41 protein-coding genes, 4 pseudogenes and 2 riboswitches (2 of these 47 only partly in view) are annotated in these 57671 nt (G+C 45.0%); of the genes and pseudogenes, 39 read left to right on the top strand and 6 right to left on the bottom strand.

Annotated elements, in window-relative coordinates:
* The 11 genes and pseudogenes from AK95_RS18940 to AK95_RS18895 form a co-directional block, all read left to right on the top strand.
* On the top strand, positions 1 to 828 hold the 3' portion of the coding sequence (locus AK95_RS18940) for a diacylglycerol/lipid kinase family protein (RefSeq protein ID WP_071221451.1). Its footprint begins 105 nt before the window's first position; only the last 828 of its 933 coding nucleotides appear in the window; its start codon lies beyond the left edge, outside the window; it ends in the stop codon at positions 826 to 828.
* The gene (locus AK95_RS18935) at positions 825 to 1334 is read left to right on the top strand and encodes a phosphatase PAP2 family protein (protein ID WP_071221449.1); all 510 of its coding nucleotides are present in this window, start codon (positions 825 to 827) and stop codon (positions 1332 to 1334) included. The genes AK95_RS18940 and AK95_RS18935 overlap by 4 nt, the downstream gene beginning before the upstream one ends.
* A gap of 345 nt (positions 1335 to 1679) precedes the next feature.
* Positions 1680 to 1768, top strand: a riboswitch (cyclic di-GMP riboswitch).
* Between the two features lie 100 nt (positions 1769 to 1868).
* Positions 1869 to 2825: pseudogene (locus AK95_RS35365) on the top strand (ISL3 family transposase); the annotation flags it as partial.
* A gap of 130 nt (positions 2826 to 2955) precedes the next feature.
* Positions 2956 to 3858 (top strand): IS1595-like element ISPaen6 family transposase, encoded by a 903-nt coding sequence (locus AK95_RS18925; RefSeq protein ID WP_071221447.1) that lies wholly within the window; start codon positions 2956 to 2958, stop codon positions 3856 to 3858.
* A gap of 40 nt (positions 3859 to 3898) precedes the next feature.
* A riboswitch (cyclic di-GMP riboswitch) is annotated at positions 3899 to 3988 on the top strand.
* A gap of 78 nt (positions 3989 to 4066) precedes the next feature.
* Positions 4067 to 4237: a hypothetical protein gene (locus AK95_RS34215; RefSeq protein ID WP_162487604.1), complete on the top strand. Its 171-nt coding sequence runs from the start codon at positions 4067 to 4069 to the stop codon at positions 4235 to 4237.
* Positions 4238 to 4729: 492 nt separating this feature from the next.
* A complete protein-coding gene (locus tag AK95_RS18920) occupies positions 4730 to 5149 on the top strand; it encodes an RNA polymerase sigma factor (protein WP_071221445.1) in 420 nt (139 codons plus the stop codon).
* Positions 5150 to 5273: 124 nt separating this feature from the next.
* On the top strand, positions 5274 to 5681 hold the full coding sequence (locus AK95_RS18915; protein ID WP_071221443.1) for a DUF6075 family protein: 408 nt from the start codon (positions 5274 to 5276) through the stop codon (positions 5679 to 5681).
* Positions 5682 to 5714: 33 nt separating this feature from the next.
* Positions 5715 to 7652: a C40 family peptidase gene (locus AK95_RS34545; protein WP_071221442.1), complete on the top strand. Its 1938-nt coding sequence runs from the start codon at positions 5715 to 5717 to the stop codon at positions 7650 to 7652.
* Positions 7653 to 8388: 736 nt separating this feature from the next.
* Complete coding sequence (locus tag AK95_RS18905; protein WP_071221441.1) at positions 8389 to 8535, top strand: SHOCT domain-containing protein; 147 nt, start codon at positions 8389 to 8391, stop codon at positions 8533 to 8535.
* 71 nt (positions 8536 to 8606) lie between these two features.
* Positions 8607 to 10418 carry a recombinase family protein gene (locus AK95_RS18900; RefSeq protein WP_071221440.1) on the top strand — a complete coding sequence of 604 codons (1812 nt, stop codon included), beginning with the start codon at positions 8607 to 8609 and terminating at the stop codon, positions 10416 to 10418.
* Between the two features lie 175 nt (positions 10419 to 10593).
* The gene (locus AK95_RS18895) at positions 10594 to 16536 is read left to right on the top strand and encodes an ATP-binding protein (protein ID WP_071221439.1); all 5943 of its coding nucleotides are present in this window, start codon (positions 10594 to 10596) and stop codon (positions 16534 to 16536) included.
* 368 nt (positions 16537 to 16904) lie between these two features.
* Here the strand turns inward: AK95_RS18895 and AK95_RS18890 are convergent, their stop codons facing one another.
* The gene (locus AK95_RS18890; RefSeq protein ID WP_235613153.1) at positions 16905 to 17468 is read right to left on the bottom strand and encodes a toll/interleukin-1 receptor domain-containing protein; all 564 of its coding nucleotides are present in this window, start codon (positions 17466 to 17468) and stop codon (positions 16905 to 16907) included.
* Between the two features lie 1051 nt (positions 17469 to 18519).
* Between AK95_RS18890 and AK95_RS18885 the strand changes: the two genes are divergently transcribed.
* The 10 genes and pseudogenes from AK95_RS18885 to AK95_RS34195 all read left to right on the top strand — a co-directional run bounded on the left by AK95_RS18885 (position 18520) and on the right by AK95_RS34195 (position 29805).
* Positions 18520 to 19032, top strand: coding sequence for a toll/interleukin-1 receptor domain-containing protein (locus tag AK95_RS18885; RefSeq protein ID WP_071221437.1), 513 nt, complete (start codon positions 18520 to 18522; stop codon positions 19030 to 19032).
* 19 nt (positions 19033 to 19051) lie between these two features.
* Positions 19052 to 20500, top strand: coding sequence for an SIR2 family protein (locus AK95_RS18880; RefSeq protein ID WP_235613152.1), 1449 nt, complete (start codon positions 19052 to 19054; stop codon positions 20498 to 20500).
* A 16-nt stretch (positions 20501 to 20516) separates the two neighbouring features.
* The gene (locus AK95_RS18875; RefSeq protein WP_071221436.1) at positions 20517 to 21161 is read left to right on the top strand and encodes a TIR domain-containing protein; all 645 of its coding nucleotides are present in this window, start codon (positions 20517 to 20519) and stop codon (positions 21159 to 21161) included.
* A 150-nt stretch (positions 21162 to 21311) separates the two neighbouring features.
* Positions 21312 to 21492 (top strand): annotated as a pseudogene (locus AK95_RS33530) (GMP synthase (glutamine-hydrolyzing)); the annotation flags it as partial.
* Between the two features lie 668 nt (positions 21493 to 22160).
* Positions 22161 to 22541, top strand: a pseudogene (locus AK95_RS35360) (DNA cytosine methyltransferase).
* Between the two features lie 4 nt (positions 22542 to 22545).
* Positions 22546 to 25641, top strand: a complete 3096-nt coding sequence (locus tag AK95_RS18870) for a type I restriction endonuclease subunit R (protein ID WP_071221435.1) — start codon at positions 22546 to 22548, stop codon at positions 25639 to 25641.
* 12 nt (positions 25642 to 25653) lie between these two features.
* A complete protein-coding gene (locus AK95_RS18865; RefSeq protein ID WP_071221434.1) occupies positions 25654 to 26490 on the top strand; it encodes a hypothetical protein in 837 nt (278 codons plus the stop codon).
* A gap of 53 nt (positions 26491 to 26543) precedes the next feature.
* A complete protein-coding gene (locus AK95_RS18860; RefSeq protein WP_071221433.1) occupies positions 26544 to 28121 on the top strand; it encodes a type I restriction-modification system subunit M in 1578 nt (525 codons plus the stop codon).
* A 10-nt stretch (positions 28122 to 28131) separates the two neighbouring features.
* Positions 28132 to 29376: a restriction endonuclease subunit S gene (locus AK95_RS18855; protein ID WP_201259401.1), complete on the top strand. Its 1245-nt coding sequence runs from the start codon at positions 28132 to 28134 to the stop codon at positions 29374 to 29376.
* 261 nt (positions 29377 to 29637) lie between these two features.
* Complete coding sequence (locus tag AK95_RS34195) at positions 29638 to 29805, top strand: hypothetical protein (RefSeq protein WP_162487603.1); 168 nt, start codon at positions 29638 to 29640, stop codon at positions 29803 to 29805.
* A gap of 452 nt (positions 29806 to 30257) precedes the next feature.
* On the opposite strand, the gene AK95_RS33520 is transcribed toward AK95_RS34195, so the two are convergent.
* Positions 30258 to 30401, bottom strand: coding sequence for a putative immunity/bacteriocin fusion bifunctional protein (locus AK95_RS33520; protein ID WP_268801970.1), 144 nt, complete (start codon positions 30399 to 30401; stop codon positions 30258 to 30260).
* Between the two features lie 497 nt (positions 30402 to 30898).
* Between AK95_RS33520 and AK95_RS18850 the strand changes: the two genes are divergently transcribed.
* Positions 30899 to 31915 (top strand): carbohydrate-binding protein, encoded by a 1017-nt coding sequence (locus AK95_RS18850; RefSeq protein ID WP_071221431.1) that lies wholly within the window; start codon positions 30899 to 30901, stop codon positions 31913 to 31915.
* A gap of 587 nt (positions 31916 to 32502) precedes the next feature.
* The gene (locus AK95_RS18845; protein ID WP_071221430.1) at positions 32503 to 33690 is read left to right on the top strand and encodes an MFS transporter; all 1188 of its coding nucleotides are present in this window, start codon (positions 32503 to 32505) and stop codon (positions 33688 to 33690) included.
* Between the two features lie 389 nt (positions 33691 to 34079).
* Here AK95_RS18845 and AK95_RS18840 read toward each other — a convergent pair whose 3' ends face one another.
* Both AK95_RS18840 and AK95_RS18830 read right to left on the bottom strand, forming a co-directional pair.
* Positions 34080 to 34322, bottom strand: coding sequence for a hypothetical protein (locus AK95_RS18840; protein WP_071221429.1), 243 nt, complete (start codon positions 34320 to 34322; stop codon positions 34080 to 34082).
* A 702-nt stretch (positions 34323 to 35024) separates the two neighbouring features.
* The gene (locus tag AK95_RS18830; protein WP_235613151.1) at positions 35025 to 36137 is read right to left on the bottom strand and encodes an IS110 family RNA-guided transposase; all 1113 of its coding nucleotides are present in this window, start codon (positions 36135 to 36137) and stop codon (positions 35025 to 35027) included.
* A gap of 622 nt (positions 36138 to 36759) precedes the next feature.
* On the opposite strand from AK95_RS18830, the gene AK95_RS18825 reads away from it, so the two are divergent.
* Positions 36760 to 37539, top strand: a complete 780-nt coding sequence (locus AK95_RS18825) for a hypothetical protein (RefSeq protein ID WP_071221427.1) — start codon at positions 36760 to 36762, stop codon at positions 37537 to 37539.
* A 604-nt stretch (positions 37540 to 38143) separates the two neighbouring features.
* A pseudogene (locus AK95_RS35355) lies at positions 38144 to 38291 on the top strand (SF0329 family protein); the annotation flags it as partial.
* Between the two features lie 63 nt (positions 38292 to 38354).
* Here the strand turns inward: AK95_RS35355 and hcp are convergent.
* On the bottom strand, positions 38355 to 40040 hold the full coding sequence (gene hcp, locus AK95_RS18815; RefSeq protein ID WP_071221425.1) for a hydroxylamine reductase: 1686 nt from the start codon (positions 40038 to 40040) through the stop codon (positions 38355 to 38357).
* Positions 40041 to 40248: 208 nt separating this feature from the next.
* Between hcp and AK95_RS18810 the strand changes: the two genes are divergently transcribed.
* The 12 genes from AK95_RS18810 (at position 40249) to AK95_RS18755 (ending at position 55205) form a co-directional block, all read left to right on the top strand.
* Positions 40249 to 41271, top strand: a complete 1023-nt coding sequence (locus tag AK95_RS18810) for a 2-oxoacid:acceptor oxidoreductase family protein (RefSeq protein ID WP_071221424.1) — start codon at positions 40249 to 40251, stop codon at positions 41269 to 41271.
* Positions 41268 to 43565 (top strand): thiamine pyrophosphate-dependent enzyme, encoded by a 2298-nt coding sequence (locus tag AK95_RS18805; protein ID WP_071221423.1) that lies wholly within the window; start codon positions 41268 to 41270, stop codon positions 43563 to 43565. The genes AK95_RS18810 and AK95_RS18805 overlap by 4 nt, the downstream gene beginning before the upstream one ends.
* 288 nt (positions 43566 to 43853) lie before the next feature.
* On the top strand, positions 43854 to 44420 hold the full coding sequence (locus AK95_RS18800) for an SF0329 family protein (protein WP_071221422.1): 567 nt from the start codon (positions 43854 to 43856) through the stop codon (positions 44418 to 44420).
* A 59-nt stretch (positions 44421 to 44479) separates the two neighbouring features.
* Positions 44480 to 45184: a demethylmenaquinone methyltransferase gene (locus AK95_RS18795; RefSeq protein ID WP_071221421.1), complete on the top strand. Its 705-nt coding sequence runs from the start codon at positions 44480 to 44482 to the stop codon at positions 45182 to 45184.
* A 145-nt stretch (positions 45185 to 45329) separates the two neighbouring features.
* On the top strand, positions 45330 to 46319 hold the full coding sequence (locus AK95_RS18790; protein ID WP_071221420.1) for a tRNA dihydrouridine synthase: 990 nt from the start codon (positions 45330 to 45332) through the stop codon (positions 46317 to 46319).
* A 209-nt stretch (positions 46320 to 46528) separates the two neighbouring features.
* Positions 46529 to 47689, top strand: a complete 1161-nt coding sequence (locus AK95_RS18785; protein ID WP_071221419.1) for a cobalamin-independent methionine synthase II family protein — start codon at positions 46529 to 46531, stop codon at positions 47687 to 47689.
* Positions 47690 to 48038: 349 nt separating this feature from the next.
* Complete coding sequence (locus AK95_RS18780) at positions 48039 to 48848, top strand: AAA family ATPase (protein ID WP_071221418.1); 810 nt, start codon at positions 48039 to 48041, stop codon at positions 48846 to 48848.
* Positions 48849 to 49057: 209 nt separating this feature from the next.
* The gene (locus AK95_RS18775) at positions 49058 to 49645 is read left to right on the top strand and encodes a TetR/AcrR family transcriptional regulator (RefSeq protein ID WP_275528125.1); all 588 of its coding nucleotides are present in this window, start codon (positions 49058 to 49060) and stop codon (positions 49643 to 49645) included.
* A gap of 38 nt (positions 49646 to 49683) precedes the next feature.
* Entirely contained in the window at positions 49684 to 50973 is a 1290-nt protein-coding gene (locus AK95_RS18770) for a cytosine permease (protein WP_071221417.1), read from the top strand.
* A 4-nt stretch (positions 50974 to 50977) separates the two neighbouring features.
* Positions 50978 to 52093: a DUF917 domain-containing protein gene (locus tag AK95_RS18765; protein ID WP_071221416.1), complete on the top strand. Its 1116-nt coding sequence runs from the start codon at positions 50978 to 50980 to the stop codon at positions 52091 to 52093.
* A complete protein-coding gene (locus AK95_RS18760; RefSeq protein ID WP_071221415.1) occupies positions 52090 to 53667 on the top strand; it encodes a hydantoinase/oxoprolinase N-terminal domain-containing protein in 1578 nt (525 codons plus the stop codon). The genes AK95_RS18765 and AK95_RS18760 overlap by 4 nt, the downstream gene beginning before the upstream one ends.
* Positions 53668 to 54029: 362 nt before the next feature.
* Positions 54030 to 55205, top strand: a complete 1176-nt coding sequence (locus tag AK95_RS18755) for a DUF4317 domain-containing protein (protein WP_071221414.1) — start codon at positions 54030 to 54032, stop codon at positions 55203 to 55205.
* Positions 55206 to 55496: 291 nt separating this feature from the next.
* Here AK95_RS18755 and AK95_RS18750 read toward each other — a convergent pair whose 3' ends face one another.
* The gene (locus AK95_RS18750; RefSeq protein ID WP_071221413.1) at positions 55497 to 56258 is read right to left on the bottom strand and encodes an MBL fold metallo-hydrolase; all 762 of its coding nucleotides are present in this window, start codon (positions 56256 to 56258) and stop codon (positions 55497 to 55499) included.
* A 187-nt stretch (positions 56259 to 56445) separates the two neighbouring features.
* Here AK95_RS18750 and AK95_RS18745 point away from each other — a divergent pair, with 187 nt between their 5' ends.
* Both AK95_RS18745 and AK95_RS18740 read left to right on the top strand, forming a co-directional pair.
* Entirely contained in the window at positions 56446 to 56895 is a 450-nt protein-coding gene (locus AK95_RS18745) for an Lrp/AsnC family transcriptional regulator (RefSeq protein ID WP_071221412.1), read from the top strand.
* A 346-nt stretch (positions 56896 to 57241) separates the two neighbouring features.
* Positions 57242 to 57671, top strand: the 5' portion of a protein-coding gene (locus AK95_RS18740) for an ABC transporter ATP-binding protein (protein ID WP_162487602.1). 275 nt of this gene lie beyond the right edge of the window; the window shows 430 of its 705 coding nt (coding positions 1–430); it begins with the start codon at positions 57242 to 57244; its stop codon lies beyond the right edge, outside the window.

Here is a 57671-nt window from a genome sequence, read left to right as displayed (position 1 = left end):
GAATTTACCCTGAATCCGGTTCATGCTGCGAAGATTGTCCGGCAGGTGGTGAATGAAAGGAAAGCGAGGGTGTTGGTCGTTGTGGGAGGAGACGGTACGGTACATAGCGTTATCCATGAATTAATTGAAACGGGCATTCCGATCGGACTCATTCCGGCAGGATCGGGAAACGACTTTGCCAGGGGCATGGGCATTCCGATGAATCCCCGAAAAGCGCTGGAATACCTCCTGAACGGTACCGCGAAGAAAATCGACATTGCCAGAACCGGGGAAAAATGCTGCATCACGGCCGTGGGTATCGGCATTGACGGGAAAGTGGCTCAGACGGTAAATCGCTCCCCTTATAAAAAATGGTTTAATTTCCTGAGGTTAGGCCATCTGTCTTATATCATCAGCTCCCTGCAGGTACTTCCGCATTACCGGACGGCCAGGGCGACCGTCAAAATAGATGAGAAGGAGCATCAATTTGCAGACACATGGTTAATTGCCGCGGCCAATTTTCCGACTTATGGCGGGGGAATGAAGATTTGTCCGCGCGCTTCTTGCACTGACGGACTTTTTCATATTTGTATCGTCCACGGCATCTCCCGCCTGGGACTGTTGCGGCTGTTTCCGGATGTTATGCGGGGTAAGCATATTGACCATCCCGCTGTGACCGTTCTAGAAGGTCGGAATGTGAAAGTTACCGCCGATGTGCCCATGTTGGTCCATGGTGACGGCGAGATCATCGGAGTGACCCCGATTGAGGTAACCCTGCAGGCAGAAGCGATTCACGTGATTTACAATGAAATGAATAACGCTGACACTGAGCGAGGGAGATACCAGTGATACGGCTTCCGGTATGGTTAAAAAACGAAGATCATCGCCTGCTTTATCTTGTGAATCTTAAGTTCAAATGCCAGTTGCTCGATTGGTGGATGCCGAAAATTACACATTTGGGCGGCGCAGTTTGCAGTATCGGCGCAGCTCTGTTGTTGTTATGTTTAGGCGATGCGGGACAGGACGGCTTGATTGCGCTGGCGGCGAGCCATTTGCTGGTACAGGTGTTGAAAATCAATTTTAGCCGCCGCAGGCCTTATTTGGCCGATGACAACGTCCATCTCTCGCACCATCCTTTAAGGGACTATTCCTTTCCGTCGGGCCATGCGACCGCTGTTTTCACTTTGGCGACGATCTTGTCATTGACATTTCCCTGGTTTTCATTGCTGCTTATTCCGTTGTCCGGCGCAGTCGGTATTTCCCGCATTTACCTGGGGCTTCATTATCCGACCGACGTCGGCGTCGGTGCGGTCATCGGCATGGCGTTCGCAATCGGCACCCATCTGTTAACTTAATATTAGATAGTCCCTATTGATTCACATCGATGCTGGTACTTCATCAGCCGGGGATGAGGTTCAGCAGACTGCCGCGGCACCACAAACAGGAGAATCTTCCTGATCCAATCCTAAAAAACCGCATACGATGCAAACAAATTCGTAAACCGGTCCGGACAAATAGAAAAAATGGGGGCCGGGTACTTCTCCGTTAAAAAGCGCAGGGTGCAAAGATTGGAGTATACTTTTTCCGCTTGCCCCATACGTCGACCGCAGCCGCCAACTCGTCCCGTCATGCTTGGTGTCCATTATTTGTCATTTCGATGAGCGATGTGATACAATACTCCTACACAAACGGCAAACAAATAGGAAAAATGGCAAACCTGATCGAAAGACAGGGACGCAAAGCTACGGGTCTAAAGTATTATTAATGCGATGATCGCCGGGTTACCCTAATGTTTTCGCAGCGAGACACTGCCTCTTGGGGGATGTGTATTTTTGTTTTGCTAGATGTCGAAGAATAGGAGGTCAGTCCTGCATTTCAATTACAAAAATCTGCATCTACCAACCATTCGCATGTATTGCAAACGCTGCGACGCTGGATTCGTATGGGCTTATGATTTTGCTGGGACCAGCAGCAGTACAGCGCGTTCTTCCGTGCAGCTACGGTTGAACACGCGCTTGGTTCTACGGCAGCGCACAGTGCGCGTATCCAGTAAGCACCCGCGAGTACGGTGCAGTATATCCATAACGAAGCGGTTCCTAAAGTGTCGGAGAGGATCAAGAAAGGGCATACCTACAATACCGGCATTCACAACCTCAAGGGCGAGACGATGCTGGACCTGCTGCCCGGCCGCAAGCTGGATGACCTGCGGACATATGCCAGGGGGCATCCGGACTTCCTGATGCTTCAGCCCAAAGCGGTGGTCATGGATTTGGCTCAGGCTTACCATACTTGGATCAGCGAATGTTTTCCAAATGCGATTCGCATCGCAGATCCGATTTCATGTTCACGGTTATGTGATCGAAAGCGTACAGGAAGTACGGAAATCCGTGCAGCGGACATTATCCCCGCGGGCGAAAGCCCACTTGAAAGCTAACCATCGCTTGCTTAATCCGCCTATGGAATCGCTCGGTGCGGAAAGTAGAAAGCGGCTGGAAGTGTTGCTGAACTATGCTCCGTTACTTCGCAGCGTATGGGAATGGAAAGAAGCGTTTACGACCTGGTACGACTGTTCGCCGAGCTTTAACATTGCCAAACTGGGATTTGAACGTTGGTGCGCGCAGGGCGATCTAATTGATCATCCCGCTGTTCGAAACACCCTTACAACCATGCGTAACTGGAAAGAGGAAATCACGAATTATCATCAATGCCGGTGGACGAATGCGACTGTAGAAGATCGTCATAATCGCATTAAAGCTTTTCAGCGCCGCCACTATTTCACTCGAAACCGCAATCGCTATAAAGCTGGTATTCTTATTGAATGTAACCGTCATCGGATGCTGGGCTAACTTTCAAGCACTGATTTTTAGGTTGAGCCAGAATTCTAAAATTTGAATATCAAGTTGCCTCAGCAACACGTACACGCACGAACATTTGTTTGATATAATAAGTACAAACGAATGTTCGGGAGTGAATGGTATGGCACAACAAGAATTAATGACGTTGAAGAGGTTTCAAGAAAAGTTTCATTCGGAAGATGCATGCCGCGAGCATCTGTTCCAGATCCGATGGACAAACGGGTTCTTCTGCCCGAAGTGCCAGCACAATGCGTTCTACTTTCTTGAAACTCGAAAGCTGTATCAATGCACGAACTGCAAGCATCAGGCTTCTGTTACCGCCGGCACGATAATGCATAAATCTCATACTCCTCTGCTGACCTGGTTTTGGGCGATTTTCCTTGTGGCGCATGATAAACGCGGTGTATCCGCCGTATTTCTTGCACGCGAACTGGAAATCTCTTACCCGACTGCGTGGTTAATGCTCCACAAGATCCGTAAAGCCATGGGAGATCGCGATGCTCAGTACCAGTTGGCTGGTTTGGTTGAGCTGGATGACGCATTCTTCGGAGCTCCAACAGAAGGAGGCAAACGTGGTCGTGGCACGGACCAAACACCTGTGCTCGTTGGGGTATCGCTTAACAAACAAGGAGCACCGCAATACGTCAAAATGCAGGTAATTCCGGATGTCAAAGGCAAGACGCTCGTCGAATTTGCGAAGCAGCACATTGAACCGGGTTCGACGATCAGTAGCGACGCCTATCGTTCGTACAATGCACTCGCAGAAGAATATAACCACCAACCGATTAAGTTCAATGTAAAGGATAATCCGGATCATCTGAAATGGCTTCACACGATGATTTCAAATGCGAAAGCCTTTATTGGCGGTACGTTCCACGGATTAGATTCCAAGCATCTGCAATCCTATTTGAACGAATTTTGCTTTCGCACCAATCGACGGCAGTTTGAAGGTCAGTTGTTTAATCGCCTGCTTGCCGCCTGTTTATCCACGGATACCGTTACCTACGGCGATCTGACTGCTTAGGTCTAGCGGAGCTAACTTGATATTCAAATTCTAAAATAAATATGGAAAAAGGCAAACCTGCTCGAAAGACAGGGACGCAAAGCCACGGATCTAATGCATGATAACATGCGATGATCGCCGGGTTACCCTATCGACAGAAATTGGACACTGCCGTTATAGGGTGGTGTCCTTTTTGTCATTCAATTAGGATGGGAGATTCACGTTGACGTTGGAAATGACAGAAAGTATCGCCATTCAGGATTTTCAGAAGGTGCAGGACAATTTGATCATCATGAAAAACATGGGGCTTCTGAATTTCACTGGACGATTTCGGAACAAGCTATTCCTCTCTCAGTTTGCTACATACGCTTTGGCTTGTCCGTTGTGGCGGAAGGCGTAGAAACGAAGAAACAGCTTGAATAGCTTAACCATTGGAACTGCGATGTCGTGCAAGGCTATCTATTCTACGAGCCGCTGACACCAGAGCAATTTTCTCATTTGTTAGATGAACGTGATGACCTGCAAAAACCTGAAATTAAAGGAGCGTTTTATTTGAGCTAACAACGAACTGACGAGTGACAACACCAAAACAACCAGATGATGTTCCTCACGAAAGGTGTTGCCCGGTGAGGAGGGCATCGGTATGCAGCATCCTTTGTCGTATGATATATACGATTACGAACGATTGATCGGTCGTTTATTGGTGTGGCTACGAACAATTCAACAACGAAATTTATTTTGGGACTTTGCCGCGATTGAGCACTGGTATGCTCTGCGGCAAAGTCTTTTTTGGTTCTCTTGAAGCTGTACGCCAGCGTTTATTAGGAAGCGTCGGCTGCCGCTCTCCTCCCTCTGTTTTGGTTTGCCAACAAACCAGAACGGAGGGACGAGAATGAAACGGATGAATTTACGGGATATGTATCCCTTTTTGAACACGGACGTGTGGGTCGATCTCGATGAAGAAGTGGCGCAGGAAATCCGCCGGTTTGATCTGAATGAAAATGCATATAGACTACGCACGTATCGCCATCGGGCGTACTACTCGCTGGATTGGAACGACGGGATCGAGCATGACGCGCTTTTCTTCTCGAATTCTCCAGAGGAATATTACGAGCGCAAACTGACGAACCAGCAGCTTTATGCGGCCATGTGTGAGTTGCCGGAAAAGTCGTTTAGGCGCATCTATGCCCACTTCTTCTTGGGCATGAGTAAAGTAGCGATTGCCGAGGCAGAGCAGATTAATGAGCGAGCGGTTCGCAAGTCGATTGAACGCGGCTTGAAGCAAATGGAGCACATTCTCAAAAACATGTGATCGCGGTTCGTTCGAGGGTCCGATTTTGCTGCTAAAATGAACAGAAAGGTAGAGGGACTTGTTCCGACGGCGGCTGGTTTGGTTGTTGCCAGCCGCTCATTTTCCATGAGAGGGGCATATAAGGATGAATCCTGGTCGATTTTACGATGCAGAGCACGAATGCTTCTACTATCAGATGCTGAATGAAAGGAAATGCAGCGACAGCTACCACCGGGCGCTTTTCTATACGCTTGGAATTTCCCAAGAAACCCGCAAGCATATCCGCGATTTGTTCGATTTTTCTCATGGGGGCATTAAGCCCGAAGGGCTCGCGGCCTCTTGGCAAACGAGCAGTTCCATTCGCGTGAGCCGACTTGCCTTTAATCTGTGGAACGGCTGGACAGAGGAAGGTGCGGAACGCTATTCCGCTCCAAACGAGTTGTTTGCATGCAGTTACGCCCCTTATTTTTTTGAAGCGATCCACCTTCGTTATCCGGAATTTTGCCGCAGTCATGATCAGATTTTGAAACGGCGGACGGAGCAAATTCGCTAATTGACCTGCTTTTGACGGGAGTGAAGTCGGATAATGAAGAAAATCAAAATGAGAACTGTGGCAAGGGACATCAAACAGTTGGACAAGCTCCCCAAAGTGATGGAGCGCGTGAAGCGTTCAAGCGTTCGCGCTGAGCGGCAGGCAGATCATGACAAAGCGCATGCTCAAACTCCCGTAGCATATGCACAGCACAGCTCCGAATCGACCATGAAGAAAATGGTGCGTACTCAAATGGGAATGAGCATGCGTGTCAGCAGCAGATCGATTCGACACATTCTAAAAAAGCAGGCGTTACCAACCGGTGATAGTGTCCCGAGAAACAGCCTCGTTGACACGAATCCTAAACTTTTGGTTATGTCCACATCTCGGCAAGCTCGCAGAATGCGTCTCCGTAAGCCGATTGATGGCAAATATCTTTTGCGTTCAGATCAACAATCAGGAAAACAACGCTTTATACGGAGCCGGGCCAATGCCCGGCTTTCGCATCGTTCTCGCAAAGACAGGATTCCCGACCTGGTTTCGAAACAAGACGATAAACCAGCCGGGAAAAAGACACGCGCCGCCGCGCCGTCGCATACAGGAAATGTACGTGCGTCTCGTCGTAATGTGCTCGTGTCTGAAATAGCAGGCCAAACGATCAAGCGGAAAGAGCGAACATTCAAAACATTGTCTCCATTTATCAAAACGGGGCAGCGGCTGGGACATGCTCAAAAAGTGGATCGCGCGGAACCGAAAATGAACGCCGTAGAGACAGCAAAGCGGGCTGCGCAAATGGCGATGACAACCCGCCGCACCCTTCAAAGGGCGCAAGCTGCAGCGAGACTGAATCTTCGAATCATTAAAATGGTTGTAAGAGCCGCCGCGATGCTTGTCAAAGGATTGACGGCGCTTTTGGGGATCAGCAGTACAGTGATTGTATTGCTGTGCATAGTGATGGCGATAGCCGCCGTCATTTCCTCTCCATTCGGTATTTTCGTATCCGGCGAAAATACGGATGCTGATGTAAAGCCGCTTTCTCGAATCGTTCAGGAGATGGACGCTGAATTTGAGGCAAAGCTGGAAGAAATGCAGTACTCCGCTGGAAACGTAGACCGGGTGGAGATCCATTATACTGATAGTGCAGACAACACGCGAATCGATAATTGGGCGGACATTATAGCCGTTTTTGCGGTAAAGACGGTCATGGATACAGAAAACGGAATGGATGTAGTTACGCTTGATGCTACCAGAATCGGTATCATCCATGAGGTATTCTGGGAGATGAATCAACCGGAATCCCATGTTGAAACGATTGAACATACAGAAATGGTTACGGTTCAACATGAGGACGGAAGCTTCAGTGAAGAGACGACGACAACCTATGAGCGCATATTGCATATTACCGTCAATAGCAGAACTGCGGAGCAACAAGCGGAGGCTTACCATTTTACAAACGAGCAGATGGATTTGATAAAAGAAATGCTTTCCGCAGAGTTCCGACCGATGTTATTCGCAATACTCGGCAAAGAAGCGGATAGTGGCTTAACGCCGGAGCAGCTTGAATTTGTTCAACAGCATTTGCCCGAAGGCGAACTGGGTAGCGAAGCCGTCAAATTGGCGCTGACTCGTCTAGGCGATCCGTACAGCCAACCGAAGGCCGGTCAGGACAACTTTACGGATTGCAGCTATCTCGTTCAATGGGTTTATCGGCAGCTTGGCATCGAGCAGCCACGAACCGCAGCGGAACAGGCCAGATTCTGCGTTGAGAATGACCTGGCCGTAAGCGCGGCGGATTTGATTCCGGGTGACCTTGTATTTTGGAGCTATGAGCGCAACGGTAGATTTATGGATATAACGCACGTCGGGATTTACGCAGGCGACGGGAAAGTGGTGGACGCTTCCTCCAGTCGGGGGCAAGTGGTATACCGCACTTTGTTCGATGCGGACAAGCAAGTGCTGTTTGGCAGACCGCAACTAGCGAGTGAGAAGTGAACGCTGCCCATTTGCATACTACACAGGTTCTATGCACGCCTTCGTAACATTCCCCCAATACCCTACCGCTGTGAAACGGATACACTCGCATCTGTTCCGCAGGGTAGGGTTTCACCGTCAATTTAATTAATTCAAAATTGCATTGGGAGTTGACAAAAAGCGGTGATCAGGGAATTTTCCTGCACCGTCTTTTTGTTTTATCGCCCCCCTACCAACCCCCTCGCTTTCCGTTCCGAAAAATATTTTTCTCGAAATCTTGCAAACCAGAGTCCGATTTTACCCCGAAAATGTAGCGGATAGTAGAGGGACAAATTGATCGCCCTCATCGCTCTTTGATAACCAAATACAATCTTATCCGGTACGTTCCCCGCATGGCCATGAAGGATAGCCGCGTTGCAGGAGCGCCATGACCATTTTGCCGGTTCTTGTTTTTGCATGCCTTGTTAGCAGAACCGGCGGAATGCGAGCGATTTTGCCCATGCAATAAATAAATGGCGGTGCCATTTAAGGCGAAGACCCATGCGGAGGGATAATGATACTTTCGTCCAGCCACAGTTCATCGCAATGGGGGCGGCTTGCAGCGATCCTGGAAGAGGCTTGAAGCCTATGAGGGCGGCCAACCACCGTCCGCCGGATAAGATTTTCAGATACGCAACCAAAACAGAGGCGGAAACGGAGATGCGCTGCGGTGCGCATCTCTGCTTTTCGGCATGTCAGAATGATTGGGAGGCTAGTTATGAACCAAAAGCTGATCCGGTACAGCATGCAAATTGCGATGATAAAACAGTTGTTGGGGCTCTCATTGATTACCGAAAGAGAATTCAATCAGATCAAGAGCAAAACCATGCGAGAATACGGCATCATTTCGGACCTGACTTCTTAATTTGCACATTTGTCGGTCCGCCCAGCTCTTATTATACTGATGGCGAGTTAATAAGAATGGAGGACGAATCTATGGCGCTTGAAGTGGAAGTGATTAAAGCAAGCCGGAAAATAGCTGATCGGAAGGGCGGAAAATCATCGGACATTCTTCGCGTTGCTCCGTATGCCCGCGTAAGTACCGACTCAGAGGAGCAGTTGAACAGCTACAAGTCGCAGGTTGCCTATTATACAGAACTCGTAAACAAGCGTAGTGACTGGGTGCTGGTTGACATGTATGCGGACGAAGCGATTACCGGCACACAGGTGACGAAGCGCGAGGATTTTCAGCGTATGATTAATGATTGCATGGACGGAAAGATCGACATGGTCATTACGAAGTCCATCTCCCGATTTGCCAGAAACACGCTCGACACCTTGAAGTACGTCCGCATGTTGAAGGAAAAGAGCGTCGCTGTATTTTTTGAAGACGAGAATATCAATACGCTGACGATGGATGGTGAGCTGTTGCTTGTCATCTTGAGTTCCGTAGCGCAACAAGAAGTCGAGAATATCTCCGCCAATGTCAAGAAAGGCTTGAAGATGAAAATGAAGCGCGGCGAGTTGGTCGGCTTCCAAAGCTGTTTGGGGTACGATTACGATCCGAGCACGAAGAAGATTTCCATCAACCAAGAAGAAGCGGAGCTTGTCCGCTATATTTTTCAGCGTTACGTTGATGGAATGGGTGCTTACGTTATTGCTAAGGAGTTAACCGAGGCAGGCCGTAAAACCAAAAACGGAAGAATCGAATGGCAAGATACGAGCATTCTTGGTATCATCAAAAATGAGAAATACAAAGGCGACTTGTTGCAGGGAAAGACCTTTACCGTCGATCCGATTTCCAAGAGAAGACTTGAGAATTATGGCGAGGAAGATCAGTTTTATGTCAAAAATCATCACGAGCCGATTGTCAGCGAAGAAGTCTTTGAGAGGGCGCAGGCTATCCTGCATAGAAGGGGCGAGAATCGCCGTCGCGGTATGAAAGGCAAACGTGACAAATACAGCAGGAAATTTGCATTCAGCAGCATGCTGGAATGTGCGTTTTGTAAAAGTAATTTCTCGCGGCGGAGTTGGCATAGCGGAACTCCACACGAAAAGACGGTTTGGCAGTGCGTTACCTCTACAAAAAAGGGAAAGAAGCTCTGTCCTCACAGCAAGGGATTGGATGAGAAAATGATCGAGGACGCTTTTGTGGAATCGTACAAATTGGTATGCCGCAATCATACGGACATTATTGATGAGCTGATTAAAAGGATGGAGTCCGTGTTCAGCGATCAGAACAGTCAAAGACGGCTGAACAAATTGATCGGCGACATTCAGGCATTGGAACAAAAACGGTGCAAGCTGATCGATTTGTGTCTGGATGAAAAAATCGACCAGGCAACTTACGAGCAGAAGTATGCGGAACTGGATACGTCGCTTACTGCATTGCTCGAAGAAAAAGCGCAGTTGGAGCAATCCGCACAAGAAGAAATTGACTTGGGCAAGCGACTGGAGCATTTTCGCAAAGTGCTTCGCACGAACGAGCTCCTGCCATCCTTTGATCGCAACGTATTTGAAAGCATTGTTGATAAAATTATCATCGGTACGGACACCGATCCAGAGAAGCCTAATCCGTACAAGCTGACCTTCGTATACAAAACCGGTTTTCATAACAGCGTTCAAGGAAAAACGCGCAATCAATCTCAAAAGAAGTTGCAGAAAAATGAAGGGAGTGGATTGTGTTCCTATTCCGAGAACGATACATGTGGAGTGCTGTGTGTCGCTTATAAGAAATACTTGAATGTAGCCACATTTACCTATATCAAAAGCCCAATCCTTTGTGAGAGGGCTTTTTGTTCGTATTAAGATGTATTAGCAAACGTAACAATTCAATCGAGTATCTGGTTTTAGTTTGGATTTCCTATTTCCATGGAGGATATTGGAATTATATGACGAAATATGAAGTTATGAGATGTGGAAATGATGATTCAAGGGATTTAGCTGAAAGATATATTTTAACATTGACGAGGTGTTTCCTATATTGAATAACTACAACTCGGGTGAACATGATCCTTACTGGTATGAGGCTTTTGTAGGTCTCAAATATGTTTTGAAAATGCTCGACACAGATTCGGGTATTGAGGCGGTCGCTTTTCAAGCCAGAACGATAAATAAATTAGATGATGTTGTTGTGAAATATAAGGATGGTCGCTCACTTTGTATTCAAGTTAAGCATACGAGATCGGAAAATAATTTAACCTTAAGTGATCTTATCAGACCCTCAGGTGGAAGTTCATCCTCCTTGCTTCAGGACATGGCATTCGCGTGGAAGGAAGGCTTAAAGACAATTCCAAATTGCATCCCAGAACTTTACACAAATAGGCGCGGGGGAAAGAACTGGTCACGAACAGCAAATGATTCAGCCTATCCTCCGCTCCCTGAATTTTGGAAAGCACTTAGAAAAGAACTGAGACAAGCAGGGAACCTTTCTGGTATACGCTTGGAGTCAACATATAGCGCGGCGTGGACTGATCTTCTTGCACAACTGGGTGTGCTCGAAACAGACATAAAAAAATATGAATTCCTAAGAAAGTTGCGATTACGTTTCAGCAGGCCCGATTTAGAAAAACTTGAGTCACAGATGCACGAACAAATCGGTCGAATATTTGGGGTATCTTCACCATCATTCCAGAGAGAAATCTTTGAAAAGCTCGCAGCTAGTTTACGATTTTGGACAACTTCGATACAAGGGAAGGTGGATTTCGTCTTCCCAGAGGAAGTATATAGTCGATTATCTTTTCAAGCAGAGGTTGATGACAGAGATCATCTAATTCGCCCCCCAGTCCCTTTTTTTAAATCGCGGTTAGTTTTTATGGAACGATTAATAGAACAACTTGGTTCTCGTAAACATAGTATTATTTTCTTGAAAGGTAGCCCCGGTAGCGGCAAGAGTAGCCTAATTAGCCAATTGGCCTATGAAACACCAACCATCATTAATCTTCGATATCACGCTTTTAAGCCAATTACGCCTGAAATAAAAGAAATCCCTCCCGATGCAGGCAGAACTGTGGATCCTCGTGTTTTCTGGACGGCGTTGATAGATCAGATTCGAGTAAAATTTACAGGTAAACTCTACCAATATAAAGTTCCAATTCGATGTGATTATTTGACGGTAGATGAAATCCGTAGTCATACGTTACGGCTGGCTCAGGAACTGTCGAACATTAACCACAGACCGACTGTTATAGCGGTAGATGGAATTGACCATGCAGCTAGAGCAGGATACATCTCTCATAAGCACGAGGATACGTTCCTTCTGTGGCTGGTTCATCCCGAAGAAGTTCCTAGTGGTGTACTTTTTCTGCTGGCGGGTCAGCCTCCGGAAGGATATCCGGCCTACCCACAGTGGCTAAAGGAGGATAGTTCTGAGGTCCTTCATCTTGAAGTGCCGGTTGTTACAGAGAGTGATATTCGCCAGATGCTCTCACATGATTTTCCAGGGGAGTTCATAGAGCCAGCAGTAAACGTGATTCATGAAAATGCAGTAGATAATACGCTTGCCGCTGTATTTGCGGTTAGAGAAGCAAAAGGCTGTACGACAGTCGAAGAATTGATTGAAAGACTAAGGGCGAGAAAGTTGCATGATGGTATTCATGCTTACTATGATCATATTTGGATTCATGCGTTACAAAAAATCCAGACAAAGGTCAATCATGAGATTGCATACTTAAACGAGAAACTGTCGAGCTATTTTTCACTGTCAAGCGAACGTCTAGATGGCGCGACACTAAAGGGGATCTTTAAGGAACTGTTACTCACGGAATCCGATTGGAATTACCTGTTAAAGGATTTGGAGCCGCTTGTTGTAGAGCAGGACAGAGGGAAATTCGTATTATTTCATAATGATGTTCGAGTCTACTTCATGAGGTATATTCGAAACCACCATAGTATTCTGGAGGACATTGCAGGTTCTCTTGCAGATTTTTACGTGGCTGAACCCTCTTATAAGATCGCACGTCATGCTGATTTGTTCTCCCTATTAAGACAAAGTGGACGTATAGAAGAGATCATCTCTATTTTCAATCCATCGTTCATTATGGAAGCGTGGACGATAAGAAGACCTATCGATGAAATCAAGGAACAGTGCAGGGACATGTTGGCCGTAGTTAAGAAGCGGAAAAACTGGAATGATGCAGGTGGAGTGCTTGAGGCACTTCGTACTGTTCAACAACTTTTAACATCATATGAAAAAGCAAATGAACGGAATTATTTCGTCTCGGAAGATCAACGCGTACCTGCTTTCGTACCATCTGAAGGAATTATGAAGCCGCCCCAGACATGGAAGATGCATCTGTTAAATCAAGTATTCAATGATGTTCGACGACTAGTAAAGCTCGGAGAGTATGACCGTGCTCGTCAAATCATGGAACGGTGGTTCAAACGAAATAACGTAACCCCCTTTCAATTGATCGGTCTTCTCGAGGAATACTATGTTTTTGAGTCAAGTTTCAGTCGTGATAACTTGGGCAAGGGGTTTCTTGAATTGATTCGTGAATGGGGAGAACTGGCAGGGATTACTCTAATTTACGAATGGAGAATTGAAAAAGAGGAGGTAATGAACAGTTTAGAAGAACAAGTGGCAAGTGCTTATTCTGACGGATTTCTTCACGGATCACTCAACCGAAGCGGATTCTCATTTTTTAGATGCTTGAAGAGGTATTTACAGCATCTTGTGCCAGAGAAAAGAGAAGTTTTAGTCGAACGGATGGTTGATGAGCAGAAATGGACAGAGCTGCGTTATATCCTTAAGAGAACAGATCATCTTGTTCCTTCTTTCCAGCATCGAATTAAACTGGCTATGTATAGTGCCATAGCGAATTTCGAGACTGAGCGCTTCGTTCGTCCTGTTGTAGAACAGGGATATGACATTTTAGAGCATAAGAAGATGAACTATGAAACCGATGCAAAGCTCTACTCTTGTATTTGTTTTCTTATAGGATGGGCATACCCAGAATCCGATTTAAAACAGCAAGCTGAAGAAGCGATTCAAGTTTATTTCTCCAACGACCGAGATCCGAGAACTACGGAAATGATTCGTCTTTTACTTCATAGTACCTATCGAATGGGAGCTTACTATTGTCTTTCAATGCAGGAAGGATACAGACTTTCCAAGCAAGACATAACGATGATTCTTTATTTGTTGGAACGCCTCTATTTCATGGATCAGTCTGTCTATTACCATTTAGTCGGTTACATAGAAGTTCGTTCTTTCTTTATGCGCATGGCAATGTTTTTATCTCGAAATGATAAAACATTGGATAAATTGTTATACCCAGTTGTAAGGGACAGTATGATTGATGGCGATATTTTTTATTTGGATATGGAACTTATTTGGGGGTTTTTAGATAGCCATGGGGATCAAACATCGATGGAACTCATTTTCCAACGGTGGACGAATGAGAAAGGGATAATTTGGGATGACAATCTCCAAAAAGCAACATATTGGGTCGAGAAGCTAGCTGCACTTGGTGAAAAATATCAGTTACAGGAGAAAGCACGGCATCTTAAGGAGCAGTTTGCAAGGAAATGGTTCGGCATAACTGCAAGACAATCATCCCTAAATCATGTTGTGCAATGGGTAGAGATTCTGCTGAATGAGAAGCCTTCATTATGGAAAGGACAAGGGAAGCTACTACTTGATCTATGTAGACAACTCGATAGTGAGTCTAACCTAGTAGCCGATTATGCGGTAAGTGTTGTAATGGCTGCGGCGCAAAAGGATGGAGTCGAGATACTTTGGGCTGTTCTTAATGAAAATGGCATGCTCGATGTCGATGATTTTTCAAAATATAAAGCGACTTTCGATGTGTTAATCCGTGTGCTAAGGAATACTTTCTTTACAGAAGAAGATCTAGTAGCCCTATGGATACTAACAGTTGGTGGGATGAGCTGGAGAGAAAGAAGCAGTAGGGCATATATAGAAGATATGAGAAAATGCATTTTGAAAGCGGCTCATAGACTAGGGTACTCGGGTCTAGGCGCTTACATGAAACACTCGACTCCATATCATTTCGACATTCATAATAACCGAGATCGTGACAACAGACCGAAACGATGGTTTATAACGAGTAGAGAACGTCGCCCGTACTGGGAAAGCACCTGGAAACGCGTCGAACGTAAGATCAGAAAATTATCTACGGAAGAAGCTTTCGATGATTTTAAGCGAGTAATCAATAATTTAGATCCTCATGGTGGAAGTATGGATCATGTGGCAGCTTTTAATTATGCTGAGATCTTAGTCCGTAAATTAAGTACAGAGCCTTCTTATCGGAATAAGGAATATACCAATATTTTGTTCGAGTTTGCAGAGACTCATGCAGTAGCAAGTTACCATAGAAATGATCAGTATATTCAAGACTTCTATTCTGCAATTATAGATTTCACTACGGACGATAAGACAAGATGGAGGGTGTTGGATTCACTTTTACCGGAAAGTATTGACAATAGGGAGCTTTCGTATTTTATTGTCAAGCTGGAAGAAATGCTTCAGGCAAGGGCAGTGAAATTGGGTGCTAAGGAAATTGAAGAGGCGACTATTCGAATTTTGAACACATATAAGCAATGGCTCGACTGGAACGTAGATATGACATCAGCTATCTATTCCTCGTCACATCCACTGAATCGGATGTCATGGAGACAGTTCACTCTGAACATTCTGCTTAGGAATTTATCAAGTAATAATGAACATCAAATTGAAGCGGTATTGCAGGGTTTGTGGCAATTTATACAGTGGGATCATACAGTTATTTATGATCTGATTTCAAGGTGGGAGGATGTAGAGAATTCCGGACAGGGATGGCTACTAATAATATTCGAGCGTATTGCTGTAACGTATCCATCATATTATGAAGCAATGAAACCCTTGTTGGCTGAGCTAAAATCCAGTGGAGGATTACAGATTAGTACACAGGCAGAAGTGATCAATGAGACATTTGTACGTGGGCAGTGTATTGTAAGTGGGAAATCTAAACCGTGGGTGATTCAAAAACTTGGAGCATTTATTTCACGGTTTACTCACGGTAATGAGAGGAAAGGGGTACGTATTATTGATTACCCACCCTTCCAAGACCGGCACTTTAACCAACGTTTTTATCAAATCGCCAGTATATTTCCTGACCTTGTAAATGAGTTGCTTGATGAGATGGAAGCTTCAGAAGATTCGAATTTCAATCCGGAAAAAAAGTTGTTAGATATCATAGAGAAACGGATAGAGAAAGGAACTTGGGAGCGAACTTCTCTTTACAACGAGGTACAGGCCTACCTTCCTTGTGACGATCCCTTCCTGCTCTTAGATACCCCACGTGCATTTAGGAGTTCAACTGGATGGTTGAAACTCGGGTTAATGGCGATGTCGAAATTTGATCCAGAGGATGCTTGTTTACAGTTCATGAAGCAGGCCCGCAAAGGGATGCGGGACGGTCAGGAATTGCTCGGGGCAGCCCTGTTCCATTTCAACATCGTCGAAGGTTACTACTATACTTGCGGGTTATCAGAAAGCTTGGATATTAGCAGGCCAACGGCAAGCGGAAGATCGTTTTTGTTCTACAACAATGTAGTAAACTCTAGAAAGTCGAATCCAGATCTGTTCTATACGTTTAATCATATTAACGGGCAGAAAATTCCTTATAGTAGTACGGTTCTCTTGGTTCCAAGCCTAGTATTTCGGTCGTTGGGCTGGCATCCGTCAACTATGAACCCATTGGTGTGGGAAAAGAAGGGTAAAAAGATGATGTGGATGGAGCAAATTTTTGGTCCTTTTGAAGAAGGAGTACATCCGTTTCTCCAGCGTTGGGTTTGTACGAAAGAAGGGTTTGTAGAAATAACAAGAGTAAAGCGTAATCTTCGCTATATGGTGACTTTTGAGCCAATGAGAAACAATGTTTCTATGATGGATTTGCCGAATAATGTGAGGTTTTTTATGTAAGATTGCATCTTACTCTACATGTGAGATCGACTGAAACGAAGCCACAGAATTCATTGTCAACTAGCATGGCTGCGCTTACCGTCTGCATATGCTGACAGCTCATAGTGATTCTATTCAACCTAAAGCGGCTATAACAAATGCTGCGGCAACATGGTCGCATCCCGCATACGGTACATGTGGAATGCCTAATATTGATGGTACGAAATGAGATGTGACAGTACTGCTCAAGTCTAAAGTAAGGGAGACCTTGCTATATGCAAGGTCTCCTTTACTAAGCCTTGTACAACGGCGTCTGCCAAGTAAACGAGAAGCGATAAAGCATCCTAACAGCCCCAACTGAACAGCAAACTTTGGTAGATCAATAGAGCTTAAAGGGCGACTAACTCTGCGAGCTTGGCCGCGACGTCTGCCATTGGCTCTTCTGCAGTGTTTAAGCCGCTTCGTGATCCGAGCAAGGGACTGACTTCGCGGAGAGCTTCATACGTTGTATCATGCACAATCGGAACGAGCCGATCACCTGCCAGGAGTGCCGAAAGTTCTTTGTCGGCGATGCCCTCTGCTGGGAGGCGGCGTAGCAGTGCAGGGGTCACAAGCACAATTCCAACTCGCGAGTTGGCCAAGCCTTTGTCGATAGCGCGAAGCAACGGCACACCGAGGCTAACGTCTTTCTCGCTAAACCAGACGGAGACACCGTGTGACTCAAGCAGATCGTGCAACTCCTTCGCGGCTCCCTTCCGGTCATCCCATGCATGGCAAAGGAAGACGTCTCGAAGGTCAGGTTGTTTTGCTAGAGTTTCGACGCTGTTGCGGATTGGTGTTAATGACCGAATTTCTTCAGAAGTGTACAATATGGACGAACCTACTCCTGACCAGCGTGGTTTTGAACTGCGGACGGAACCGCCGCCGCTGCTTCGACCCCCTCCACTTGTCAAGGACGAGGAGTAAGTTGAGGGCGAGTACGAATTGTAGCCGCCACCACTACCATAGCGGCCATAACGCCCTCTGCACGCTGGGCAGTTGGCTGCGGCACTTGCTGAGCGATGTCCGTTTACTGGAGCTGTACATCTAGCCATATCCTACCTCCTAATTTGATTTTCCTGGTATTATAGTAATTTAAAACAGGAAAAAAATCCATATATTTGATGTGTTGTGTCGAATCTTGATTCGTAGAGCTGTCCCACCACGTTACTTTCCTGTTTTAACTGTAATATATTCAGACGGGTGCTCATTCGCCTCAGCAAGGAAACGTAGAACTGTATCATCGATAGTGTGGTAAAGCAGAGGGGCGAGTTGAAGGTGGGAGCGGCAATGCTCAATCTGCAAATAGTAGCGTAAATGCTCCTCACATGTGGAATGCCTAATATTGATGGTACGAAATGAGATGTGACAGTGACTGCTCAAGAAGGTTGTTTATGCGTCGTTTGCTGAAATCGAATATATTGCACGACATAATCAGCAGCAGAGTCGATGTTTTTCGGGACGAGATCAAGGTTCACTTCAAGTTGAAGATCAGCTAGTTCATTGGTACTATGTGCTTTGAGGGAGGCAATCAGGTGGATCGGATAAAGTGATTGAATAAGGTCTATAGAGCTAATAAAGTTGAGGCTCCCGCTACTTGCATGGGTCTTTTTTTGGGTCGGAATTGGGAATAATTTTTGGAATTCCCCTCCCGAATGAGCTTATCATTATAGTAACAATTTAATTTAAAAGCGATTGAGAATTACGTATTAGATTACAAGGAGATGTGAATTTTGGAACTGTCGGCGTATACACGAACCATCAAAGACATACTTAGTTTAAAAAGAAAATACAGTATCCCTCGGTTTTAATGAGAATATTCTTGGGGAGAAGATGAATTAGTTGTCGTAATACTTTTGCCCTTTTCAAAGATAAGGTGATTAGCGATAATAGAATTGTAATGACTTTCCAATGAACAATATCATTTGAATAAATATAAACACAATCGAAATGAGGAGAATTTCTATGTCGTACCTAACATTCAATAAGTTGAACAATATGTCTCAGTCGATTCAAAAGTCTCTTAATGAAAATTACCAATTCAGCACGTCAAACACGGTATTTCTGTCCCATCGTCATGATGACGAGCAGGAAGTAAAACAAGCAGTAGGTTTTTTGGCGCAATTCGGGCAAAGAACTTATGTTGATTGGCTTGACCATAATATGCCTAGCCAAACATCGTCTGAGACGGCTCAGAAGCTGAAACAAAGAATCAACCGCTCTAATAAATTTGTACTACTGGCGACACCAGGGAGTATTCGATCGATTTGGATACCATGGGAGCTTGGGTTAGCCGATGGTGTAAAGGGTCTAAATAAAATTGCAATTCTTCCGCTCGTGAAAAATGAAGGAACATGGGAAGAGAGAGAATACTATGGGATCTACAACTATATTGAACAATCATACGATGGCAACTGGTATGTTATAAAACAAGGGGAATCACGAGGGATTCATTTAGCCAATTGGTTTGAATCTTGAATTTGAGGAGGGTGAACTGGTGAGCAAAGAAATAGCGGAGTTTCAGAAAATGTTTAAAACTGCTATTGAGGAGTCTAATGCGGCTGTATTTGCTGGCGCAGGATTGTCTAAACCTGCGGGATTTGTGAACTGGAAGGAACTGCTTCGAGATATCGCTGAAGAAATCAATTTAAATATCGATAAAGAAAGTGATCTTATAGCAGTAGCGCAGTACCATGTTAATGAGAATGGTGGAAACAGAGGGAAAATAAATCAAGCATTAATTGACGAATTTACAAAGGATGCCGAAATCACCGAAAATCATAAGATATTATCAAGGCTGCCTATAGATACATATTGGACAACCAATTATGATGCTCTGATCGAGGATGCCTTAAAAGCCGAAGGGAAAAGGATCGACTCAAAAATAACTACGGAAAACTTAGCGGTAACAAAACCGAATAGTGATGCCAAGATTTATAAAATGCATGGGGATATTTCATTACCTCATGAAGCCGTTTTAACTAAAGATGATTACGAAAATTACAACAACAAGCGGCAGCTATTTACTACGGCTCTTCAAGGCGACCTCGTTTCAAAAACGATGTTGTTTATTGGATTTAGTTTTGATGATCCCAATTTGGAATATATTTTGAGTCGCATAAGAATCCTTTTGGGTCAGAATCAACGCACCCATTATTGCTTTATGAAGCAAGTGCAGCGAGATGATTTTAAGGAAGAATCGGATTTTTTATATGCTGAGATAAAGCAGAAGTTAAAAGTGAATGATCTGAAAAGATACAGCATTAAAGTGCTTCTAGTAAGTCAATATGAGGATATTACGGCTATACTCAAGGAAGTGGAACAGCAATATAAGAGAAGAAATTTATTCGTATCCGGTAGTGCTTCTAACTATGGAAATTGGGGAGAGCAGCGCTGCTTAGAGTTCGCAAGTAACCTCAGTAAAAAAATAATCCAAAACGGGAACAATATTGTAACTGGTTTTGGTCTCGGAGTTGGCAGTTGTGTAATCTCGGGTGCGTTGGAAGAAATCTATAAAACGAGAAGTCAGCGGGTTGAAGACCGTCTGATTTCGAGACCATTTCCTCAAAATACGACTGGTCAAATCCCTATAAAGGAATTATGGACTAAACACAGAAATAACATGATTCAAAACGTTGGGATTTCCATTTTTATGTTTGGTAATAAAATTGATGCTTCATCAGGTGCTGTAATAGAGGCAAATGGCATAATTGAAGAGTTCGAAATAAGCGTGAATCACGGCGCAATACCCATTCCCATTGGTGCGACCGACTTTACTGCTAGAAAAATATGGGAGACTGTTATAAGTGATTTTGGCCGCTATGTTCCCCAGGCTGGGCTAGAAGATAAATATCAATTACTGGGTGATGTGAATCAGACAGACGAAGCATTGATTAACACTGTAATTGAAATTGTGAATATGCTTGAAAAAAGAAAAAGGCAATAAAGAGGGAGGTTCAGGTATGGCACGTAAAACATTCATTTCTTATAAGTACAGCGAAGCTCAACATACAAGAGATCGAATAATTAAGGCTCTTGGCACAGATGCTCGTTATTATCAAGGTGAAACCAGTACTTCACCTAATTTGACGGACAGAAAGACAGAAACCATTAAAAATCATCTTAAGAGCATGATTTTTGATACTTCGGTAACTATTGTTGTTATCTCTCCAAATATGAAGCAGAGTAACTGGATTGACTGGGAGATTGAATACTCTTTGAAGGAGATTACTAGGGAAGACAGAACATCAAGAAGTAATGGCATTATAGGTGTAATCCAAAAAGATTATTATTTTGGTGGGTATGGGTGGATTCTTAGTTCAGTTACAAATTCTGATGGTTGCAATTCAAGAAGCATTGATGAAAGTAAGTTATATGAGATTATCATCAAGAATCGTACAAACCAAAAAAATCCCGTATATGCTTGCCTGAATTGCCAAAGTGTAGATTCTCTAAATGGCTCGTATATCTCCTTGGTAACTGAAGATGATTTTGTCGCAAGTCCAGATACGTATATCGAAAATGCGTATGAGAAGAGTAAACGGATTAATGATTTCGAAATTACAAAAACGATTAAAACTCAACAAAATTGGTTGTCACCGTGGTGAATCAATACATTATACTTAAACAAAAAGCTGCGTTATGAAAATCCTCATAACCAGCTTTTTGCGATATCTGCTATTGGAATTGGTCATTTCACCCGCTACAATTGATATACCGAACAACGTGGTGAATGAATAGTAATTAACTCTATAATACGCACTTACTCCTACACCGTAGGCATCCGCGTCGTAACATCGATCGATGGCATGACAGCCGACTGGGTGCGCATCCCGTGGGACGAAGATCAGCGTGCGCATCGTCAACGAAGTCGACAACGTCAACCGCGTGGTGTACGACATTACGTCGAAGCCGCCTGCAACGATTGAGTGGGAATAGGCAGGAGACACTCTATACACTGAAAACCGTTGATTTTATGCCGTTTAGGTAAAACTCATATGACTTTCTGAGATCAAAATTCTTTTGAATTGTCTCCAAGATTGTCGTCAAAAACTCTCGCCGAATGATTGTCGGTGGGAGTTTTTATTTTGGCTTTAACAGGTTGAGTGCGTGAAACGCGCGAAACATAAAACCACCTGCTATTGAAGTGATCCCTTAAAGATAGACATTATCTAACTATTGAAGGTGCAGTTCATTGGACGGGTGGTTCTGATTATGGCTGAAAATGTAGACAGATTGGAGACATGTGATTGCAGGAGAAGGATCTACTGAAGTATTGTATACAGATGACAAAAAATACTAGATGAATCCAGTCACGACACATGTGGAGTCGGTCATATTGATGGTTCGTAAACGAGATGTGGCAAGTTCGCTTAACTTATCGATGTGTGTTCGATAATGAGTAAATCTGAAGAGGGAGTGCAAGGTGCACTACCTCTTTTTTTTCGACATCAAATCCCATATATTTGCATTTTTCATAACAAAATATCCAAATCTAGCTCTCATTGTAGTACAATAGTCGTATTATAGAGAGGTTATGTCTTAATTTAATTACTCCCAATATATTTGGTCAGAAACGAGTTTCTTAGATACGGGGAAATTACAATATGAGATTAATAGATTTGTTTGCTGGGCTTGGTGGCTTTCGTCTAGCCTTAAGTAGCCTAGGACATACATGCGTTTTTGCACTCTCGAAACATTGATATCGAGCCACATGGGAATATAAGAAAAATAAAAGTGGGGGGTTCCTTGAACCGTTTTCAAAGGATGGTGAACAAAGCGGTTTTCAAGATGAAAAGTCAGGAAACTTGGTTTACCGCATATTAAAAGTGTTGAGATATCATAAGCCAAACTCCCTAATTGTGGATAATATTCTCAACTTTACAAAACATGAGGGGATAGCGATAGAGTATAACACTATTATTCCTTATTTGATAATTTTGTTGCCGGTGAAGAATTCAGGAAAAATCTTAATTACGGAGGATTAAGCAAATGAACCACGAAGCCCAAACAGAAAAGAGTTTCATTGAAATCTTAACTCAACGGGAAAATCAATGGACATATCGTGATGATATAAAGACCGAAGCTGCTCTGTGGGATAATTTGCGTAGACATATCAATCGTATTAACTTGGCGCGACTGGACGGTGTGCCGCTTACAGACAAAGAGTTTGAACAGTTAAAAGTTGAATTTATGAGACTGACAGCTACTCCTTTTAACGCTTCTCAATGGCTACGAGGCGAAAATGGTGTTGCCGCCATTCATGTTGAGCGGGAAGATGTGAAACGTGGCAGGGTGTCTGTTGTTCTATTCAGTAATAAGGATATTGCTGGCGGCATTTCAAGCTATGAAGTTGTAAACCAAATTAAGCCAGATACAAATACTGATATGCGTGGCGATGTAACCCTATTGATAAATGGCTTGCCGATTATTCATGTTGAATTAAAAGCTGAATCTGCCAAAGATGGTTTTATGCAAGCGTTCGAGCAGATACAACGGTATGCAGAAGCAGGATTTTTTGATGGCATTTTTGCGACCACCCAAATTTTCGTAGTTAGTAACAAAGTATCTACAAAATACTTTGCACGTCCTGGAGCCAACACTTCTAAAGCCTTTGAAGCGGCAAAGAAATTCCTGTTCAACTGGAGAACGTCGGATAATGAGCCTGTAGAAAATCTTTACGATTTCACAAGGCAGGTTTTGAGTATCCCTTCTGCCCACGAATTGATTAGCAAATTCACTATTTTGGTGGACGATCAGAAAAACCAAAAGTTTTTAATGGTACTAAGACCGTACCAAGTCCACGCTATTCAAAAGATTATCGGTCAAGCGGCGAAGCATGAGGGAGGTTTTGTTTGGCATGCCACCGGCTCAGGGAAAACAATAACAAGTTTTGTGGCAACCAAACTTTTAGCACAGATATCCATCGGCGTAGACCGCACCGTTATGGTTGTTGATAGAACAGATTTAGACAGCCAAACCAAAGATGAGTTTAGTAAATTTGCATCTGAGTTCCACACAGGGTTGGCATCGGGCAATGTTAAAGATAATGCGCTTATTGTCGGCGTTGATAATCAACGTCAACTTAGCAATAGCCTATTAAGCAATAAAAATAACAACACCATTATCGTCACAACCATTCAAAAATTGAGTGCGGCTGTCAGAGGTGCTAAAGAAACGGAAAACAATAAATTCGAGAAGCTGAAAAGCGAACATATTGTTTTTGTGGTGGATGAGTGCCATCGTGCAGTCAGCGATGAGCAGATGAAAGAAATTAAAAAGCTCCTGCCTAACTCAACATGGTTCGGCTTAACTGGTACGCCAATTTTTGAGGAAAACCAAAAACAAGAAAACGGAACATTCGCAAGAACAACACAACAACAGTATGGAAACTTACTCCATTCCTACACAACGAAAAATGCTATGGACGATAACTCCGTTTTGAACTTCCAAGTGGAGTACCATTGCCTATTAGATGAGGATAGCAAAGCAGAATTTTTGTATAGAACGGTAAAAGAAAAATACCCGAAGCTTGATCCTATCAAAAAACTTGCCGACATGACAGAAATTGAAAAAGAGGAACTGCAAGACAGAGAGTTATTTGAGCGTGATGAATATATTGAAGCGATGCTTAAAAAAATATTCAAGCGCCAATCCGTGATAGAGCGTTTCAAGGTGTTAAATGGATACCCGACTATGAGTGCTGTTTTAACAACACACTCTATCGCTCAAGCTAAGCGTATTTATCACAAGCTACAAGAAATGAGAAGTAGTGGAATTTTGTTAAATGGGCGAGAGTTAGATGAACGCCACACGCTTCGTGACCCTGATTTTCCGAGAGTGACAATCACTTATTCCACTAGCGAAACTCAAGGTGAGATGAACGAAGCGCAAGCAGAAATCAATGCCATTATGCAGGAATACAACACTGTTTTTGGTACGAATTACACAGATACCGATCAGTTTAACAAAAATATTAATAGCCGTTTAGCACGAAAAGACGCTCAATATCAAAAGGACGGAAAATGGCTTGATATGGTTATTGTAGTTGACCGTCTGCTGACAGGATTTGACGCGCCTACGATACAGACTTTGTATGTTGACCGAGAACTGAAATATCAAAAGCTGCTACAGGCATTTTCACGCACAAATCGTATTGCACCTGGCAAAGAGCATGGCATTGTGGTATCGTTCCGAAAACCTGCTACTATGCGAAAAAATGTAGAGGATGCCATTCGACTTTTTACGAACCAACAGCAAAATTGGGAAGCCTTAGTGCCACAAGAATATGCTGAGGTTAAAGCCGCATTTTTAACGGCACATGAGCAACTTCAACAAGCAAAAGACGATCTGGAAGACGACCCAAATAATATAAAAAACAAGATTGCACAAGTAAGAGCCTATCAAAAACTTGAAAAAATCCAAAGAGCCATGAAAAGCTATGAGAATTATCAAGAAGATTTTGAGGAATTTGAATATATTGTGAAGGTTCTTCCCGAAGAAAAGGGACATTGTGAAAATCTGAAAGCTGAAATTCGAGCCGAGTTAGAGGATCAAACTGGGGATGAGATGGAAAACTTGCTCCAAGACATCGAATTTACGAGCGAACAAAGGGCTGTACATGAGGAACGCATTGATAGCTTCTACATAAATCAGCTTCTGAACAGATATCAGAAGTCTTCGGACAAAACAGATAAATATGATTTGCGTGAAAAAATTATGAAAGAGATTAATACAAAGCCCGCATCCGTTCAGGCAATATATAATGCCATCTTAGACGTCATTGACAACAATCGACCGACAAAGGATTGGACGGCTTATTTCGCTGATGAGATTGATTATATACTACAGAATACTGCTGAGTTATTGAAAGTACCTGTCGCTAACCTGCAAACCAGCTTTAACGAATATCGCCCGAATAGCGGGGTTGTACCTTTCATCAATGTAATAAGCGAAGCATCAGGGTTAAGCAAAGAAGATTTTGAAGCTATGTTTAACGAAAAATACCGAAAGCGTCTTCTCGTTATAGAACAGTATTGGAAAACTGTTTTAGATGAAAAATTAATACCGCTAAAAGATGAGTGTTAGGGTGGCGATGATATGGATTTGAGTAAATTATTGAGAAAACCGCCAGCGGAGGATTACCAACAAGTTGACACGTTCTGGGTTCCAGAAGAAAGGGAAGACTATGAATATAGTGATGAAAATGAGGATGATACCTCCCTGCTAATTGGGCAACATATAATATTAGAGGCTGGACAAGTATCTTTGAACTACTACTGCACAGAATGTGAGGACTTACGCACTTTTAATTCTGATAAAGAGCAAGGGCTTCGAGGAATTATTGTAAATAAACAAGTAATTAGCATTGATTGCATTTTGCAATGCAATTGTGGTTCAGTTGTCCATACTTGGTATTTAGTCGAAGCCGAAGAGGATATTCGGTATCAGTCACCTAAAGTACGTATATTGCATTTTAGAGAAAAATTAACCGAACGTGTAAAATTACAATCTGAGAAATACGGTGAGTTTAGCGAATGGCTCGAAAAAGCAAACCGAGCACACAAAGATGGACTTGGTTCAGGTGCAGTTATATATTTGAGAAAAGTATTTGAAGCTCTAATATATAATATTGCTGATTCTGGTAATGCCCCAATACCCGTTTATGAAAATAATGGATGGAGGCGTTCTTTCAAAAAAGTATTAGAAGAAGTAGATAAGAAATACTTAATTATTCCGCAGGATTTTTTAGTTGATAGGTATGACCTTTACAGCAAACTAAGCAATATTATACATGGCGATGGAAGTGAGGAAGAAGCAATTAAATACTTTGGAATACTATATACGTTAGTTACTAGCATAATAAACAATGTGGAGCTAAAAAAGAATTTTAGGATTGCGGCTCAGAAATTCTATGATAGCGCCAACATAAGTTAGAGCTTGTAAGGCTATTATTCTAAGATAAATTAAAAATTTTGGGGAGTGTATATATGAGTCGTCTAGAGCAACAACTATGGGCAAGCGCCGATATTCTTAGAGGGAAAATGGATGCGAGCGAATATAAAAACTACTTGCTCGGTCTTGTTTTCTATAAGTATCTTTCCGATTTAGAATTGCGCGCTGTGTACGAAGAAGCAAACGGAAAGCCCGATGAATACCCATCTCGTGATATCCAATTTGCCGAGCTTACTGATTGGTATAATGATGATGCCGAAGAGCTAAAGAACACCATGCGCCGCAAACTCGGATATTTTATAGAGCCGCAATATCTGTTTTACATGCTCCGCAATAAAGCATCACAATATGAATTTCAAATTGATGACTTGCAGACTGCCTTTATCGAGCTTTCTCGTCAAGGCGAAAGTTTTATCAGTTTGTTCGATGATGTTGACTTAAACTCTACGAAGCTCGGATCACACGCACAGCAAAAAAGCACAACCATTATGGAAGTTATAAAAACTTTAGATGAGATAGATTTGTTTGGGCATGAAGGTGACGTTATTGGCGATGCTTATGAATACCTTATCGCCCAATTTGCCGCAGGCGCAGGCAAGAAAGCCGGAGAGTTCTATACCCCGCAAGCTGTTTCAAAAATCATTTCAGAGATTGTTAGTATCGGGCAAGAGGAACTAGCACCATTCCATATTTACGACCCCGCTATGGGTTCGGGTTCGCTGATGTTGAATATCCGTCAGTTTCTAAGCAATCCCGAAAAGGTGTATTTTCACGGACAGGAGCTAAACACCACCACTTACAACCTTGCTCGAATGAACTTGATTCTACACAACGTTGACCGTGAGCAAATGCGGCTCAATAATGGCGATACGTTAGATGCAGACTGGCCGACAGACGAGCCTTTCCTTTTTAACGCTGTTGTTATGAATCCTCCATACTCTGCGAATTGGAGTGCTTCCGATAAGTTTTTGAGTGACCCACGTTTTGAACGCTATGGAAAACTCGCACCAAAATCTAAGGCCGACTTTGCTTTCTTGTTACATGGCTATTACCACCTAAAAGACAGTGGTACGATGGGAATTGTACTGCCGCATGGTGTTCTGTTCCGTGGTGCTGCCGAGGGTGTCATTCGCAAGGTGCTTCTTGAAATGGGAGCAATAGAAGCTGTAATTGGCTTGCCCTCTAACATTTTCTATGGAACAAGCATACCAACGGTTGTGCTTATCTTGAAGAAAAACCGTGTAGGTCGTGATGTGCTTTTCATCGATGCTTCTAATGATTATGAAAAACAGAAGAATCAAAACAACTTACGACCGAAAGATATACAGAATATTGTGAATGCTTATAAAAAGCGTGAAAACATTATGAAGTACGCACATTTAGCAAACTTTGACGAGATCGTGGCGAATGACTACAACCTCAACATTCCTCGTTATGTAGATACCTTCAAGGAAGAAGAGCAAATTGACGTTGTAGCACTTGGACGTGAAATGTTGGACTTAAATTTGCAAATAAAACAAAAAGAAACGGATTTCTTAGCCTTGCTTGATAGACTTGCTGTGACTGACGAAACGAAAGAGCTAATCGAAGCTACAAAGCGGATTTTTGTGTGAGGTGGTGGCGATGATGACAGAAAACAATCAGAACTTAGTACCTGAAATCCGATTTAATGGCTTCACTAACGCTTGGGAGCAGCGAAAGCTGGGGGAAATACTTGCTGAGAAGATTTCAAACGGTATTATGAATCAACCAGGGAAAAATGAATTGAACATCAGGCACATAAATGTTGTCAATTTATATTCATCCAGTTATATTCACCTTGATGAGCTTCAATATATTAACGCAACAGAAAACGATTTGAAACGATGCAATGTAGAGGTAGGCGATATATTTCTTACAAGAAGCTCATTGAAAGTTGAGGGCATAGCCCAAGCAAATATACTACTTAATGAAGGCACTCTTGTGTTTGATGATCACATTATGAGAATAAAATTAGCCAATGGGTTTGAGCCGTTTTTTGTCAAAGAATCTCTCAATCATTCCCCAATAAAGCGAGAGTTTATGGCAAAATCAAAAACAGGAACAATGACTACAATTGGACAAGATGATATAGCATCGAGTGTAATTTCTTTTCCTATTAAAGCCGAGCAAACAGCTATTGGTAATTTCTTTCGTACCCTCGACGACACTATTACTCTGCATAAGCGTAAGCTAGATGTGCTCGTAACGCTGAAGTACGGATTTCTACAGCAGATGTTCCCGGCAGCCAATGAAGTCATGCCAAGAGTAAGATTCGCAGGATTTACAGGTAATTGGGAAGAGCGGCGGCTGGAAGAAATGCTTACTGAAAGAAATGAGCAATTTGAGGAATCGGAAGATTACCCATTGATGTCGTTCGTTGGGAATGTTGGTGTTGTACCCAAGGGGGAACAGTATGACAGAAGTTTTTTGGTAAAAGGTGATGGGAAAAAATATAAAAAAACCGAACTGAATGACTTTATATACAGTTCAAACAACTTAGAAACAGGGTCTATTGGTCTTAATAGAACAGGCAAGGCAGTAATATCGCCCGTATATAGCATTTTTTATTCAAGCAACGATTCAGAGAGTCTATTTGTTGGATTACTATCCAAACGGAAAGACTTCATTAATAAAATGATTCATTATCGACAAGGTGTAATGTACGGACAGTGGCGCATACACGAAAGGGATTTTTTAAAGATAATCGTTTTAACACCCACAATTTCTGAACAAAACAGAATCATTGACTTTTTCAAGAACTTCGACGAGCAAATCGCCGCCCAAACTGCTAAACTTGAGCAGCTACGACAGTTAAAGGCGGCGTATTTACAAAGGATGTTTATATGAGCGCGGATAAATGCCGTAGGATTTTATCGTTATCTTGATTCTCTAACTCTTGAATGATGTGCAAATATACTTCCTGCAGGAAAACACAGCAGCTTCAATAAGAGCAGTTAGAAATTGGTTCGCGCTATGACTCGTAAGCTGATCGATGATGATACGTTTCAGATGAGCAATACCGCTTTAAAGGATGAACAACATGCTATGAAGGCAAGAGCGGCCATCTAGGAGGCGATTCTGAGTTAGTGTGAAGCCAATGAACGTATCGTGCAAAAAATCAAGGAAGAAGTCAGGCGCTTTACAGAGTTGCAAATCGATGACGAGGAAGCCCTCCAAGAATTGCTGCAGCGTTTGATTGAACGTATCGACATTGAGTTGGATGGTGGAATTGTTATCTACAATAATTTTGGTAACCCGTTGTCTGCGGGGGTGTAATTCGCCCCTGTAATTACGTCAATATTAAGCACTCCATACATGTGGAGAGTGTGGCGGTGTTGGTGAGAAAGTAACTGTTGACAGTAATTTAAGTTCCTTAAAGCCTAAAAAGTTTTGCCACTAAGCCGAGTGAAATTCAGGTGTTCAACCCTGTTTCCCTTGGCTTTTTTTCTGTTTGAAAGGAGCGGAGATCCACACGCTTTCCTTCGATTTTTCTCTAATCAACTTTCTTCTTAGAGCAGACTTAAATAACCAGTCCCCGGTTCATTTCCGACGACTGGCTGTCTAGATATGAAGGTGATTTGATCCACATATCATATTAAATGATTAATACACAAAAACCGCAAGAAGGTCACTTTATTTAAAGTGGTCTTCTGTTGGTTACAATTCAAGTTCAGAGTGTAAGGACTTTTTCAAATTATATATTAGTAATCAGAATTGACCAAAAATCTTTAAAAGCATGCTACTGCAAAAGCAGCGCCACAAACAATATCACAAGTTACACCTGCCACTGGATTTACAAGTCCCCAAACCGTACAGTATACTCCACATGCAACTAAGCCTGTCATACTACATGCGAACTTTTGTCCGAACAGAGACCAATCTTTTTCAAAAGGAACTATAATTCCTTCTTCAGCAGTAGCCTTTGGGTGATTATCAATAAGCTGTAGTGAGCCGCTCCATCATTGAGCCAATGCTATTCCTGTAATTTGTTGCCACTGTCTACTCGTTACATGTGGAGTGCCGCGCACTGTTAGTGCGTTAGATGTAGAACGCAATTAATGTCATCTCAAAGCCTATAAAGTCGTGTTAAAGCCTAAAGTTGTGTTACAAGCCGGGCGAAATTCAGGTAGCCACTCCTGTTTTTCCTCGGTTTTTTTATTGAATCCTTCCCCCTTCATTTTTTCATAGTCTTTCTTCTGTTTAGCACGACTTTAATTGCGTTTTGGGTCCCGATTTTCACATACTCCTACATTAAAAAAAATTGTGGAATTAATTTAAAAAATGTAAATAAAGTAAGATAATATCACATTTAAAACCTGTGGCATGTCCCATGGGAGCGCTACAGATAAAGAAACAAGGAGGTTTGAAAATGACTAATAAAAGGTTTCCTTTTAAGCCCTTATCACTTTTGGTAGTTTTAGCAGTATTTCTATCCACATTTTGCGTAGCCTTACCGTCAGTGAGCGCAGCCGCTAGAGGAGCATGGGCTCCAAATACGGCAAATGCAGTAAATGACACAGTAACCTATAGTGGAAGCACTTATACCTGTCTTCAGGCACATACTTCTCTCGTAGGTTGGGAACCGTCCAATGTTCCTGCTTTATGGCAGAAAGGCGGTAGCGGCGGAACTACGCCACCAACCACACCACCGACAACGAACGGAGTAACATTCTATGCAGATATAAACTATGGAGGAAAAGCAGTGACACTCGGGATAGGCAATTATACACTATCTCAGTTGAACGCAAACGGAATTCCGAATGACTGGATGTCGTCTCTTAAGGTTCCAAGCGGTTGGACGGTTGAAGTATATGAGAATGATAATTTTGGAGGAACCAAGTGGACCTTTACTTCAGATTCTTCCTGGGTTGGCAACACGATCAATGACAAAATGTCATCGGTCAAGATTTATACGGGTTCACCACCTCCTACAGTAACTAAGCCTGCCGAGGTTCCAAGCCATATATGGACATATGCCATGAATGCGGACAATGCCTATGGGAAAGGCGGAGATTTTGCTTTATTGTTAAGTGCCGTTATCAAAAAGGAAAGCAGCTTTGGAGCCGGTTTACCAGGTAGTCCATCGGCCGGCGATGGATTGATGCAGGTAGAACCAAACACACGCAACGCGTATTTATCTCAATTCAGCTCAAAATTTGGCCGTGCGTATAATCATAGTAGCGAACAAGATCAGGTATATCTGGGCGCGTTAATTTTAAATGAGAAGATTACGAAGTTTGGAAATATCTACAACGGATTATTACACTACAACGGTGGAGATAACTGGTATCCGGGAGCTACGGATTCTTATGGCCGTCCGATTCTGGCAGATCAATATGCAGATGCAGTTTACGCTACTTATAAGGGCTATGGCGGTAAGAATTAAGGTGTTACATTGATATGTAAATTGAAAAATAGCGAGACGCGAAAGGATTTTCTTGTTGAGTGGAAGCGGCTTATTTAATTTGAAAGGGCATGAGTTAGCAAGCAGATTATTGCTTGCATAACCCATGCCCTTTTTCCTTTATCAGGTTTTTTTCGAATAAAGATCGAGGAAAGATCGAGGGAAAACCTTCTATCAATAGTAAGTATTCGTCCCATGTGGAGTGCCTAATATAGTTAGTTCGCAAAGGAATAGATGAGATGCGGCAGGTAGTATTTTTTTCTCAAAGCTGAGCCCATTTAGTGCCGGAGCATCAATCTAGTAATCAAGAGAACCTCCCATAACTTCAGGGGCGTTCTCTTTTTAATGTAGATACTTGTCAAAAAACGATTTTCTGAACTTGATATGTCGGTTGCCGTAAGAATTATACAGGAGCATCCTCCATGTATATCAAAAAAATTCAGCCCTTATATGTTTTTCATATTTTTATTGTAGATAGCCACATGCTAACATATACAAATGCAGATTGAGGGAGGGTGTTATTCAGTTTCCATTCATAGTTTTTATTCATTCGATATAGGTGGTCCTAAATGTTAAAAAAGTCAGCGTTTCCATTACTGCTGCTCAACATGTTTCTCGCTAATCTAAGTATGGGTCTTGTCATTCCGATCATACCGGAACTTCTTGAGCAGTTTACGGCAAGCGGACAGGCCGCGGGCTATTTGGTCTCCTGCTTCGGCCTGACCCAGTTTCTGTTCTCACCCCTTGCAGGTAATTTGTCAGATCGATACGGCCGTAAACCCATGATTATCATAGGTTTGATCTTGTTCGCCATCTCCAACCTGCTCGCAGCGTTCGCGGGCGATCTAACTTTATTATTCGTATCGCGGTTGATTGGCGGAATAGGCTCAGCGGCCTTAATCCCGTCCATTATTGCGTATATTGCCGACATTACGGCAGATGAGCAGCGCAGCAAGGCCATGTCATGGTTAGGTGCGTCGATGACGTCCGGGTTTATTATTGGTCCGGGTGTCGGTGGCTTGCTTGCCGAATGGGGCATTAAGATGCCCTTCTATGTATCCGCATGTGTAGGGCTGCTGGCAATGGTTTGCAGTCTATGGGGATTGCCTGAATCGCTGTCGGCGGATATTCGCCAGATGCGTAGTCAAGTGAAGGAGAAGAGCGAGAATGTATTCCGGCAAATCGTGCTTTCGGTTCGGTCTCGTTATTTTGTCCTGTTGCTCATCGTGTTCGCCATGACCTTTGGTTTAACGCATTTTGAAGCGATTTTCCCGCTTTTTGTCGTACAAGTCTACGGATTCACGACGCGTCAAATCGCTATACTGCTTACCGTATGTTCGCTCATCGGCACGTTGAATCAATTGTTGTTCACTGACCGGATCACACGACGATTCGGAGAAAAACGGATCATCGTTGCCATGTTGTTGTTATCGGCAGTATCCCTTGTATTCTTATTATTCTCAGGCCATTTCTACTATGTCATGGTAGTTACGATGTTGTTCTTTACGTTCAATAATATATTGCGCCCCACGATCAATACGCTGCTGTCTAGAGTGGCCGGGGATGAACAGGGATTTGTTGCAGGGATGAATAACGCTTATACGAGTCTCGGTACGATATTTGGACCGATGCTGGCAGGTATTTTGTTTGAAGTCCATTTTGACTTGCCCTATCTGTTTGGTGGATTCGTACTGCTAGTGAGCAGCATTTTCACGGGAAGTCGATTGAGAAATATAGTATCTTTTCAACGCGGCTGATGTGACTAACCCTCGACAAAGATCATCATGATCTGACTAGTGAAAATGCCAACTTCATTGGACTGGCCAAACATGAAGCAAAAATCGGAAGAGTAGTTGAAGTAATCCCAAAAGATCCCGGATCGCCATGATCCGAGGGTCTTTAAGTTCAATCATACATAGATTGGCCAAATTGAATATTCGTATGGGTGTGTTCGAATTTTTTTGAAAAAGAAGGTGTGAACGCTTATTTTCCTATTGCCAAAAACAGGTTTGGGAATGGGCTAACGGATGTTTAGGATTAGGCGGTGCAGCGGCTACGCTGCTTATACAAAACTGAGCTGTTGTAAGACACCGGCTATCGGTGCAGCATTTGGGTGCTTCTCAAGATGCCTCCAACACCACACCGTTTAAATGTCTCTGAGTCCATCTAGTGCATCGATGTCGCCATAGAGAACAGCAATGGACCGCCGAGTTTGCTCGCTATTGAGATTTAAAGCCCCGATTATCATAAGGGCTCTATCCATCACTTGACGTGAAGATGCATTTTCATTCAGTGACTCAATACTCGCAGCTCTGCTAATGTTCAAGACTTCTTCAGCTGTCAATTCTCTACCCAGCGCCTTTTCCAAGTCCTCAAAGGTGATATACATGTAGGACCCTCCTTAGTATGGTGATTCCTCATACTCACTCCGAGCTTCTCGCTATACCCGAGTTGTTTTGCACCCAAGATGACATAGCCTAAGCAAGCATTGTTGCTCCATTGTCCCTGTCCCCACATATCCCGATCGACAAGAGAGCGGAGATAGTCTGAGCGATTACCGCTAGCCTTTAAGTCCAGGTGCTCCCACATTCTTTCCGGTAGCGTGAGGGAGACCTTTTTAGTAATTCCAATGGGTGGCCGGCCCATCGTTTTGAGCGGCAGGGTAAGTTTGCCTATGGCCAGATCATATCGGCAATCGACACATAAGATCACCTTTTCATCTTTGGCCACAAAATCAGTACAATCATTGCTACTTCCACAGTTCTCGCATATCATCATCACACAATCACTCCTCACTTTAGGTTACCTAAAGTCAAGTGTTATTTTGGTTACCAAAAGTCAAAGGTAAAAGTTATTTTGAATCAGGAGAGGACTAATCTTGTTCGTCATCTTCTCCATACAAAAAAACCAGCTAATACTTGTCAAGCATTATAACTTGGTTAAATAATAGAAAACTGATATACTTTTCTAAACAGCACAAATAACCTTCATTGGCGTGAAGGTTATGGAAAAATATGGTTTTAGGCTTTGTAGGGTTCGCTTTTACTTAGGATGGCATAAATGTGATGAAGAAGCTTGTTGGCGCAGGCGATCACGACCACCTTGTAGGGCTTGCCCTCTTTTCTTTTCTTTTCTTGTCGTAGTAATCGCTTATCCTGCGGTTTACAGATCTGCGAATTCCGCACTGTACAGCAAGATACAATGCTCGGCGTAGTCTTTTTGAGCCTCGTTTCGTGATCCGGTTGCTTGTAGCCGTGAACTTTCCTGAGCTGTAGATCCCCGGATCTAATCCTGCGTAGGCCACAAGTTGCTTCGCATCCTTAAATTGGCTTGCATCGCCAAGCTCTGCCACGATGGCTGCCGCCAGCTTGTTCCCTACACCCGGGATACTTTTGACCAATTCTACTTCAGGCAACTCCTCAGCCAGTTCTTCCATCTGCTTCTCCAAATGATTTAACTGTTTATCGAATTCCAACAGCAGTGAGACCATGCTAGTCAACGCTATGCTCTGGGATTGACTCCTCTCTTGTGTTTTCCAGCCCAACATGAGTTCCTTCAACCGTTTCGTTTTCTCAGTAATCCATCCTTCGGAATGGGATTTACCTACACATTCACCGATGAGATCCCCCACATCTTCGATCTTGTTCTCCAAACATCGCTCTAGCACTTTTAATGATGTGGTCGCATACAGATTATGAAATAATCCGATGAACTCCGGAAACACCTGTTCAAGCAAAGCTCTGCTGTTTAACTTGGCCTGTACGTACATCGCGGTTACGAACTCATGTTGCCTCGTTAGGTGTTGAGGCTCGGTGTAGGTTTCTTCCCACTCACGATGCGCTTTAACGTCCCCTCGGTAATACATCTCAGCCAAATGCTTTGCATCTGCTGCATCTGTTTTCACCTTGCGAAGTTGTGTGCTTTTCGAACGCTTCGCTTGCAGGGGGTTGACGATGTAATGAGTCCATCCACTGCGTTTAAGATACCCTGTCAGACTTCGATGATAATGTCCGGTTGCCTCAAGGACAACAACGGGTTCGACACCGCTTTTATGTTTGAGCATTCCTAACAGTTCCCCTAGCTGTTCAAAACCTTCCTCCCCATGCTGAAGCTTCTCCATCCTCCCGTAGGGTTCTTCGCGACCGATAAAGGCCTGGATAACGCTAACCCCTTTTGCCACGTCTATTCCTACTACTGGCTGCATAATAAACCTCCTTGATTCAATTTACCGACATTCCCACATGGCCTCCAACCCTATAGCTTCGCTTGTGATGCGAGGTCTAAAGCCTCTACCAGCTCAAACATAGTCGTTGGACGGTAGTGAGAGAACCGTTTTTTTGACGGAATCTGCGTCCCTAGGCCACCCTCGTTCTCCCGGCTACCACCATCGTATAATGCCTGCCAAAATAGGCCAACCAGAAATCTCTGGTTGACCTAATAATACGAAAGAACTACTCTGGTTGGCAGTTCTTTTGGATTACCCTTTTCATTGTATATAGAATGGCGCATTTGGGATGTTGATTTGACTGGTAAGTAAAGCCCCGTAGGAGCTATGGAGGAGGAGAGACCAGGGCGGTCGCATAAACTGCACTAAATTATATATTATTGACCCTAACATGAGGTGGAGAGATCATTTCTCAATTCCCTAAAATTACAATAATATTTTTTTTGAAATTTTTTTATAAAATCCATAACTTTACACTAGGACAAAGTATTATATATTATAACCAGATACACTTTATCAATAAAATGTATTAATTTTATGATTATTGTTGTATTTGGGATTATATGTACGTAAATAAACTTAAGAGAAAGGAAAGTGAAAAATGAAGATGAAGTTGAAGTTACCAGTAATTCTATCCTTAGTAATGGCAATGGTAGGAAGTACCAGCTCAGCTGCTTTTGCAGACTCTGAAAATAAACCTATTGCCGAGTCTAATGTAGCAAGAGCATTTGTCGTTGAGGACGGGATAAAAAAAGAGCTTAGTATAGAGGAATATGACCTTTTAGTCCAAGAAAATGATAAGAAACTACAACTTTTAGAGACTCAGAAAAGTATTATGAAAAATAGTATTAATAGCGGGGATTTAAAGAGCAGTTCTGAACAAGATTTGATTTCACCATTTGCTATTATGAATCTAAGTAAATACACTGAGGCGGGATTCATACCTACTGTATATCGGAATGATTTAGCTCGCAGAGTTTCCGTTCCGGTTTATAATGATTCGACGCAAACTGTTACTAGAACTATCAGCTTCTCAGCCTCACAGTCCTATACAAGCAACGTTTCATTATCCTCTACCTATGCAAGGGATGCTTTTTCTGCTGGAGTAACAGTTGGATCATCCTGGAGCAAGACTTTCTCTAGCAGTGATTCAGTTTCTCAACCAATACCTCCAAAAAAATACTCGTGGATGCACTATACTCCAAACATGAGCAATTCTTATGGTACAATGCATGAAGAAGTATGGAACTTCGATGGACATTCCAATGTAAAATTAGTTGATAAAACTTACTTTTTAGATGTTTACATTGCGAAAAACGGTAACGCAGGATTACCTGATGGACTCTATGTAGTAAAGGAAACTGATTACCTTCCGAATTAAAACAGATTTCTATACTTTGTCTATGACAAGGGGGTGATTTTACGAATAAACGAGCAGCTGGTATTGCCCTTCTTGTCATCTCTGCCACACTTTTTATTTCGAGAAATACAACACACCTTATAGTTGCGGCAATTATGGGACGTAAAGATGACGTTATAGGTGAGGGCATGTTTGAGTATGCATTGTCAGTCACTAAATCCTTTTCTAATATCCCAGAAATAATTGCTCTTTCTTTAGGAATTATTTATCTAATATGGGCGGAAATCGATAAAAAAAATTGAAAACCTCTCTTTGATTTTTTAAAATAAAGAATACTTAAAAGGCACCCATTTGGGTGCTTTTTATTTTACATAATTCACTCAAATCACCGACGTTGAAGAATTCGTCGCACACTAAACATCAAAGGAGAGATTCCATATCACAATGAGTCTAGAAGACTCTTATATTCGTTCGTCGTCTTCTCTATATAGAAGATGACGAGATGTGATGTAATGGAATAAGGGAACCCGGGCATGTAAAACTTCTATAAATGAAGGATTAACACATGTCGGAAATGTTTGATGGTTATCTTCAGAATCTTGATCGTAAAGGATTGGCCACTTCCACGATTAACAGTCATGATATCTTATTGAATATTTTAGCTTTGGTAGACCAGACGAGTTGCAAAAAGCGAATGTTTAAACATGCCCGAGAAGATGAAGTTAAAGCATCCCATTGTGCAGTGTTTTTATGAACTACGGATCAGTACGCTTGGAAAATTACTGAATTTTAAGAAAATGAATGCCCCGGTTAGGGACATTCATTTATCAGGTTTTTTAGGCACCAAGGAACATGTTCATGTCATCTTCCACATTGGTAATGCCGCCGATACCGAAGTTTTCCACGAGGACTTTGGCAACGTTAGGCGACAGGAATGCAGGGAGCGTAGGGCCCAGATGAATATTTTTAACGCCAAGATATAGCAGGGCAAGGAGCACGATAACCGCTTTTTGCTCATACCAGGCAATGTTATAGGAAATCGGCAAATCATTAATATCCTCAAGGCCGAATACTTCCTTCAGCTTCAATGCAATAACGACGAGGGAGTAAGAATCATTGCATTGACCAGCGTCCAGGACCCGCGGAATACCACCGATTTCGCCTAGATCCAGTTTGTTGTATTTGTATTTGGCACAGCCTGCCGTTAGAATGACCGTGTCTTTTGGAAGTTCAGCCGCAAAATCGGTGTAATAGCTGCGGGATTTCATCCGTCCATCGCAGCCGGCCATGACGAAGAAGCGGCGGATCGCCCCGGATTTCACGGCATCGACGACTTGATCGGCCACGTTCATCACAGCGGCATGAGCGAAACCGCCGATGATCTCACCAGTCTCAAGTTCGGTTGGAGCTGGGCATCCTTTCGCTTGCTCGATCAGTGCGGAGAAGTCTTTGGGAGCACCGTCTGTTCCTTCTGGAATATGGCGGACACCCGGAAACCCCGTGTTGCCTGTTGTATAAATACGGTCCTTATAACTGTCTTTCGGCGGAACGATACAGTTGGTCGTCATTAATATCGGTCCGTTAAAGGCTGCGAATTCGCTATTCTGCTTCCACCACGCATTCCCGTAATTGCCTACAAAATGCTCATATTTCTTGAAGGCCGGATAATAGTGGGCAGGCAGCATTTCACTGTGCGTGTACACGTCCACGCCGGTTCCTTCCGTCTGCTTCAGCAGCTCCTCCAAATCCTTCAGATCATGGCCGCTGATGAGAATGCCGGGCCGGTTTCTTACCCCGATATTGACCTTTGTGATTTCCGGATTTCCGTAAACCGAGGTGTTCGCTTCATCCAGCATCGCCATGGCGTTTACGCCGTATTTACCGGTTTCCATCGTCAAAGCGACCAGATCCTGCACTTCCAGGCTGTCGTCAAGCGTGGCGGCAAGTGCACGGCGTATAAAACGGTTTAATTCGTTATCATCCTTCTCCAGATGAAGCGCGTGGTACGTATAAGCAGCCATCCCCTTCAAGCCGTACGTAATCAATTCGCGCAGCGAGCGGATGTCTTCATTGCGGGTCGAGAGGACACCCACCGTACGTGCTTTTTCATCAAAAGCAGCTTCGTTATCCGCCTGCCAGACGGCAGCATCAGGGAGATTGGCGGTTCCTTCCGGATATTGTTCGTTATAATAGGTGCGCACCTCGCCGCGGAGCTCGATCGCTTCCCGGATTCTTCCCACAAAAACCTCGCGGTCAAAGTTGGCGTTCGTAATCGTTGCAAACAAGGAGTCCATCATAAACAGTGATACGCACTGTTCAAGCTCCTCCGGCAGCCGGACATCCAGACTGAGAAAAGAGATACCTTTTAGCAGATAAATCAGCAAATCCTGCAGGTTTGCCACATCATGCGGTTTGCCGCATACTCCGACAATGGTGCAGCCTGTTCCTTTGGATGCTTCCTGACATTGAAAGCAGAACATGGACGGCTGATGCTCTAAGGTCTCTTGGGCGTTGTTATTCATTATTTTCTCCTCCAATTTCGTGATTTTTTGCCTTAAGGTCAGTATAAAATTGCCTCGCAATGGGACTGTTGAAGACAGTATACTTCGCTCCCACAACCGACATAGTGATTGGAATCACAATTTTTTGAGTTGTGAGTATAATCACAAACCCGGTTCGTTTCTTCTTTTAAACTGGAATTAATGACCTAAGAAGAAATGAGGAGAGAACATGTCGATTTTGCCTCAAAAGAATGAACTGGGATTTTTCGAGATTCGTCTCGAATCCATCGGCGGGCTTGGCGCCAATCTGGCCGGAAAAATGCTGGCCGAAGCCGGGGTGACCGGCTCCGGACTTAACGGTTCGAATTTTTCCAGCTATGGTTCGGAGAAAAAAGGGTCGCCGGTGAAGAGCTTCGTAAGGTTCTGCGATTCCGAGGTGGAAATTCGAGATCACAGTCCCATTGAGCAGCCGCATGTCGTCGGCGTATTTCATGAAGCATTGTATAAGACGATCGATGTCATAAGCGGAGTACAGCCTGATGGAACGGTGCTTGTGAATACGGCGCGAGCCCTGTCCGAAGTGGCCGTTGATCTGAACATGACGCAGGGAACGCTGGCTGTCGTTGATGCGCTGAAGATTTCCGTTGAGGAAAAAACGAAAGTGAATACGGCCATGCTGGGGGCATTGTTCCGGATTTGCAGCTTCCTGAACCCGGACGATATGCGGCAGGTGATCCGTACAACATTTGAGAAAAAGCTGCCCCACCTCGTGGAAGCGAATGTGCGGACTTTTGACAGAGGATATAACGAAGTTCAGTTCCTTTCCTTGGGAAACGGCTCAGATCTTATAGACAAAATTGCCTTCGCAAGACCGCAGCCGATGCTTGGATATGAAACGCAGGAGCTTGGCGGGATTCTGAACGTTACGGCAAACAGTGTCCTGAAGGATCTTAGCGGCTCCCGGCAGGGATATTTGCCAGAGTACAAGATCGAGGACTGCATTCACTGTGCCGCCTGCGATACGGTATGTCCGGATTTCTGCATCGTGTGGGAGAAGAAGCCGGATAAGCGCGGGAATATGCAGATGTTTATGAAAGGTATCGATTATCAGTATTGCAAAGGCTGCTTGAAGTGTATCGAAGCTTGTCCGACCACCGCTTTAGCTGCCATGTTAGAAGAGCCGTACTATGCGGAGCAGCACCGTGTGCCGCAATCATTTCCCTATTTAACCGCGGAGGGAGTCAGATCATGAATATGCACATTCAAGAAACAACGGAGAACAAGCTGGCGGCCGCTCAAACGGCAGTCTTCGAATCGGGCAACGAAATGGCTGCCATGGCGGCTGCCCAGATTAACTATCACATGATGGGTTATTTTCCGATTACACCATCTACGGAAATTGCCCAATATCTTGATATGATGCGTACACGCGGTGAACACGACATCAAGCTGATTCCAGCTGACGGCGAACATGGATCGGCGGGGATTTGCTACGGTGCGGCCGCAGCCGGAGCACGGGTATTCAATGCTACCAGCGCGAATGGTTTACTGTATATGATCGAACAGCTTCCTGTGCAGGCGGGCACACGTTTCCCGATGGTCATGAATCTGGTGACGCGTGCGGTCAGCGGACCGCTGGATATTCGCGGTGACCATTCGGATCTTTACTACGGTCTGAATACTGGCTGGGTGATTTTGACCGCCCGTTCACCGCAGGCCGTGTATGACATGAATATCATGGCGCTGCGAATCGCCGAACATGAAGACGTGCGCCTGCCGGTCATTGTAGCTTATGACGGATTTTTTACATCGCACCAGAAACGCCGGGTACACATATTTACGAACCGGGAAATCGTTCAGGCGTTTGTAGGGGAAAAGGCACCTGAATATCCACATGTACTGGACGAGAACAACCCGATCGTTGTTGGGGCTTATATGAACGGCGACGATTTGATGAACAACCACTACCAACAGTCAAACGCCATGTACCGTGCGGGCGAGGTATTCAAGGAAGTGGCAGAGGAATACGCAGCTTTATCCGGAAGATCCTATTCGCCGCTTGATCTGTATCACATGGAAGACGCAGAGGTGGCTTTATTCCTGCTCAATTCGGCGGCTGAATCCTCCAAAGACGTCGTGGATCGGCTGCGGGCGAAAGGAATTAAAGCGGGCATAATCAGCCCGAATATTCTCCGGCCGTTCCCGGCAAGAGAAATTCGCGAGGCGTTAACAGGTGTCAAAGCACTGCTGGTTGGCGAACGTGCCGATTCTTACGGTGCGCACGGGGCCAATCTGACCCATGAGGTCAAAGCGGCCCTGCAGGAAATCCGTGGTCCGCAGCCTATTGTGCTGTCCCGCATATTTGGTCTTGGCGGGAAAGACTATTATGCGGATGACGCGGAAGCTTTTTTTGCCTTGACGATCGAGGCCATGGAGCTCGGTTATGCCAAAGTGCCGTTTGATTATTACGGCCAAACACCGGGAGCTGAGGAGCTAAGACTGCAGCCGGTCATTGCCCCGATGAATGGAGACCACTTTAAATCTGGCCTGATCACCGTAAAGGTGGATGAAGAGACGAGTAAATTATCCGTTAAAGTGCCGCCGATGCGGGCGCTTGCCGCGAAACCGAAACGGTTTGCTTCCGGTCACGGAGCTTGCCCAGGTTGCGGTATTTTTCCGGCGCTGGAGCTCTTTTTCAAAGGGATTGAAGGCCATGTCGTTACTTTATTCCATACCGGCTGCGCTTATATCACAACAACGGGTTATCCGTATAACTCGCATAAGCAGAGCTTCATTCATAATCTGTTCCAGAACGGACCGGCTACTTTATCCGGCACGGTAGAGGCGTTCCTTGAGAAGAAACGCCGCGGGGAAATCGAATTTCCTGAGGATTTCACTTTTGTGATGGTGACCGGCGACGGCGGCATGGACATCGGGATGGGCTCGGCCCTCGGGACGGCGCTGCGGGGCCATAAACTGATTATTCTGGAATATGATAATGAAGGCTATATGAACACCGGTGCGCAGCTTTCGTACTCTACGCCATTAGGGCATATGACCAGTACGTCCGGTGTCGGCAAACAGCAGCAGGGCAAAGCGTTCCATCACAAGGATACGGTGCAAATGATGGCTGCGGCACATATTCCGTATGTATTCACGGGGACGGAAGCATTCCCGCAGGATCTTGTGAAAAAGGCGGCAAAAGCGCAGTGGTACGCTCAGAATGTAGGTACTGTCTACGGCAAGCTGTTGATCACATGCCCGCTGAACTGGAAATCGAGCGACAAGGATGGGGAGAACATCGTCCGCGCGGCCGTGAATTCAAACTTCTTCCCATTGTATGAAGTCGAGCAGGGAGAAACGAATATTACGTACGATCCTGAAGCGAAGAAAAAACAGGTACCGCTCAGCGACTGGCTGAAATACATGGGCAAATCAAGACATCTGCTCAAGGAAGAAAACAAAGACATGCTTGGCGAATTTGAAAAAGAAGTGGAGCGGCGCTGGTCGATCCTGAAAGCGAAACACGAGAACCCACTGTTATAAAATATTCAATTCAGCATACTAAGATTTAGCCCTAGCAGCTAAATATACCGCATCCCGAATCTGGAACTGATATAACCGTCTTAAAGAGTACCTGCTCAGCCTTTGAGCAGGTACTCTTTGTGGTTGCGATCGATTAGATTTTTTCTTTTCTATAAAGAGGAGAAGCAGATATTCCATTCAATATGTGGGACATGTTATGGGTTGTTTTTTGGCAGAGGTTTATTCATACTGATTAAGATGTGCAGATGGATACCGCGCCCCTCAGGGTTCGAAAACATAGGAGGAACCATGTCCTGGAGCAAATTGAAGCAACAGCTGGAGAGTTTTCTCAGTCCTGCATTAGTCGGAAGAGTTGAATATCGCGCAACCGGTTATCGTTATTTACCTGATAAAGCAGGGCTTTGTTATATTTCGGTAGATAAAAAGAACGTACTCCATATGAGTGATAAAACCAGCTCAATAAGATGGTATCAGACGGAGCTGGAAATTAAGAATGATCCCCATATCCAAATTCCGATCAGCGATGATGAATTGGAAGCCGTCAGAAAGGAAACCAAAGGGACTGTTCCAGAGGATCGTCTCAACGTCATTGCAAGAAATAGAAAAGTATCCGTACTCGCAAAGGAGCTTTTGTCAGCACAGGCTGCATTAAGTAAATCCAATTTTGTCGCTACAGCGAATAAGTTCTTATCTACTTCTATAGAAGAAAGCATGGAGAGCGATGATATCTTATTGAATATTCTAGCTTTGGTAGACAGACGAGTTGGCAAAAAGCGGATTGTAAACATGGCAGACAGGATGAAGTTAAAGCATCCGATTGTGCAATACTTTTATGAACTGCGGCGCCGTGCGTGATGAGCATAAATCATTTTCATTGAAAGAATCATATGCACTTGTGGAAGAGAGGGAATATCATGTCTGAACAAACAAAGTCGGAAAGAGTTCATCAGGTATTCGAAAAGATATCGGATCAATACGACTCCATGAACTCGGTCATCACTTTTAGGAGACATATCGCATGGCGCCAAGATGTTATGAAACGGATGAATGTGAAAGAAGGAAGTAAAGCTCTTGATGTGTGCACGGGAACCGGGGATTGGGCGATTGCTTTAGCAAATGCTGTTGGAACGCATGGAGAAGTCATTGGATTGGATTTTAGCCAAAACATGCTCAAAATAGCACAAGATAAGCAGGAGCAACAAGCTTTAAAGCAGCTTACCCTTATCCAGGGAAATGCCATGGAGCTTCCTTTTGAAGATGATTCATTTGATTATGTAACCATTGGTTTTGGTTTAAGAAATGTACCCGATTATTCAACCGTGCTGCGGGAGATGTATCGAGTAACGAAGCCAGGCGGACAAGTCGTTTGTCTAGAAACATCCCAACCCACATTAATCGGTTATCGACAAGCTTCCCTCTTTTATGTTCGCCATATCATGCCCTTGCTTGGAAAGTTTATTGCTAAAAGTTATGATGAATACTCATGGTTGCAAGAATCGGCCCGTCATTTCCCCAATAAAAATGTGCTGAAACAAATGTTTTTGGAAGCGGGATTTTCCATGGTAGATGTAAAAAGCTATAGCGGCGGTGTCGCGGCCATGCATAAGGCGATAAAATAAGGGTCTGCGATTAACATATACTGCCGTTTGATATACGCTGCTTAAATATGCTATAAGTGAAGAAAAAGCAAGGAAATGAACAGATTGTATTTCCTATTTCGGGATCAAGATTTGTCCTGGTATGTATTATAGAGGAGTATTGGATATGAAAGATAATTTTTGGCGTGATTTACCACGGCCTTTCTTTATACTGGCGCCCATGGAAGATGTGACGGATGTTGTGTTTCGCCATGTCGTAAGTGAAGCAGCCAGACCGGATGTGTTTTTTACGGAGTTTGCGAATACCGAGAGCTATTGTCACCCGGATGGGAACCACAGTGTGCGCGGACGTTTGACTTTTACGGAGGATGAACAGCCGATGGTAGCCCATATCTGGGGAGATAAGCCGGAATTCTTTCGTCAGATGAGTATCGGCATGGCGAAAGAAGGGTTTAAAGGCATCGATATTAATATGGGTTGTCCTGTAGCGAATGTAGCGGAGAATGGGAAGGGAAGCGGACTGATCTGCCGTCCCGACATTGCAGCGGACATTATCCAGGCGGCCAAAGCCGGGGGATTGCCCGTCAGTGTAAAAACAAGGCTCGGTTTCACTGCCGTAGACGAATGGCGCGACTGGCTAACCCATATTTTGAAGCAAGACATTGTGAACCTGTCCATTCATCTGCGGACAAGAGAGGAAATGAGCAAGGTCGACGCGCATTGGGAACTGATTCCGGAGATTAAGAAGCTTCGTGATGAGGTGGCACCCGACACACTGCTGACCATTAACGGGGATATTCCTGACCGTCAGACCGGCCTCAAGCTCGCTGAACAATATGGTGTGGACGGCATTATGATTGGGCGTGGGATTTTTCATAATCCATTTGCTTTTGAGAAGGAGCCGAGGGAACATAGCAGTGAGGAATTGCTTGGTCTGCTGCGGCTGCATCTGGATCTTCATGATCAATATTCGGCGCAGATGCGGCGCTCCTTCAGCGCACTTGTCCGCTTCTTCAAAATCTATGTTCGTGGATTCCGAGGGGCAAGTGAACTCAGAAATCACTTAATGAACGCAAAGTCAACAAGTGAAGTTCGTGCGCTGCTCGATGAGTTTGGAAGCAAGCATTCTGATGAGGTAGATGAACGAGGAAATTAAATGGACAGGCTTGAGAAACAACAGCGCTCCATGAGAACAAATAACTTTTTGGAAAACATGGCCGACTTGGCTGTGTTTTTTCTTTTGGAAAAATCTCAGCGGACATTCTTGCTATAGCTTTTAGCTATAACTAGTTATGAGATTTTGGTATGCCTTATAACTCCTCTCGTCGTGATATGATATCGCTATACAACGAGGGGGTTATGTACATGACTGATAAGTTTCAGATCGTAGGAAGTTTGTTGCGGCCCGAAGAGCTGCTGAAATATAAAACGCAAATTGAACATCGTGATGATATCCAGTATCCGTTCTATGAGAATTTCGAAGGGTATGCCGAGTGCGAGACAGAGGCGATCAAACAGGTCGTGAAAAAGGAAATCGAGCATAACCTGTCGGTTGTTACGGACGGCGAATTCTCCAAATCGATGTGGCATCTGGATTTTGTATGGGGCTTTGGCGGAGCCCAGCGTTATATCGCGGATCATGGCTACTTTTTCCGGGATGTGGACGGAACCTCGAAATATGAAACACGCAAAGATATTGGCCTGCGAATTACTGGCAAACTGAGCGGAAAGAATCATCACTTCATTAAGCTGTTTAAACAGCTGCAAGAAACGGCTGGCGATCAGCAAACGAAACTTTGCGTACCATCGCCTTCCCATATCTACGGTGAACTTTCCTGGTCGGATAACATTGGCGGCACGGATGCGGTTTATCAGAACAAACAGGAGCTCAAAGCCGGTCTTGTGAGCGCGTATAAGGAATTTGTAGAGGAATTCGCTGCGGCAGGCGGCAAAATCCTGCAATTCGATGATTGCTTGTGGGAGCTGTTTGCAGACGATAACCCGAACTCTCCGTTTACAGGGGAGCATATTAATCAAGCGGAAGTACAGGGTCTCGCCACCGAATTTATTGAGATTAACAATACGGTGATTGACTTCGGTCACAGCCTCGGCTTGAAAATGTGGACACACAACTGCCGGGGGAACTACGATTCCCGCAACATGGGCGGTGGATCTTATGCAAAAATCGCCAACCTGTTCCTGAAGCAGTTGAAATATGATCGCTTCTTTCTGGAGTGGGATGATGATCGTGCGGGTTCGATTGAAGCTCTGGAGGTTTTCAAGGACAGACCGGAAACGGAGATTGTTCTGGGCTTGTTGTCATCCAAAACCAATACGCTGGATGATGAAGCACGCGTCATCCGTCTGCTTGACGAAGCATCCAAAATCATTGATAAGGATCGTCTGCTGCTCTCGCATCAATGCGGCTTTGCGTCCTGCGATGGCGGTAACGAGCTAAGCGAAGCCGAGCAGTGGGCAAAAATCGATCAAGGTCAACAGATTGCCAAGCAATACTGGAATAACTAAATTCGGATAAACATCTTGAGCTAATAGGGATGACTCAAAGGGCCGCTTATGGACCCCGCGAGGCATCTCTTTTTGTATGCAGCGTGTGCCCCGTTCAAAAGCAGAACCCCGAATTAGGACGTGACATTTGATGTAGTTCGAGATATTTGATAGGTATGCCTAGCTTTTTCTATACTTCAAGCAAGCTGCTAAAGACCATTCCATAGGCTAAGTCGGCCTGAAATGTTGAATTGAACAGGAGAAGCCTTCGCTTACGAAGAAGTTATATACTTCCAGCTGTCTTTGCTGAAGGTTGCGGGGTATGAATATTAAACCGCATTAATCATTTTCCGAGAGGTGAGCAAGGGCGATGCTATATTTAAATAACTTCAAACTCTCTTCTACCATTTCCAGCAACCCGAATATATATCCCGATCATGTGTTCAGGCACATGGCAGGGGAAGTGCTGCTGTTTGATCGAATCACGGTATTATACGGCAGTAATGGCTCCGGCAAATCCACCTTGCTGAATCTGATCGCCAACAAATTGGGAATGGCGGGCGCTGAGCGAATGGCCACTTATGGACGCAGCATCTACGTTCAGCGATTTATCGAGGAAAGCAGCTATCAATTCGGGCAGGATGAACAGGAGCGTCCCCTATATAAGCTTCCTGCTGAGAGTCGATACATCAAGTCAGAGGATCTGTTGTATGAAATCAAGAAAATACAGCAGGAAAGCGCGCTTCGCGAAGGGCTTCTGCATGAGCAGCTCATTCAGGGAAAGAGCAAGACCGAGGTAGAAGAGCTGGAGCAGTCGTATGAATTCAAGAAGAAGATGGATATCATTCAATTCTCTCAGGAGAAGTATTCAAACGGGGAAAGCTCGATGCAGTTTTTTGAGGAATATTTGCTTCCCGGGCAACTGTATTTATTGGATGAACCGGAAACGTCGCTTTCTCCGGCGAATCAAATCAAGCTGGCCGAGCAAATGAACGATTTGGCGCGTTATTTTGACAGTCAATTTATTATTGCTACGCACTCTCCCTTTGTCCTGGGTACGCTTCATGCGAAGATCTACAATCTCGATGCGAAGATTTTGCAAACGGCCGAATGGTTTGAGCTGGACAATGTACAATTCTTTTATCGATTTTTTCATAAACATCAAAGATTGTTTGAATGAATAGGGTTGAGTTTCCAGAAGAGGTATCCTTCGAATAAGGATATCTCTTTTTGTTATGGGTATTTTATCCACCTTGGCACATTGCCTGCTTGAATGTTGAACGTATAAGGATTGAAAGACAATTTGGCAGAGCAATGAAATGAATTGATTTTTATGCAGAAAGTTGTATAATCTACTTAATTAACGTTAATTAAAATGGAGAAAAGGGGATGAACATGACCAGAACGAAGCTGAAAGAAGCTGCGCTGAGGTTATTCGGACTAAAGGGCTACGACGGAACGGCATTATCGGAAATCGCGAAGGAGGTCGGCGTCAAAACACCGGCAATCTACGCCTTTTTTGAAAGCAAGGAAGATCTGTTCATGACGGTCTTCGAAGAATCGATGAGCGCCTATAACGAATATATCCAAGCGATGGCAGAAACCAGCAAAGGAATGAGTACGGAGAAAAAACTGCATGCACTGCTGCTTCGCCAATACGATTTCCACCGGGACAAGCGGGAGCTTGCCGCATTTGCCTTCCGGTACTTAATTTTCCCGCCGGATTTCTTGCTGGATCGGATGCAGGAGGCGTTTGGGCGTTTCGATACGCTTCTGAGCAGCATTATCGTCGAGATCATGCAGGAAGGTCTGGATCGCGGCGAATTGGCCATCGTCCCGATGGAGACGCTGGTGGATTCGTACCTCACCTTGATGGACGGGCTGGGCATGCAATATTACTACTATAAATCGCCGGAGCTGTTCGAACGGAAACTTAAACATGCCTTTGAGATGTTCTGGAGATCCGTCGAAGCTTAGGCAATCAACAAGATGGTACAGAAAGCAGAGGGTGGAACATGAGCAACGATACGAAAATAGAAGATTACGAACGGGAGCCCGTACCCCAGCATTTGCGGAAATCATGGCTCTCGATGGCATTTGTCTGGATTGCGATCGGCATTGACTTGTCCGCGATGTTTCTGGGTGCGCAGCTCGGCGCGGGCATGAGCATCGGCGACTCGCTTACGGCGGTCATCGTCGGTTCAGCCATATTGGGCATGATCGGGGCTGTCTGCGCCTATGTGGGAGCCAAAACGGGCCTGTCGACGGCCATGATCAGCCGGTTTCTGTTTGGGAACAAAGGGGCGTTAATCGTCTCGGTCATTCTCGGCATTTCATCGCTGGGCTGGTTCGGCGTTCAGGTCGGCTTCTTCGCTTCCAACTTCCAGACGGCGTTAAGCGAGCTATGGGGTTGGCATTGGTCGCTCTGGGTACTGTCGATCATTGGCGGACTTCTGATGATGTCCACGGCGATCTGGGGCTACAGGGCGATTGAAAAATTAAGCGTCTGGTCGGTACCGCTGCTCGTCGTATTTATCATTATCGCGCTGGTCATGGCGCTTAACGGGGAAGGCGGAAGCACCGTCTGGGCACAGTTCGAGGGTGAGGCTGTGCCAATGGGGACGGCGATTTCGCTGGTTATCGGTATCTTTATCCTTGGAACGGCGCTGTCCCCTGACATCGCGCGCTGGGCCAAAACGCCAAAACATGCCGTTACCGCAGCATTTATCGGTTTCTTTGTCGGCAACAGCTTCATGACCATTATTGCAATCTTTCTGTCGCGTACGATGGATTCCGACGATCTGACGGGCATTCTTCTGACGCTTGGACTCGGTATTCCGGCGATCATCGTGCTGACGCTGGCACAATGGACGACCAATACCAACAATTTGTATTCCGCGGGGCTGGGTTTCTCCGTCGTATTCAAACGGGTGCCTAAATCCGTGATCACAATTATTGCAGGATTCATTGCGACAGCACTTGCTTGCTTTGGTATTTATGACCGTTTCATGACGTTCCTGACGTATATTACGATGCTTGTCGCACCGCTGGGCGGCATTTATACGGCGGAGTATTTGTTGGTAAACAAAAATAGATTCTCGTTTGACGGGCTGGACAGCAATCGGAGCTGGATTCCCCGCTCCATCGTCGTATGGGTCATAGCCACGTTCTTCGGGTTCATGACAACGATGGCCCCGGATGGGCTCGGATGGTTCCATGTGACGCAGGTTCCGGCGCTGGACAGCTTCTTGATGGCATTTATCGTACAAGCAATCATAGGCAAATGGGTAGTAAAGAAGGGATGAAAGCATGAACAAGGCAACCAGATTAACCTCATTGGACGAACAAGCCATTGAATATATCGCGATAGGAGCTGCGGTGCTTGGCACGGGCGGCGGTGGAGATCCTCATGTCGGAAAATTAATGGCCATGGAGGCGATCCGCAAGTTTGGCCCGGTTCGAATCGCCCAGCTCGAAGAGCTGGACGATGAAGGCCTTATCGTGCCGGTATCGATGATCGGAGCACCGACGGTGATGCTGGAGAAAATCCCTTCGGCTGAACAGCTGACCAAACCGCTTGATCTGATGGAGAGAGAGCTCGGGCGCAAGGTGGATGCTGTCATGCCGATCGAGGTCGGCGGCGGCAACTCGCTCGTTCCGGTCATTGCGGCGGCGCAGCGCGGAATTCCGCTCGTCGATGCCGATGCGATGGGGCGTGCGTTTCCAGAATCGCAGATGGTGACGTTCCATCTGGAAGGCATCCCGTGCAGCCCGGTGGCGATGGCGGACGAGCGCGGCAACAGCGCGCTGATGCATACGATTGACGGCGTGTGGGAAGAACGGATGGCGCGTGCGCTGACGGTGGAGATGGGGGGATCTGCCTCCATCTGCGATTATCCGGTATCCGGCGCGCAGGCGAAGCAGAGCGCGATCGGCGGCACGCTGACGCTCGCCTATGAGATCGGGCGGACGCTGTTCGAAGCGAAGCAGCAGAAGCTGAATCCTGTGCGCGAATTGCTCGCGAAGCTGAATGGCCATGCCCTGTTCCATGGCAAGGCTGTGGATATCCGTCGCCGCATGGACGGCGGTTTTACGCGCGGCGAAGCGGTATTCGAAGGTACCGGTGAGAACAAGGGAAAAACGATGCGGCTGTTTTTCCAGAATGAGTTCCTGCTCGCCACCGTTGACGATCAACCGCTCGCCATTACGCCTGACTTGATTACGCTGTTGGATCAGGATACGGGTATGCCGGTGACGACGGAGAACTTGAAGTATGGTGCCCGGGTAACGGCAGCAGGTTTGCCGTGCGATGACAAATGGCGCACGCCAAAGGGCATCGAGACGGCCGGGCCGAGATACTTCGGTTATGACTTTGATTATGTGCCGATCGAGACGTTGGCTTCGAAAGGAGGTGCGGCGAAATGACCCAGGTTACAAAGGCTAACCCAAACCAGATTTACCGCATCGGCATTGATGTGGGGGGTACGAATACAGACGCTGCCCTGCTGAATTCCGACTTGCGCTGCGTGCACAAGGTGAAGGTCCACACGACTGCCGACGTGAACGAAGGCATTGTGGAGGCCGTTCGCCGGCTGCTGCAGGAAAGCGGCGTGAATGGCTCAGACATTCGCTATGCGATGCTCGGCACCACGCATTGCACCAATGCCATCGTGGAGCGCAAGCATCTCGGCCGGGTCGGCCTGATTCGTATCGGCGCTCCGGCAACAACAGCCGTTCCGCCGCTGGCCGGCTGGGACCAATCGCTGCGTGCTGCAGTTGGGCCGCATAGCTATATCGCCTCTGGCGGCTATGAGTATGACGGCCGCAAGATCGCCAATCTGGATGAAGAGGAGATCGCCGAACTGTGCCGCCGGATGAGCGGCGAAGTCGACGCGGTGGCGGTATGCGGCGTATTTGCTCCTGTGAACCGTGAGCAGGAGAAGCGGGTTGGAGAGATCGTGCGCGAAGTGTTGGGTTCGGACATGCCGGTTACCTACTCCAGCGAGATCGGCAGCATCGGATTGCTGGAGCGGGAGAATGCCTCCGTGCTGAATGCGGCGCTGCTGCAAGTCATTGCGGGCGTGGTGCGCGGCTTTGAGGAAGCGCTGAATGGCTTCGGCATTGATGCGCAGCTGTATATTTGCCAGAACGACGGGACGTTGATGAAGAGCGAATACGCGCTCCGCTACCCGATTCTGACGATTGCGTGCGGACCGACGAATTCGATTCGAGGCGCGGCGCATTTGTCCGGGCTGAGCGACGCGCTGGTCGTCGACATCGGCGGCACAACGACGGATATCGGCGTGCTCGTGCAAGGCTTCCCGCGCCAGTCGTCGGCAGCGGTGGATATCGGCGGCATTCGAACGAATTTCCGGATGCCGGACATTTTGTCCATTGGCCTCGGCGGCGGCACAATCGTCCGGCTGGACGACGCAGGCGGCGTGACGGTTGGCCCGGACAGCGTGGGCTACAAGCTGACGACACGGGCCCGCATCTTTGGCGGAGATACACTGACGACGACGGACGTAGCCGTAAAGCTGGGCCGTGCCGTATGGCCGGGCACCAACGCGGATGCCGTGGACGAAGCTGTATGCGGTAAGGTGGATGCCGTCATGCAGCAGATTCTGGAGGATGCCATAGATCGGATGAAAACGAGTGCCGACCCGGTCGATGTCATTCTGGTCGGCGGCGGCAGTTTGTTGGTACCGGAGACGCTGGCAGGGGCAAGCCGAATCATCCGGCCGGACAACTATGATGCGGCGAACGCAATCGGCGCAGCGCTGGGAGAGGTTAGCGGCGAGTCCGAGAGGATCTATTCGCTGGACGACTGGAGCTATGACGACGTCATCCGCGATGCGAAGGAAAGCGCCATGAACGAGGCAACGGCAGCTGGCGCGAATCCGGAGACCGTACAGATTGTGTCCGTCGAGGACATTCCGATTGCGTATTTGCCAGGCAATGCGCTGCTTGTGAAAGTGAAAGCTGCGGGTAAGCTGTAACACGCAAGGCATGCGCCTCGCTCGGCAGCATTAGCGCTGAGGAGTGTGTGCATAGCCTGTGAGCATTCGTATATCGGTGCTCGCGGCGAACGGCGCGGGACCAAAGTAACATGTAAAATGGCGGTACGGATCCAACTCCGTACCGCCATTTTTTTATTTCGCGGCCTATACTTTGCTGGCGATCTTATTTCAAGGAAATATCCTCGACTCGGGTATTCAAATATGCAACAATAGAGGATCAGGGCCGCAGGAGAATTGACCCAAGGCGCAGCAATGCAATCCTCAAGATCGCTTACCAATTTACGATCCAATAATTTATACTAGATAAGCCAGATTATATTTAAGGAGCTGCCGAATCGGATATGAACAAAAAAGAAGTCGCCAATATACGCAAGCAATTTAAGCTGGATCACGATTTAATGAATATTTACGATATTCTCAATGTCTATATTACAAAGGAAACGAATGAAATCTACCACTGGGAGCGCCTGCCGTTCGAGCTGGTGGATCGGGAGAAGCAAGAGTTATACATGGGGAATTTCAAAAAACTGCTGACCGGCGAACTGGATCAAAAATTGTTCGAATTGAGGTTTCAGGAAGCAGCGGAGGAACCTGCGCAGGTCATGCTTCACCAAGCTCTCGTGTCGGGTGATCCGGAAGAATGGCAGGACTTGATGCTGATGCTGGTGGATCGAATGCTGAAGGATACCCAATATGAGCGGGATATGGTAGTCACGTTCGTTCGGGGACAGTATTATTTGCCGACCAAGGCGAGAAACGATGAAGCGGAAGAGAGCGAGAAGAACGAGGTGTTCGCCCATCCATTCATTTTATGCAGCGTGAATTCTACGGAGAAACAACGGAAGACGCTTTTGTTCGATTATGTGGAGCGGGAGTTCAAGTACAATGTCATTGTAGATCCGATTATCAAGTTAAGCACGCCGGAGCAAGGATTCCTGTACCCTAGCGTGACGGACAATTATTCCGATGTGAATCGTATTTTGTATTGTACGGGAAAATCGAATTTTCCGGATCCGCATTTTGTCGAACAGGTCTTGAACGGGGAAAGATCCGTGACGGCACTAGAAGAGCGAGCGATCTTCGAGGATATCGTCAAGGAAGTGGCCGGCGAACAGCTCGATTCAGCCACCATAGCCCAGGTGTACGAGGAAATCAACCGGGTGATCGAAATTAACGAAGAGACGAAGGAGGAAGAACCTCCGAAGCTGGATTATAAAGATCTGGAGCGCGTACTGAACGCAAGCGGCGTAGAGGACGTGACAACCGAGAAGGTGGAGAGGGCATTCGAAACCATCGTGGACAACAAGAACTATGAGATGAAAGCAACCAGCGTCATGCCGAAGTATACCTCCAAATCCATTAAGATCGAAACCAAGGTAGCTACAATTTCGATTAGCCCGCAGGATTTAAGGTATGTCAAACAGGTGAATTTCCAAGGTAAACGCTGCATCATGATTGAAGTCGACGAAGATGTCGCGATTGAAGGGTTTACGCTGGCTTCAGAGACGCTTTTATAGACTCGTTCATCGTACAAGCTTCGGCGCGGTGTGGAAACCTGAGAATATATAGGTATACCATGAGTAAAAGAGGCTCGTGTTGCAATTTCGGATGGGAGGCATAAGAGTCATGTAGGAGTTGTTAACCTATATGGCTCTTTTTGTGTTAAGCATGCTGCGGGAGAAGCGGCGATAAAGACCATAATGCCTGAACCCGTATTTGTGGTTATTTAAAAGCATGTTTTGGCAAGGAAAAAGACCCTAGAGGCTATTAGGGTCTTGTAGGAACTTTGGCTTTAATCCATCGATACATTAAAACGTGTAGGATTCCCCGTCATTTGGGATCAAAACATTAGAGGAGATTCCTTTTTCGTTAGTAAAGATATTTAATTCTTCCCTTGATAATGTCCAATGATTAACTGCTTCCATATGGACAGATATAATTTTCGCCTCAGGGGCTGCTTTATATACTTGGTAGATATCCTCTTTCCCCATTACTAGAGATCCGCCTTGAAGGAATTGATTATCTCCTCCATTTACAACAATGATTTCCGGTTTGTGTGTTTCGATGGCTTCCCCAACAGCTTCATACCAAACCGTATCTCCAGCAATATACAATGTTTTCTCGCTTGGGTGCTTCAAGACAAGACCGCACACATGTCCGGCAAGTTGTAATATTTCTCCTCTGCCGTGTTCGCCTTTAGTTTTAACTAATCGAATATCTCCAAAGGCTGAATTTTCTTGCAGCACTTCTACATTTTGAAAACCGGCGTTTCTGACTTCTGCTGCGTCATCTTCGTTTTGTACAAACATTTGAATATCTTTTGGCAGCGCCTCTTTAGCCGTATCGTCCCAATGGTCTAAATGTAGATGAGTGACTATCACAGCATCTAAGTTGCTGATAATATGGTCAACCGAGGTTGGCAAGCCAACCAAAGGATTGTTTTGATCTTGGCGTAACGAATTAGGGAAAGGCGGATACGAATCTTTTTCTCCCAAAAAAGGGTCGATTAAAAACTTCTTCCCTGCATATTGGACAACAAGTGTCGCATTTCGAATGAGTTGTATTTTCATGGCAATAGACTCCTTTTTTGATTTGGATATAGTTTACTCAACGGCCAGGTAACCAATACGGGTTCCCTTTGTCAACTTTGGGATAAGGGTTGTTGTATAGTAAAATGATAAATGACATCTTGAATTTAATCGATGCTTTGATGAAACGCTTTTACATGAAATCATTTCACGGTGAAAGGATTATGGTATGCAACTTGATCAAACGGATTATCAGATCCTTCGGTTACTAACCGAAAATTCTAGGATTCAATGGAAAGACTTAGGGAAACAAATTCATATGACTGGACAAGCAGTAGGCAATCGTATCAAAAAACTTGAGGAGAGCGGTGTAATTACAGCCTATTCCCTAATCATCGATGACATGAAATTAGGGCTTGCTTATACAGCATTTGTTATCATTCATATGAAAACAGCCAATCACGATTCGTTTATTCGTTTTATAATGGATCAAAATGAGATAGTTGAAGCACATCGAATCTCGGGAGAAGGCTGTTACCATTTAACGATAAAAGTTTCATCCCAAGATCAGCTGAACCTTTTTCTTAATAAACTTCTCGATTATGGGAATTACAGCTTGAATCTGTCCATACAAAAAATCAAACAACGCAGTACGTTGACCGCCGCACCAAATGAATAGCAAAAGCTTCATTCGAGGATGCCGTCATCGAAGGCTTTACGCTTACTACAGAGAATAAAAGGATTGTGTTGCAATTTCAGATAGGAAGTATAAGAGTCATGTAGGTGTTGTTTACCTATATGACTCTTTTTGTGTTCATGATGCCAAAAGGGAGAAGCGGCGACAAAGATCCTTCTGAAGACCGATACGTAAATACATCGGCTGCAGGAAGAAATATCCATGAGGCTAGTTATGATGGATATAGAATGAAACTAGCGGTTAGTGAGAAACGGTAGTTTCTTTACAAGAGACCGGGAATGGCGGGCAGCCCAATTCCGGAAATTTTCTGTGTGGGGAGATGTACGAAGTGACAACGTTAATCGAATTCAAAAACGTAACCAAGGCCTATCCAATCGGCGAAGTAACGATTCAAGCCCTTGCGGGGGTTGATTTTTCGATCCGGGAGGGGGAATTCGTCGTGATTCTAGGGGCCAGTGGGGCGGGGAAAAGCACGATTTTGAACATTCTTGGCGGGATGGATACGGCTACCTCGGGGCAAGTGATTGTTGGAGATCAAGAGATTACCGGATGGAGCGAGAAGAGATTAACCGAATACCGCGGCGAGCAGGTTGGCTTCGTATTTCAATTCTATAACCTGATTCCGAATTTGAATGCGCTAGAGAACGTGGAATTTGCGACAGAGGTATGTAAGAACCATCTGGACGCCCGTGATATTTTACATAAGGTTGGACTAACGGATCGTTTGAAGAACTTCCCTTCCCAGCTCTCTGGCGGCG

This window comes from Paenibacillus sp. LC231 (assembly GCF_001860525.1).
In the GTDB taxonomy this organism is placed as follows: domain Bacteria; phylum Bacillota; class Bacilli; order Paenibacillales; family Paenibacillaceae; genus Paenibacillus_AQ.
Note: the sequence above shows the minus strand (reverse complement) of the source record. Positions and strands in the feature narration are given on the sequence as shown.

Coding starts and splice junctions, on each gene's coding strand:
- AK95_RS18770 (WP_071221417.1), top strand. CDS start 49,684: ATGAGCAACGATACGAAAATAGAAGATTACGAACGGGAGCCCGTACCC.
- AK95_RS18805 (WP_071221423.1), top strand. CDS start 41,268: ATGAATATGCACATTCAAGAAACAACGGAGAACAAGCTGGCGGCCGCT.
- AK95_RS18870 (WP_071221435.1), top strand. CDS start 22,546: ATGAACCACGAAGCCCAAACAGAAAAGAGTTTCATTGAAATCTTAACT.
- AK95_RS18900 (WP_071221440.1), top strand. CDS start 8,607: ATGGCGCTTGAAGTGGAAGTGATTAAAGCAAGCCGGAAAATAGCTGAT.
- AK95_RS18905 (WP_071221441.1), top strand. CDS start 8,389: ATGAACCAAAAGCTGATCCGGTACAGCATGCAAATTGCGATGATAAAA.
- AK95_RS18785 (WP_071221419.1), top strand. CDS start 46,529: ATGACTGATAAGTTTCAGATCGTAGGAAGTTTGTTGCGGCCCGAAGAG.
- AK95_RS18790 (WP_071221420.1), top strand. CDS start 45,330: ATGAAAGATAATTTTTGGCGTGATTTACCACGGCCTTTCTTTATACTG.
- AK95_RS18755 (WP_071221414.1), top strand. CDS start 54,030: ATGAACAAAAAAGAAGTCGCCAATATACGCAAGCAATTTAAGCTGGAT.
- hcp (WP_071221425.1), bottom strand. CDS start 40,040: ATGAATAACAACGCCCAAGAGACCTTAGAGCATCAGCCGTCCATGTTC.
- AK95_RS18800 (WP_071221422.1), top strand. CDS start 43,854: ATGTCCTGGAGCAAATTGAAGCAACAGCTGGAGAGTTTTCTCAGTCCT.
- AK95_RS18750 (WP_071221413.1), bottom strand. CDS start 56,258: ATGAAAATACAACTCATTCGAAATGCGACACTTGTTGTCCAATATGCA.
- AK95_RS18760 (WP_071221415.1), top strand. CDS start 52,090: ATGACCCAGGTTACAAAGGCTAACCCAAACCAGATTTACCGCATCGGC.
- AK95_RS18915 (WP_071221443.1), top strand. CDS start 5,274: ATGAATCCTGGTCGATTTTACGATGCAGAGCACGAATGCTTCTACTAT.
- AK95_RS18865 (WP_071221434.1), top strand. CDS start 25,654: ATGGATTTGAGTAAATTATTGAGAAAACCGCCAGCGGAGGATTACCAA.
- AK95_RS18840 (WP_071221429.1), bottom strand. CDS start 34,322: ATGTATATCACCTTTGAGGACTTGGAAAAGGCGCTGGGTAGAGAATTG.
- AK95_RS18765 (WP_071221416.1), top strand. CDS start 50,978: ATGAACAAGGCAACCAGATTAACCTCATTGGACGAACAAGCCATTGAA.
- AK95_RS18830 (WP_235613151.1), bottom strand. CDS start 36,137: ATGCAGCCAGTAGTAGGAATAGACGTGGCAAAAGGGGTTAGCGTTATC.
- AK95_RS18795 (WP_071221421.1), top strand. CDS start 44,480: ATGTCTGAACAAACAAAGTCGGAAAGAGTTCATCAGGTATTCGAAAAG.
- AK95_RS18925 (WP_071221447.1), top strand. CDS start 2,956: ATGGCACAACAAGAATTAATGACGTTGAAGAGGTTTCAAGAAAAGTTT.
- AK95_RS18775 (WP_275528125.1), top strand. CDS start 49,058: ATGAACATGACCAGAACGAAGCTGAAAGAAGCTGCGCTGAGGTTATTC.
- AK95_RS18850 (WP_071221431.1), top strand. CDS start 30,899: ATGACTAATAAAAGGTTTCCTTTTAAGCCCTTATCACTTTTGGTAGTT.
- AK95_RS18920 (WP_071221445.1), top strand. CDS start 4,730: ATGAAACGGATGAATTTACGGGATATGTATCCCTTTTTGAACACGGAC.
- AK95_RS18845 (WP_071221430.1), top strand. CDS start 32,503: ATGTTAAAAAAGTCAGCGTTTCCATTACTGCTGCTCAACATGTTTCTC.
- AK95_RS18860 (WP_071221433.1), top strand. CDS start 26,544: ATGAGTCGTCTAGAGCAACAACTATGGGCAAGCGCCGATATTCTTAGA.
- AK95_RS18825 (WP_071221427.1), top strand. CDS start 36,760: ATGAAGATGAAGTTGAAGTTACCAGTAATTCTATCCTTAGTAATGGCA.
- AK95_RS18855 (WP_201259401.1), top strand. CDS start 28,132: ATGATGACAGAAAACAATCAGAACTTAGTACCTGAAATCCGATTTAAT.
- AK95_RS34545 (WP_071221442.1), top strand. CDS start 5,715: ATGAAGAAAATCAAAATGAGAACTGTGGCAAGGGACATCAAACAGTTG.
- AK95_RS18885 (WP_071221437.1), top strand. CDS start 18,520: ATGTCGTACCTAACATTCAATAAGTTGAACAATATGTCTCAGTCGATT.
- AK95_RS18875 (WP_071221436.1), top strand. CDS start 20,517: ATGGCACGTAAAACATTCATTTCTTATAAGTACAGCGAAGCTCAACAT.
- AK95_RS18780 (WP_071221418.1), top strand. CDS start 48,039: ATGCTATATTTAAATAACTTCAAACTCTCTTCTACCATTTCCAGCAAC.
- AK95_RS18810 (WP_071221424.1), top strand. CDS start 40,249: ATGTCGATTTTGCCTCAAAAGAATGAACTGGGATTTTTCGAGATTCGT.
- AK95_RS18745 (WP_071221412.1), top strand. CDS start 56,446: ATGCAACTTGATCAAACGGATTATCAGATCCTTCGGTTACTAACCGAA.